Below are 57,671 nucleotides of genomic sequence, written 5' to 3'. Positions count from 1 at the left end.
TATGATGAATGCAATGAGTGCAGACCCTAAAAATGTAGGTGGACATAATTTAGTTCAAAAATTGTATGAGTCAGATAAAGTGAATTCTGTTACAGGTTATGCATTTGCTTTACTTGCATTTGATACGAAGAAGTATGAGATTCCAGTTGAATCAAAATGGAACAGAGTTGCTCTAGTGGAAGCACTGTTAAATAATCAGCATACAGACGGTGGATGGACTTATAATAGTTCAGGTAGTAAAGATAGTGCTAGTAGCGTTGATGTAACAGGTATGGTTTTATCAGCATTAGCTCCTTATCAAGAGCGATCAGATGTGAAACCAGCTATACAAAAAGCTGTTGCGTATTTATATAACGAACAGCTGCAAAATGGCGGTTTTTCAGCTGATGGACAAGAAAATTCAAATAGTACTGCGCAAGCAATTATTGGATTATCACTTGTTAAAGATGTAGATCAAAATCGTCTTCATAAGGCAATGCAAAACCTATTATCATATCAACTTTCAAATGGTGAATTTAAATGGTTACCAAGTGATCAAAATGGTAACGGAATGGCTACAGAACAGGCTCTTTTAGCATTACTTCAATTTAAGGAAATGGGAAAATCTATTTATGATTGGTCTAATGTAGACGCTGGTGATGTAATTAAGCCAAAACCGATTGAAGAGCCAGAAAAGGTCGTTGAACCAGAAAATAATGTAGTAGAAAAAGAAGTTATTGAAGAACCGAAAGAACAAAAACAAGTACAACAAGAAACAAAAGCTGAAAATCTAAAAGTAGTTGTAGATAACGAACCGGTTAAGGATAAAAAAATCGGAAACGGTAACAGTCTACCAAAAACAGGAGCATCTTCTCATAGTGCAGCAACAGAAGTAGGTATGGGTGTATTATGTATTGCTTCTGCATATGTATTATGGAGACGTAAAGCAGCTTAACAAAAAATTAGGAGCAATTATTTGCTCCTAATTTTCGTATGAAAGGTGAGAGATAGGATGAGTAAGGTGAAATGGTTCATTTCTTTACTGCTTTCGCTCGGGCTACTTGCCGGATGTGAAGAGGCAGCTGTAAAGCCTGAGAAGAAGGTAGAACCGAAGCAAGAAGAGGTAGCGAAACAAGAAGAACAAAAAGATGAAGCGAAGCCGGAAGAAAAAACAGAAGAAAAGCAAGCTGAATCAGAGCAAAAGCAGCAAGAAGAGCAGAAAGAGAAACAAGAACAAAAAGTAGAAGAGAAGCCGAAAGAGGAAAAGCCGCAGGTACAACCAGAGGTAAAGAAAGAAGAGAAACAACAGGAACAACCGAAAGAACAGCCGGCTGTAAATAAGCAACCAGAGCAGCAACAAGCACAAGAAGAGAAACAACAACCGAAAGCACCAGAAGTAAAAGAAGAAGCAAAGGTTGTGAATCAGCCGAAAGAAACACCGAAGCAGGAGCAAAAAGTTGATCCGAATAAAGCGGAGAAAACGATACCGACTCCGGCAGTACCAAAACCTGAACCACCAAAACCAGATCCAGTACCAGTACCGAAACCGCAAGCAAAACAAGTAACAATCTCGGTAAAAGGAAATAACGGATATATAATGGGTGCGAAAAAGATGGATGTACAAGAAGGCGATACAGTGTATAAAGTATTGCAACGTACAGGATTAGATGTTGATGCAAGCGGATCTAGAGATAGTATTTATGTAAAAGGTATTAATGATTTATATGAAAAAGATATTTCGGATACTAGTGGTTGGAAATATCGTGTGAACGGTGCTTTTCCAAACCATAGTGCTGGTGTAGCTGCGGTAAAACCAGGCGATACAATTGAGTGGGTATACGTATTACAATAAGAAAGGCATTCGGTAAAGGGCTATGAAAATAAGTTTTTCTTCTTTACATCCTTTTGTGAATTTTTTCTATTATATCGGGGTGATGATACTATGTATGATGTGTCTTCATCCTCTTTTTTTAATTGGAGCAATAGTATTAATTATTATGTTAAATGTGATGCAAGGAAATAGCGAAAAGATAAGAAAGATGCTACCGGGCACAATTGTTTTCTTTTTGATGGTAATTTTATTTAATTCGTTATTAACGCATAGAGGTCGAACTACGTTATTTTGGTTAGGTGATAGCCGTATTAAGCTTGAGGCGATTATGTTTGGAATAGTAATGGGGTTATTACTAGTTGCAGTTATGTTTACGTTTGCGTCATACAATAATATTATTTCCAGTCATAAATTTTTATATTTGTTTTCAAGAATTTCACCGAAAGTTGCATTGTTAACGATGATTACAGTGAGATTTGTTCCTTTGTTTATAAGGCGATTAAAGAAAATCACACTCGTCCAAAAAACGAAAGGTGTGCAGGTAGATTCAGGTTCGATAATAGAACGCGTCAAAAATGGTATGCAATTACTGCAAGTATTATTAATTTGTTCATTAGAAGATGCACTGCAAACGGCAGATTCTATGCAAGCTCGTGGATTTGGTGTAACGAAGCGTACGACGTATATTCGCTATAGAATGGAAAGGCGCGATTGGTATACGCTCAATTATTTAATCATTTTATTTATAGCTGCTATTATATGTAGTAATTATGGCGGGGGGAAATTGATTATTTATCCGAAAGTTGAATCGATTCTATTTCAGCAATACGATGGGATGATGTTTGTCGTATTTACGATGTTTATTAGTTTACCAATCATAATGGAAGGGAGAGAATGGATATGGTGGCGCATGCAGAAATAAACAATTTATCATTTGTATATGCTGATGAAAATGAAAAAGCGTTACAGCATATTTCTCTTTCTGTTCAAAAAGGTGAGTTTATTGCACTTGCTGGAGGATCGGGATCTGGGAAGACGACGTTATTAAAACATTTTAAAAAGGAGTTACTTCCAATTGGTACGCGTTCTGGAGAGATATTTTATGAGGGTGTTTTAATAGAGGAAGTAGCTAATTTGTTATCTGCCCAAGAAATTGGGATGGTATTTCAAAACCCAGAAAACCAGATTGTTATGGATACAGTGATTCAAGAATTAGCATTTTCTTTAGAAAATATCGGATTACCATCACATATTATTCAAAAAAGAATAGCAGAGCTTATTAGCTTTTTAGGATTTCAAGATTTATTGCATCAATCTGTTCATACGTTATCTGGTGGGCAGAAGCAGCTTGTCAATTTAGCTGCGGTATTAGTTATGCAGCCGAAATTGCTATTATTAGATGAACCGACAGCGCAGTTAGATCCAATCGCTGCAAAAGAGTTTTTAGGATTATTAAAACGGATTAATGAAGAACTTGGAATTACGATTATTTTAAGTGAACATCGTTTAGATGAAGTTATCCCGCTTGCAACACGCGTTGTTTGTATGGATAATGGCCGTATTATGTATGATGGTAGTCCTAAAATGGTTATTACGGATATGTGGGGAGTAGAAACATTCCGTCCATTTATTCCGCAAATTCCAAGGCTATTTTTAGAGTGGAATGTGAGAGATATTCCGTTTACAGTGCGAGAGGCGCAAATGAAAATGAATGATTTTACAGCGATATCATATGTAAATGAGCCAATAGCACAAAGTGAAAAGCAAGAGGTAATTTTAAGCGCAGAGCATATTTCGTTCCAATATGAAAAAAATAGTCCGCTTATTTTACGTGATTTATCAGTTTCGATTGAAAAAGGAAAATGGGTAGCGCTCGTTGGGAAGAACGGTACAGGTAAGTCTACACTGTTAACGATTTTAGCAGGATTACAAAAAGCGAGAAGAGGGAAAGTAAAGTGGAACGGAAAAGTAATACATAAAATTGATTCGAAAGAACGATTTAAAAGTATTGGGTATGTATCGCAGCATCCATATTATCATTTTACATTTGATACAGTGTGGGAAGAAGTGTATGAACGTGCACGTGAATTATACGGAGAACAAGGAAAAGAAATAGCAGAAGATACGCTAAAACAGTTTTGGTTGTATTCGCTTAAAGAACGCCATCCGCACGATTGTAGCGGAGGAGAGCAACAATTACTTGCGTTATGTACGACGTTATTATCAAAGCCAACGCTATTATTACTTGATGAACCGACAAAGGGGTTGGATCCATGGAAGAAAGAAAGAGTAGGAGAGCTATTTAGGAAGCTACAAAAAGAAGGTACAACAATTGTAATGGCAACGCATGATATTGAGTTTGCAGCGAAATACGTTGATCAATGTATGATGTTATTTGATGGAACAGTCATTATGAATGATGCACCGAAAGAATTTTTTAGCGGCAACTTCTTTTATACAACATCTATTAACCGATTCATTCGAAAAGAATTGCCATATGCATTAACGTGGGAGGATGTGTACGAAGCTTGTCCAAAAGATATGTTGCATTCATAATATGTATCTTTGCAGTAATAATCGGCACATTACTTCTTACGACACTTGTCATGGACGGTTATTACATGTTAAGTAGTTTGTTTATATTAGCGGTTATTATGTTACCTTTCTATATCCGTTTTGAAAGAAAGGCGTTTGTTTCACGTGAAATTGTTCTCGTTGCTGTATTAGCGGCAATTGCAGCAGTAAGCCGGGTGCCATTTTCTATTTTACCAAGTGTACAACCAACTTCTTTTGTCATTATCGTTTCTGCAATTGTATTTGGAAGTGAAACTGGTTTTATGATTGGTGCTACAGCAGCAATTGTATCTAATATTTTTTTAGGACAAGGTCCGTGGACACCGTGGCAAATGTTTTCGTGGGGCATGATTGGTTTTATAGCAGGTCTACTTCGTAATACATTTTTTATGAAAAAGCTATGGGGAAGACTTCTTTATGGAGTAATTGTTGGCTTTTTATTTGGCTGGATTATGAATTTCTGGGGCCTTCTCGGTTTTATACGAGAAGCAACGTGGGAAACTGTCATTTCGTATTATATCGCAAGTTTTTACTTTGATTTGAGCCATGCGATTTCGAATGTTATTTTCTTATTACTATTTAGTACTTCATGGATTACGATTCTTACAAGATTTAAAAAGAAATACGGTATATTAGATGAGCATAACGTGACATAGAAAAGCATACTCATATAAGGTAGGGTCGCGACTTACATATTCGTTTGCCTCTTTCATGCTTCTTACATATTGTAAGGAGCATTTTTTTGTCAAAAAATCGATTTAATATACATCCGTTATTATATAAAATTATTTGTATAATGGTAGGTGAGAACTTTTTTCAAAAGTGAGGTGTATAGTTAATGAAGTTAGTTATTCCAAAGCAACATGGTGCATGGGCCATGCTTGTTATTCCTTTTTTATTAAGTGTCATACTTGGGAAACCTACTATTTATCATATTCCATTGTTTTTAGCGTGGTTTTTTATCTATTTAGCCACGTATCCATTTCTTACGTATATAAAGCAAAGACGAAAAAAAGAGTTTTTACAAGCTGCCATTGTTTATTTCAGCATTGCGTTCCTATTTGGGATGATTTCTTTATTATATGAGTGGCGAATTCTTTTATTCTTAATAGTAATGATTCCATTATTTATAGTGAATATGTATTACGCCCGTCAAAAAAATGAAAGAGCACTATTAAATGATATTTGTGCAATCATTGTGTTTTGTATCGGTGGGTTAATTAGTTATTACTTTTCAATGAAGCAAATCGATCATACAGCTTTATTCATTGCACTTATTTCATTTTTATACTTTTTAGGTAGTACGTTCTATGTGAAAACGATGATTCGTGAAAAAAATAACCCGAAGTATCGTCTTATATCTTGGGGATATCATATCTTATTAACGATAATTGTATTTGCGATTAATCCGTGGTGTTCTCTTATTTTTATACCAAGTGTCATTCGAGCAATTGTGTTGTATGGCAAAAAAATTTCTATTATAAAAGTAGGAATTTTAGAAATTGCTAATTCTGTATATTTTTTAATCATAACGGCAATAATTATGAAGTATGCCATTTGAAAAAACTTCCCATCAATAGATGGGAAGTTTTTAATCTTTTTCTAAAATATGAACGGTGTACTCGCAACGTTGAATAGCTTGTTCAACAGCATAAAGTGATTGTTCAATACGAGCGCGATTAAAATCTTTTTCAACTGTTTCGAGCGCTTCTTCTAAACAATTTTTAGCTTCTTGTAATGATTGAAAAGAATCTTGTACATATCCGCGAGCATTTTGATGCATTTCATAATCCTCCTTGCATGTTCGTATATGGGTAGTATGAACAGTAAGGAAGAAAATATAATTTGTTATATTTATTATATTTGTTTGACAATTAAAGTGGAATTACGTATAGTAAGAATTAAGTGAATATTTTCTTATCCAGAGAGGTGGAGGGACTGGCCCGATGAAACCCAGCAACCGCGATGCAGGTGCTAATTCCAGCAGAACATATTTGTTCTGGGAGATAAGACGAAGATATATACGTAACTTCTTCTTATCGGAGAGGTTTTTTTATTGCAAAAAAACCGATTACGAAAATTTATATTAAGAAGAAAGGGGTTGCGCATTACTGTGACACTCGAAAAATACGTAAAACTGCGTAGTACAGTTTATGAATATATGATAGAGCAAGATAAGCCGATATCATTATTAGATATTCAAGAACATATCGTTTCGCATCATGAAGGAAAATTCACGAAAAAGATGTTGCATCAATTTTATTTATCAAGATTATTAGACGAACTAAAACTGGATGGGAAAATTACATTAGCTGATGAATATCTCTATGCTGAAAAAGGGGTATTGTATAAGGCGAGAAAAGGGAGCTAAGCTCTCTTTTTTTCTTAAAATAACGGAGTATGTAGAGTAAAAGACTGCTAAAGCAGCCTGATACAGGGAATGGTGTTGAGTGTGTAGTGTCAAAAATTGAATGTGCCTGAAAGAGGCAATTCATATCGGCTGCAAATGAAAAGAGACACCTTCGCCGAATAGGTGTCAGTCATTTTGTCATATAGACTTGCTATTTGACAGTTATTAGAATAACATGCAGGGGCTCTAGAAGTCAAAAGGGAATTAAAGGAAGAGGTGTTGTTATGTATGCTTATTTAATAAAAGAACTATATAGGCATATTCCGAAATATATTATTGATAGAGGATATGAATATTATGAAGATGGACATGTAGAAGATGTTGAAGTACATGATAATAAAGTATTTGCTTTTGTGAATGGTAATGCAGGAAATTATAAAGTCGTTATCGACCTCAAAGATTTTTCAGAAAGTAACTGTGAGTGTCCCTATGAAAATTATTGTAAACATATGGCGGCAGTTGTTTATGATATTCAAGGCACTGGTGAGAGTGCAGTTAAAGAGAAACTGAAAGATTTAGAAAAGGAAGAGTTACTTACTGTATTAAACCGTTTATTACAAAGTTCGAAAAACGTGCAAATTGTAGAGAAGTTGTTAAAGAAGGGGAAACTTTAACTTATAGAGGGAGTTGTTATGTAGTGAATGTACTAATTGTATACGCTCATCCTAATCCTTCAAGTTTTAACGCGGCGATTTTAAATCATGTGCAAAAAGGACTACAGGAAACAAATCATTCAGTTACCGTACTTGATTTATACAAAGAACAATTTGATCCAGTCCTCGTGTTTCATGAAGAGAAGAAAAGACGTGATTTAGTAAATGAAGAGGAAACAGCTTGGTACAGAACGTTAGTAGAAGAAGCAGATACACTTCTATTCATCTATCCAATATGGTGGTGGGGGATGCCAGCAATTTTAAAAGGATTTATCGATCGTATTTTCGTAGCTGGATTTGCTTATAAATATGAAGGTGCTCTGCCGAAAGGATTATTGCAAGGGAAAAAAGCATGGGTTATTAATACGTTAGACTCGCCTCTATGGTACGTCGCATTGTTATATCGATCAGCAGATTGGATTATGATGAAGCGAGGTGTTTTACGTTTTTGTGGCATTCGCGATATAAAACGTTCAGTGTTTCAATCTGTGAAAACGAGTAAAGTATCAAAGCGTGAAAAATGGTTATTACAAATAGAAGAAAAGGCTCGTACATTATGAATGAAGTCGACCGTATTATAAACTTTGTTCAGTATGATGGCGAACTTTTTCGGAAGTATGTTACGCGTTTACTTCAATTGAAAAAATGCAGCGATACATTTCAACAAATTCAAATTGAGTTAAGAAATGACTACTTGATAAGAGGAATTTGTGAAAGAGAAGTTGATGAGGTAGTACGGGGAAGTAAAGAATATGAAATACATTTTCTTCCTAAAGCGTTACAGTGGAATTTTTTGAGGGAACATCCACACCTGATCGGAAAAATTTGCGAAGATTTTTTTGCATTTGAGTCATTACATCTTACGGAGTTAGAGTGGGAGAAGATTATAAATTGCGTGGGAAATAAGTGATTTATTATATAAAAAAGCTAGTATAAAACTAGCTTTTCGTTTAAATAAATAAGAAGTATAGACTAAATGATAAAACCCGCATATAGTAAGTTCACAACACAAAATCCCATAATGTCACGAGCACCTAAACCAGCTATCGCTAATGCTGGTAATGCCCAGAAAGGTTGAAAGGAACGGTATTTGAATATTGATCTAGTTGATTAATATGCAGCAAGTGCAAAAGGATTTTATTTTCTTTTGTGGAATGTTATTTATATTTACCTTATTAAAATTTAGAAAGGAGAATATTTATGAAACATTCCTTAATGGAGACAAATTCAGAACCAGAAAAGAAAGAATCGTTGCTTACACGATGTGCAAATATATTTTCGAGATGGTCTCAGAAATATGTCCCGGATGCCTTTGTTATTGCAGTGCTGCTCACTTTATTTACTTTCATTATAGCTTTGTTGATGAATCCCTCAAATCCGTACAAAATCGTAAAATCTTGGGGGGATGGGTTTTGGACTTATTTAACGTTTACAATGCAAATGGTATTGCTAATGGTTACAGGGATGACGTTAGCTTCTGTCCCGTTTATTAATAGAGCCTTGCAGTCTGTTGCAAAGTTAGCCGATACACCTCAAAAGGCCTATACGATGACATTTTTGATCAGTGCAATTGCATACTATATCAATTGGGGGCTAGCCGTAGTTGTGGGAGCTATCATTGCAAAGGAAGTAGCAAAAAAGAATGCGAATGCACATTTTCCATTACTTGTAGCAGCTGCTTATGCTCCGACAGCCTTATATAGCGCAGGTCTCTCCAGTTCTATTGGCCTGACAATTGCCACAAAGGATCATTTTCTTGTAGATATGATTGGAATTATTCCTACCTCACAAACAATCTTTAGTTACTCTACTTTAATTATTTTTTTCACTCTATTCATCACGATGCCAATTATTATTGTACTTATGGCTCCAAAAAGTGGGATTATCAGCTATAAAGCAATCGAAACTGATACAAATTCTTTTGTAAAACCTCCTCAAAAAAGTTTAACTCCTGCGGAAAAACTGGAATGGACACCAGTTTTAGGAATAATATTAGGCGCAATCGGCACGTTGTATTGTGTTTATGAATTCATGAACGGTCATAGTTTAGATTTAAATATCATTAATTTGTTTTTCTTGTCACTTGGTTTGCTCCTACATGGTTCTCTTGGTAACTTTGCACAAGGATTTAAAGAATCTGCGCAATCCATTTCTCCAATTATCTTACAGTTTCCATTTTATGCAGGGATTATTGCTGTTTTAGGTAGTTCAGGTTTGGGAAGCTCAATCATTGAATGGATGGCATCCATTGCGTCAAAGGATACATTTGATATATTTACATATTGGTCAGCGGGGCTGGTAAACTTATTGGCGCCATCTGGCGGGGGGCAATGGGCTTTACAAGGACCACTGCAGGTCCCGGCAGGATTGAAGTTAGGTGTAGATCCGGCTACTATCGCTATGGCGGTAGGTTGGGGGGACGCATGGACAAATTTGATTCAGCCGTTCTGGGCATTACCTCTTTTAGGTGTGCTGGGATTGAAAATTAAAGACATTATGGGTTATTGTTTCATTCTTTGCATTTGGGTTGGCATAGTTACAAGTTTATTGATGTTATTTGTATATTAGCTTTAATAGGAATGCCAATACTATCAAGTAATACTATTAAAATGAAAAAACCTATTCTTTCTATAAATATATAGGAAAGGATAGCGTTTTTTTATGTCTATTCTTGTATCTGATGAATTACAATTATTTGCTTAAGAATTTTAAAGATTGTTATCTTCAAATATCTTACGAGAGATTACTAGGGATGTTGGTTTTGTGCAACAAACAGATAGGTACCAAGCAAGTATTTAGTTACTTTATATGCTTGGATGAGTCAAAATACCACTAAAACTTCTTTCACATGTATGGAATGTACGGTTTTTTTATCCACAAGCTGTTCTTTATCAAGCTCAGCATGATGATCACCATTAACACTATGGTTGAAAGTATACAATATGGTATGGCAGAACCGAGAGTGTTGGAAGTACTACGAGAACTGTTGGACATTATTAATAAGCGACAATAAAAATTTTTTCCTGAACGCAAGAGGAGTTTTTTATTGGGAATAGTAAGGATGAGGGGAGGTGCATTACATATGGGAAAAGGTAGAAGTAATAATGCAGGTAAAAAGCAACCAAATTTCGATGATTCATCTAATTTCGCTAAACAAAGCCAACCGACAGAAAAGAAGAAGAAATAAAAAAAAGGATCTCTCTATATCAAGAGAGATCCTTTTTTACTATATTGACGTTTTAGCACAACAGATCGAGTGTTCAATTGAATAGTCATAACTGTGCAAGGTTTAAACTCCTGCTTCCACTACTGTGGAAGCTTTTCTAAATGATGTGCAATATCAATATACATATTTGAATAAACCGAATGTATTTCATTACTTGGCGTTGCGTTAGAAGAGAAATGAACGATTACCATATTTGCTTTCGGATCGATGTAAAGTGTTTGTCCGTAACTACCTAACACTTCGAAAGCACCTTGTTCATTGTGGGGAATCCACCATTGATTATGATAAGAAATAGAAGCGCCAATACTAATTTCAAGTTCACCTTCTTTTACATTTTTTACACTTTCTGTAATAGAAGAAGGGAGAATTTGTTTTCCGTTATATTCCCCGTTGTTTAATAGTAATTGCCCGAATCTCGCCATATCTCTAGCATTTGCATTTAAGCCAGCGCTTGCTTGTTCTATTTTCATTTCATCTGTAACATAATACGCGTTTTCTTCCATACCAATTTGAGACCAAATTCGTTCGCTTACATTTTCAGCTAGTGATTTACCAGTAATAGTTCTAATAATCCAAGCAAGCGTTTCTGTTGATCCGTTATTGTAAGAAAAGGAAGAACCAGGCGGTGCAGTTTCTTCGGCTTCCCGTAACATATCATAAATTTTCATCGGACCGTCGTAATTTTTGCCGCGGGGTAAAATATTGCTAGCTAAATATAATTGTGCATCTTGATTTTCTAGCCCAGGTTGCTCATATCCATGAGTAGGATATTCAGCTGAAACTTGCATGTCCATTAATTGCTGAAGTGTGGCATTACCGAACGGTGTGTTTTTTAATTCTTTTATGTAAGTGTCAGCTGTTTTTTCTAAGTCAATACGTTTTTCTTCAGCGAGAGATTGTATAATTGCCCCGGTAAAGACTTTTGCTAATGATGCCATACCATGAGGTTCATTCTGTTTATACCCATTGAAATATCGTTCGTAAACAAGTTGTCCATTATGTACAACGACAAAAGCATCTGTTTTGTTATCGTCTAAAAGTTTTTTTAGAGGAGTTGTATTTCCGAATCTACGCTCCACAGCAAAATCATCTAAGTTTTGCAATGCGGAAGGGAAGTGAGCAATTTGGTCAGGATTGTTTTTTACGTTATTAACTAAAGTGAATTCTTTCATATGGGTATATGACCAACGTAAGTAAGGGTCATTTAACCAGTTTTCTTTTGTCACATTATGTTTTGATGGGGTCGTTTTATTTTGTTTGAAGTAAGTAAACCCAAGCCCTGTAATTACAAATATGAATGTTAGTATAAGTAAGAGTAGGGGAGATCTTTTTAGTTTCATATATGGCCCTCCTTTTTATTTCTACTATAAGTATACGCTCGTCTTGAAAGAAATACAAAATAAGGAAAGTAAACGGGGAAGTTTACTTTCCTTATTAACGTTAAGCGGAAATTTTTCCGTCTGTAGGTTGTTTCTTGAATTTTTGTTTTCGTCCGTGTAATCCATAATATAAAAGTAAAGTGAACGCAACGATAATAGCTGCGATAAAATACATATTATGATAACTGGATTTCGCTGCGACAATACCTAAAATGAAAGAACCAAAACCAATACCACTATCAAAGAATGAGAAATACGTAGCTGTCGCAGAACCACGTCTATGGTTTGGAGCGGCAGAAATCGCAATCGTTTGGAAACTCGGAATTAATGTCCCGTAACCTAAACCGATTAGCATACCTGCGCCAAGGAACCAAAATGAAGTTTGTGCTTGGCTTAATATGAACATTCCGATTGTGAAAATAATGATAGCAGGGTAAACGAGTACATTTTCACCGAAGCGATCAAAAATCTTTCCTGTAAATGGACGAGAAATGACAACAACAAGTGCGTATAAAATAAAGAAGTAACTTGCAATTTCACTTAAACCGAGTTCTTTCGCATAAATAGGAATAAAGGATAAAATACCACTATAAGAAAAGGCTAAAACAAATCCTGTAAGTGCAATCGGAATAGAAGATGGTTCGATTAAGTCTTTCCATTTCATTTTTTCACGTTTTTGTTTGCTAACAGGTGCTTCGTGAGGAATATCGACAAGTAGCCCTAATAAAAATGCAAGTAATGAAAATACGGAACAAACGATAAATAACACAGTAAACGAAAAATGAGAAATAATTGTTAAACCTAAAAAAGGACCAATTACCATTGGCAGACTCATAAATACGCCGAAATATGCAAGTGCTTCGCCTCGTCGATGAGCTGGCGCAACATCAGTTACGATCGTACCAGTAGCTGTCGTTGCCATCCCGAACCCAATACCGTGTAAGAAGCGAAGGGCAAGTAATAAGAATAAACTTTGCGCACCGAAATACATAACAGTAGCGGCTAAAAATAATGAAAGTGAAATAAATAATATTTTCTTTCTTCCTAAATCATCGAGCCATTTTCCTGTGAATGGTCTACATAAAACAGAAGAAATAAGAAACACAGTTGCAACTAAACCAATTTCCTCAGGTTTTCCTTTTAGGCCGTCTATTACATAGACAGGCAGAGTAGTCATAAGCATGTAAAATGTTAAGAAGAGAAATAGACTACTAAAACAAGTTCCGAGGAAATCCTTCGTCCAAAGTTTCTCACTTTGCATCGTCATCCCTCCAATTTAATCTAAATTTTTAATAATTTGTTGTAACACTTGAAATGCTTGATGTAAATCATCTTCGTTAATACCTTCTAGCGTTTTTTCTTCGAAAGTGTCAACTTCTTCTTGCCATACTGGAATCATCTTTATCGCTGTTTCGGATAAAGAAATGAGCTTCTCACGGCGATCTTTACCTTCTGTACGAATAATCCATCCCATCGTTTCCATACGTGTTAACGTACGAGTCATCGTTGGTGATTCAACATTTAAATACTGGCATAATTCTGTTTGCGTACAAGAACCAGTTTGATTAATGCGGAAAATAACAGCCCATTGCGCACTAAATAACCCTGTTGGAGATACACGTTCATTAAATTTCTTCGTAAACTTTCGAGAAGTCTGGCTGACGATGTGAAAAAAATGTTGTTTTTCGTCCATGTATTTTGATCCTTTCAAATTAGTTACCTAGCTAACTATATACTTTTTTATAATAATTGTCTAGTAATAGACATGTTGATTTATGTAAAAAATTCTTATAGGTTTTATGTTGCGAACGTACATTCTACGTGCTATTCTTTAATTAAGTAAAGAATTTTCTTTCTATTAAATAGAATGGGGGAACTTGTGATGATTAAGCCTGCAACAATGGAGTTTGTTTCACTATCGAACGGAGAAACGATTGCATATCAGGAAGTTGGAAGGCGAAATACAGATATTCTTTTACTCATTCACGGGAACATGACATCGTCACAACATTGGGATTTAGTTATTGAAAAGTTGCAAGATCAATACCATATTTACGCTCTTGATTTAAGAGGGTTTGGACAATCAACGTATAATCAGTCCATAGATTCATTACAAGACTTTGTAGAAGATATAAATTTATTTATCGACGAGTTAAAGCTAGAGAAATTCTCATTAATGGGCTGGTCAATGGGCGGTGGCGTTGCGATGCAATTTACAGCGAACCACCCAACTTTTGTAGAAAAGTTAATTTTAGTAGAATCAGTAGGAATGAAAGGATACCCAATCTTTAAAAAAGATACGAATGGGCAGCCGATTGTATCAAGTTTAGTAAAGACGAAAGAAGAAATTGCGCAAGATCCAGTACAAATCGCTCCAGTATTAGACGCGATAAAAAATATGAACAAACTATATTACCGTACAGTATGGAATCTATTAATATATACACATAATCAACCTGAACCGGACCGTTATGAAAAGTATTTAGATGATATGTTAACGCAACGTAATTTCGTAGATGTGAATTATGCGCTCATTACATTTAATATTTCAGATGAACATAACGGGGTTGTAGGGGGAAGTAAGCAAATTCATCGTATTAAAGCGCCAACACTCGTCATACAAGGTGATAGAGATTATGTCGTACCGCAAGTAGTCGGTGAGGAATTAGCGAAACATTTGCCAAATGCAGAGTTGAAGGTATTAGAAGATTGCGGACACTCGCCGTTTATTGATTGTTTAGATGTATTTATAAAACATGTAGAGGATTGGTTAGAACAGAAATAATCCCCGAAATGAGAAGTGTTGCATATACTATAACATTTGTATGTATAAGGGGAGATTATCAATGCATAAACCATCCTTAATCGCTTATTCGCCATATAATCATCATATCTATACAAAAATAATGATAGATCCGATGTATATGCAAGTTTCACCAGCTGTAGTTCCTTTACAGATGCAGCAGCCACTAACAGCTCATATGCAACATTACTTATATGGACCTTCATTTTATGAAAATCCATATTTTAAACACTTTCATTACAATGTGAAAGCGCAAGTTTGGGAAGGATAGGAAGCTAAAAGGTTCATTCTTTTAGCTTCTTTTTTATTATGAATATTCGTACACGCATTTGCAGAAACAGTTTATAATGAAAAGTGGAAGCGTGAGAAGGAGAGGGAAAGGGATGTCAATGCGTTTTACTTTTTGGATTATGGTTGGGATTGTAGCAATCTCGGGTTTGTCACAAGGAATGCTCTTACCTGCCATTGCAATGATTTTTGAACAAGAAGGGGTTAGTTCAAGTATTAATGGTATTCATGCGACGGCATTGTACATTGGGATATTAGTCATTTCGCCGTTTCTTGAAAAACCGATGCAAAGGTTTGGAATGAAGCCGATTATTGTTATAGGTGGGTTTCTCGTTATTATTTCATTATTCTTTTTTACACAAACATTTTCGTTTTGGGTATGGTTTATCCTTAGATTTCTAGTTGGAGTCGGAGATCATATGCTTCATGTCGGAACACAAACATGGATCACGACAACATCAGACCCAAGTAAAATAGGGAGACAAGTATCGATATACGGTGTATTCTTCGGAATTGGTTTTGCCGTTGGTCCGTATTTAGCAAGCACTGTGCAGTACGGTCTTGCAACACCATTTATTATATCTACTATACTTTGTCTAATAGGTTGGCTTTTACTACTTCCAACAAAAAATGCATTCCCAGCGCAAGATGAAAGAGAAGTGAAGAGTGAATCATCATTTTCTCGTTATAAACAAGTTGTTGGATTAGGATGGATTGCATTGCTAGGTCCACTTGCATATGGCGTACTTGAAGCGATGTTAAACAGTAACTTACCAGTATACGCACTTCGTAAAGGGTGGTCTGTTTCAGATGTATCCTTCTTATTACCAGCATTTGCAGTTGGGGGTATTATTACACAAATTCCGCTCGGTATATTAAGTGACAAATACGGAAGGGACCGTATATTAACGTGGACGTTTAGCATAAGTACGGGCATTTTTCTACTTGCCGCCGTATTTGATCAATATTACTGGATCGTCTTTGCCTGCATGCTTTTAGCGGGTATGGTTATTGGATCGTGCTTCTCTTTAGGGCTTGGATTTATGACTGATTTATTACCGAGACACTTACTACCAGCAGGTAATATATTATCCGGAATCGCTTTTAGTTTAGGAAGTATTATGGGACCTGTATTAGGCGGCGTATTTATAGAAAAAATACAGTATACAAGCTTTTTTATTGCGGTTATGATTATAATGGGAATTCTCGCAATGTTATATATGGTCTACATGAAAAATCAATTCGCATCAAGAAAAATAGAAAGTAGGTTAGGGCATGACAAAACAACCTAATAAAAAGAAATTTGAAGTACTTGAAAATGAAACAATTACAGACTGCTTAGCACGTATGGAACAAGAAGGCTACGCTCCGTCTCGTCGTATGGAAGAGCCAATCTTTCATGAAGTAAAGAAAGACGGCAAAACAGTAGTTGAGCCGTGCGGTAGGAAGATTGTTTTTGAAGGGAAATTGAAGTAATCCAATAACAAATTCTCTTTATAGTATAGAGCCATCCAATAGTTGGGTGGCTTGTTTTTTTATTAATCAATGAAGGAATTGAATAGAATGAATCTCTCGTTCATTTCTCCTAATTGGCTTCTTTATATGGGGCAAAAGATTGCTACTTTTTTCGTATATTGGTAAAATAAGTTCTTGGGTCTTACTTATTGTTATCGGTATAATGTTTGTCGCTTGAATGAAAGAAATTAGTTACAAAAATTTCGCACTATGCAAAGGGGTACAGCAACGATCCCTTTTTTGGAGGCACCTTAAACATAAAGCGAGAGAAGAGGCTATATGAACGATTCTCCTATCTTGTTTAAATATTAAACGAGTTATTGCAATTGGAATAGGTATATCAAACTAGTCGACATCCTGATGGATTATGTTTTTCTAGTAATCTATTACTTCTGATGGAATCGATAGATTGCTAGAAAGCGGAAAACAATTATTAGTATATTCCGAAGCAGGTGTAACAGAGTGTCCTTCCATAATTAAGGGTAAAACCAAAATACGTTTTTTTAAAGAATGATTTGTTAGAACAGGTTATAAGGAATAAAACAGAAAAGAGGATCACATGTTAGATACTTTACAGAGAAGTAAAAAGTTTTTTTTAGTATGTCTTATTTTTTTAGTGCTTTTAACCGCTTGTGGTAATACTGATGTTAAGACATCTAAAGCTTCATTACCACCGGCTGAATCCAATATAGATACATCATTAAAAGCACCAAATTGGGTAGAGAAAAGTCCTATCCAACAGTCTCCTAATTTTACGGAAGATAAAAAAGTACAATCGGTTGTGAATTTAATAGCTACGGGTGATAATTTATATCATGACGCAGTAATTAAAGATGGCAAACAAAAAGACGGTTCATATGATTATAATTATATTTATGAAAATATCAAAAAAGCTGTTAAATCAAGTGATCTTGCTATAGTGAACCAGGAGACTCCGATTGCCGGGAATAATTTAAAAGTACAAGGATATCCGACTTTCAATACACCTGAAGAAGTAGGCCAATCTTTAGTGGGCACTGGATTCAATATAGTGACGCAAGCGACAAATCACGCTATGGATATGGGTATTAAAGGTGTTGCGAATACAAGAGAATACTGGAAAAAATATCCGGATGTTATCCCGGTAGGTATTAATGAGAGTAAAAACGAGCGTAATGAAATAAAAACGATTACAAAAAATGGTATTCGTTTTGCGTTACTAAATTATACATATGGTACGAATGGAATTAAAATTCCAGCTGATAAGTCTTGGGCTTTAAATTTAATTGATAAAAAAGCGATACAAAATGATGTGGAAAAGGCAAAGAGTAGCTCTGATATGGTGATTGTTATGGTGCATTGGGGAGTAGAATATACCTCCACACCTTCAAAGCAACAAAAAGAAGTTGCTCAATATTTAACAGATTTAGGTGTAGATGTAGTAATTGGAAATCATCCACATGTAATTCAACCAATTGAGTGGAAACAAAATAAAGATGGACATGAAACGCTAATCTATTATTCTCTTGGAAATCTTATTTCTGCGCAAGAAAAATTAGAAACATTAGTTGGAGGATTATCTTATGTACAATTTGTTAAGTATGAAGATAAAACTTTTGGTATACGACAAGCGGCAATCGTACCGACAGTAACCGACTATGCTGATGGTAAGAAACAATTTAAAATTCAATTTTTAAAAGATTATTCGGATGAAAATTCTAAAAAACATGGAATTAAAAAATTTGTCGGCCCCGTTTCTTTGAAGGATTTCAAGGAGATTCCTAGAGACGTGTTGGGAAATTGGTATAAAGACTAATAAACAAAAGGGAATGAGATACAATTAAAAAATTTATAATTTTAGCATTGGTATTAGCAATGGGATGGAGTCTTGCTGCTTGTAGTGGAAAGCAAACATCTCAGGCAACTACTAATAATAACGATAAAAATAAAAATGAAATACATGCGAAGAAAAAAGATGTTTTACCTATCTCTGATGTTAATGATTGGAGAATTATCCTTGTAAATAGAGAGCATATGTTATCAAAGGAACTAGGAATTGAATTAACAAGTATCACCCAAAATGCGAAGCCAAATATGAAAATAGATAGTAGAATTGCAACTTCCTATCAGGATATGGTAGCAGCTGCAAAAAAAGAGGGAATCAATCTTTATTTAAGATCAGGTTATCGAGCTATAAAATTACAACAAACTTATTATGATGCTTCAGTTAAAAGCTATAAATCTCAAGGTTTGTCGGATAAAGAGGCTAGTGCTAAGGCATTGGAATATCTTCAGTATCCTGGTGCAAGTGAACATCATACTGGATTAGCGTTAGACATTATTTCAGTTGAATGGCAGAATACTGTAGAAGATTTAAATGCAAAATTTGAAACTACCGATGCATTCAAATGGTTAGATAAGAATGCTGCAGAATATGGATTTACTCTCCGCTATCCAAAAGAGAAAGAGAATATTACTGGCATTAAGTATGAGCCATGGCACTATCGTTATGTAGGGAAAGAAGTTGCCGTTTATCTAAAAGAAAAAGGGTTAACTTTAGAAGAATATAACGAAAAAATTAAGTCTGGTAAGTAAAAATATGCTTTAATTTTATTAAACATTATGCACTGCTACAAGAAAAGGTGAATCTGAGGATTTGTTAACCTTCCGCCTAGTATTGTAAAAACTGAGTATGATAATTTGAGCACGTACGAACCAGTTATCGTGTAAAAAGATGTATGTATTAAGAAATTAAAGTTAAGGATCTGATATTCATATCAGATCCTTTTTCTATCGTTCTTTTAAGAGCGACTGAGCCAAAATATTGGAATGAATATAGAAATAAAACAGCCAAAGGAATAGTAAAACGAATCAGGGAGTCTACTCATACGCTTCATTGGGATTATCCAGAAATAGTTGTTGATGAAAATAAGAAAGAACTGGTCTTACTCTCAAGCAAGGATTTAATATGAATGAATTGGATAAAAGGAAATAATAAATACATAGTCATATTGATTAAAGTTTCACTTTATTGAAGAAAAATGCGAAAGCCATTCATAAAATATGGAAATGTTAAAATCCCTTTGATAAAATAGCAATATGTAAAAAAAATATTTGTTAATTCTTAATGTAATGAATATTCATGTTTAAATATAAGGATTTAACTACATAGTTATTGTGCTAAAGGGGGAGAAAGATGTTAGATGAATTGTATAATGCTTTTTTAAATGCGTCTGGTTTTACAGAAAGTGCGAGGAAACGAGATCGGTATGATGATTTACATGATTATTTAAAAGATAAAGAAAGAGAGTTAAAGCAATTCATTCAAGAGGCTGAATCAGCGAAGAGAGAGTATGAGAGTAAAAGTAATGGCTTAGAAGCTAATAAAATTCCGGCAGTTGAATTTGAACAAAAACGTCATGAAAAGGATGAAGACTTAAATACAGTATTATCCTATTTTAAAAGTGCATTAAGCGATATTGGATCTGCAAAAAGTACAGCTTATGCAAAGTATTTGGAATATAAAGCGAAAGCAGAATCGGAGAAAGCGTCAGCATACGCCGCAGCGACCAAGGCTTTTGAAGAAAAGAAAAAGGAAATTGAAAAACTTATCCATTAAGTATACAAAGAATGGAGGGAACGAACATGAGTGGTAAAGAGGTTGAAATTATAGGAAGTAACACTGCAAGTGCCATTTCTTACGCACAAAACATTGAAAATGGTATGAAGGATTCTTTAAACCAAGCGAAAGACTTAAAAGCATATGTCACAGGTGCGAAATGGAATGGAAAAACGAGAGATGCATTTTTAAGTTATCTTGATTTGATCATTCAATATAATTCAGAAATGGTAGAGGCATTTGAAGGACATACGAAAGCTTTGAAAGAGTTAGATAAAAGCATTCAAACGTACGGAGATAAATCGGAAGTAAGGGCGATAAAACAATTGTGATGGAGAAACGAGGGATAAAAGAATGGGGAAAGAAATGAGTTTTGCACCTGCTGAATTATATGTTCTCGCAGGTGCAGCTGGGGTTACCGATATATTTGGATTGCCAAACCGTGACGCAATTATTTTACTTGATGCAGAATGTGTCACGAAAGCAACTACGAGTTTAAAAGAAAAAGGCCTACTTACAAGTGAAAATGGAATTACCCCTGCAGCTTTTCAAATAATTGAACTATTAAAGGAATATGAAAATTGTCATGAATACACGAGAATGAATAATGTATTAATTGGCTTTTTAAAAGAGGATAAAGACCGAGTGGCTGTATTAACAGAAATAGAACCAAATAAAAAATACGAGATCGACTACATACCAAAACCGGACGTATATTTTTCATTATTAACACGCATTCCCTTCTTATTGAGAGAACCGAGGGAAATAGAAGATACATTTTTCTCAAAGAGAATGACAGAGGCAGAACAACAAACATTTGAGGGAAAAGATTTATCAAATAAAGACGTTATAGCGATAGAAACGTATACGAGGCCTCGTAGTAATAGAGGAGGAAAATGGGAATGTTTCTTATATTTCACTGAAGGAGAAGATTTCGTTCAAATTGATGTAGAACGTAATCGATATGACTGGGTAAGTCTCTATGCGGTAAATAAGAAATTGTATGACGTGTTAAAAATGCCGTATAAAAAATTAGTTGATCCGAGACAATTTTCGTTAGGAGGTATTGAATAATGCAAGTATCAATGGGAGACGGTGGTTCTGGTGGTGGAGAAGAAGTATTAGTTAATTTTCAAGAACTACTTGATATAGTAATGAAATTAGAAGATATATATAAAATCCATGTAGACGTTATTGGAACGAATATTGAGAGTTTATTAAGCAGTGATTTTTATCAAAAAGGTGAAGCGATGAGAGTAATTGAAAAATATCCTGATATATTACACAAAACACTTGAATTGTCTGAACACTATTTGAGGTCGGCGAAAGTTGTAGGAAATGTATGCGTGGAAATGCTTGAAAAGGACGAACAATTACGTGAAAGATTAAGTAAGTTGTAGAAATCACCATACGGCTGGGGGATGAAAACGAAATGGATGTGAAATATAGACCTGAACCATGGCAAAACATGGGGGATGGTATGAATCGAATTACAAAAGATGCACTCATAAAATTACAGCGCGCAAATGAATTATTGAAAAAAATTGATGGAAGAATACGAGATTTAGACTCAGATGGCAGTATACACTTTAACCCAAAAGATCAATCGCAAAAAATAGGAGAATTACTTGATAGCTATTCGACATTACAAAAATATTGCGGAGAAGCCGGGCGATTGGTCTCTGAACATATAGATAAACCTTTTTTAGTAGAAATGGATAAATTTGCTCAAAAAATGAGAGATACATCTATTCTCAGTTTCGAAACAGATAACCGAATTGGCTCCACAACAACGACAGTATTACCAGATGCGCACGCAGGGTACGGAAGTGTACCACAAACAATAAAAACAAAAAAAGATAAAATAACAGTAGAAGATATTTTTAGAGATTCACCTGCATTTGATAACGTACTGAGAGCGGAGTACAAAGAACTAAAAAAACAAAACCCAGATGCAAAACTAAATTATGAAGAATATAAGAAAGTAGTCCCATCCACACGAGGATTTGAATACAAATCGATAGAAGATGAACAGAAAAAACTAGAAATGGTGCGAGACATAGGAATAGGCCTAGGAATCATCATCACAACAATCCTTTGCCCGCCACTCGGGGCCGCTGCCGCAGTAGTATACGGAGGTGTACAAATAAAAAGCGGTATCGACGGAGAAGACTGGGGAACACATAGGAAATTGAGCCAAGAAGAGCGGGTAGGAAACATCATTTTTGGCGGATTAGATGCAATCCCAGTTGTTGGAGCAGTAGGAAAAGGAGTAAAAGCATTCAAAGGCACGAGTGAATTAGCTGATTTAGCCAAATTATTAAAATTCAAAGACGGAATGCCTGGTTTTAATCCAAATTTGGGTAAAAATGTGGTACAATCGCTTAAGGAAAATAAGACTTTAAAGAATGCACTAGATGCTATGAAAAATACTCCTATTCCAGTAGCAGTTAGGACGGTGGATACTGGAATAGGAATGAAGCTTCCTTATATAGAATCTTCAACTGTTGGAGAAGTAGCCGGAAAGTTTTCAAAGGCAAGTACGGCAGCTAAGGATGATGCTTATCAACTTGCTAAGGGTAGTGGTGGTTCAGGAGTTAGTAAGGAAGGTAGTGTGGCTAAGGGTACGGGTGAAACTCCTAAGATAACTGAAATAAAAGAGAAAGATCTTGGGAAGCACATTATTAAAGGGAAAAATGGAAGGAAAGAACTTGCGCCAAACGTGCGTTATGTTACCGAGGATGGTTATAAATATACAACAGATGAGCTTGGTAGAATAGTAGATGTTGAGGCAGGAGAATTAATACTTCAAAAAGGAAAACGAAACACAGGAATGCAAGTGGCTGCAGGAAGAGAAGATAGATTGCCGGATGATGATGGTGGGCATTTGATAGGGACGCAATTCCATGGATCCGGTGACATTGATAATTTAGTCGCTCAAAATAAACAGATTAATCGGTCAGGTGGAGAATGGTATAACATGGAGAAAGAATGGGCTAATGCATTAGGTGGAAAGCCTCCTAAAAAAGTGACAGTAAAGATTGAACCAGTATATAGTGGGCAATCAATGAGACCAAATTCGTTCATGGTAGAATATCAAATTCAAGGGAAGAAACCGGTTATACGTGAAATTTTAAATAAAGCAGGAGGTAAATAATATGTCATTTGAAAATGAATTAAATAAACTTTATCGTAAAATTGCTGAAAAGATAAACGATATGATACCTGTTGAATGGGAAGAGTTTTACTTCAATGGTGAGGTGAAAGATGGGGAAGGAGGAGTTTATTTTTTCTATACAACCTTAGATGAAAAACAAGAATATAAATATTCACACTATATACCTAGAATGTATAATGTTGATAGAAAAATTTATAATCAATTTCTGCACGAATTATTTGATTTGACAGTTCAATTACAACAAGTATTTATTGATAATCAACAAGAGGCATGGTTTTCAGTTACAATGATTGTGAATGGTGAAGGGAAATTAACAGTTCGGTTTAGTTATGTTAACTGGAATGATTCAGAATTTGGACCTTCAGATAGAATTGAATATTTTGAGTATAAATATTTAAATAGAGAACTAACAGATGAAATAGACAAAGAACTGATGGCAAGAATGAAAAAGTATGAAGAAGAGCGGTCTTAATATAAAAAACATAGTGATTTTGTAAGTATTATAACCACATACATGAATAAAAAACAAAGTATATGTGAAGTAGACAGGAAAAATAATAGTGTGTTTGAAAATACGTACTCCATGATGATTGTATCACCATGGTGTACAATGTGCATGAAACTAGCGAACTCGTACAAACTCGTAAGTTTTAACGTAGTAGTTGTTACCACATATAAAAGGTGTCATACTGTTACTACAAAACTTACAAATTTATGCTGCTTAAAAACAGATGAAACTTAAAGCACTTGATTGTCTATTTGAGGCAACAAGTGCTTTTTGCGTTTTAGCGTAGAAATAATGTGGTACAATCGCTTAAGGAAAATAATCTATTAAAAAATTTAAAAATACAAGGCTGGAAAACCGTAGATAAGATTAATGATGCGGACTACTTCATTAAAGGTCTAGTAGCCAAAGGTGTGGACTGACCACGAATAATAAAGTTGTTTAAAAAATCGTACAGAATTGAAATTTAATACCATCTTTTGAGTTTCTCGTATAATAAAAGGAATAATGTTTCGATATCTGTGGTTAGTTAATAAAAGGGAATGAGGTTTTGGGAGTGAAAATACCGCCACATATTACAGGTTTGAAAGCAATACATTTAAATTCCCATAATGAAAATGAAACAAAGAGAATATTTTATGATGTATTGAGGACATGTAAATTCAAAATAGTAGAATGGATACAACCACACTATCCCAAAAATTTTTTTGAAGTGATAGTGATAATAGACGATAAGGAATTTATTATTTTATTGCATGAGTTTTATCCTTTCTTAGCTTTTGCGGATAAAAATGTAGAAGGAAAAATTATTTTTAGTTTTATTGATATGCCCATATTAGAAAGTGAATTTGAAGCGTACTATCAAGTTTTGTCGAAAGCTTATTTAGAAAAGCCTTTTATACCTAGGGAACACAACTTAACAGAAGAATTAAAAGATGCTAAATATTGGCGACCAGAAAATATCGGTGAAGTAATTTTTAATGTTTGGGATTGAATATTAAAGGGGTGATTATTAATTATTAGCTATCCAGAAATTAAACACTTTTATTATTCACTTAAATGAAAAAGTGCAACAAATAAAACTTATTTTTAAACAACTTTAATAACCTCGTACCAAATTAACAGGCAGAAGGTTATTGCATTTCTAGACACAAAATTAAACAACTTGATTATCACTGCACATGAACTCCGTATCCCTATTCGTTAAAGGTGTAGAAATACTGCCAGATGGAAGTGTCGCTAGAACTGGAACGAACTATAGCGGGAAATTCCAAGAAGCCCATGATGCCTCAAAGGCGAGTATTCAGAGTAGGATCTCGAATTTGGAGAGTGGTGGGGTTAAGGGTACGGGTGATATTGATAATCCTATTAGAACATATCGTGGTGTAGAACTTCAAAATATAGATCCAGTTTATATTGCATCTCAACGTACAGTCGTTGAGATGCCTTTTGTTGGGAAAGGCGAAAAGTACACTAATGCAGAAGGATGGAGACGTGATTTAAAGTATTTTTGGAGTGAACTCCTTGATCGACATCCAGAAGCATTCAGCCCGAATAATAGAGCAATAATAGAAGGTAGGAATCCGTTTACTGATAGTCCTGTTAATGATAAGGTGTTTAGGGAATATTTCTCTCAATATGATGTTAAAGGTGTTAGGGGGGGACAAATTAGTTCATCATCATATTGGTGGAGGTGGACAAGCATTTCCAGTGCCCCAAAAACTACACCCAGGCTCCGGTGGAATTCATAATATAGAAAAAGAGGCAGGAATATGGGGGAAAGATAAAATTTATTCAGAGTTACTACAGAAACTTATTAAGGAGTGATTTCTAATATGAAAGAGGTTATGAAAGACTATTTTGAAAAATTTATAGATAAATGGATGGAGTACAACAAGTCCTTACCGCAAATAGCATGGAATGAAGATGTAGATGAATTTATATATTCGGGTGAAGCAGATGAATATGGATATATTTCTTGGAAACCAATAGAGAAGGGAGTGGAATTTTCCTTTGATGAAATTGAAAGTCAATATAACGTTCAGTTACATGATTCGGTGAAGCAGTATTTCAATTCATATTGGTTTTTAGAATTAACGGGATGGGTTTCTTCTTATAATATTAATTTGCACCCCGTTATTCCAGGGATTGAACCAGATTATTTTATTTCACTTGTCAAAGACTATGCAGAATCTAAAGAGGATATTTTTAAATTTATCCCAATTGGTTTTGAATCAAATGGCATGTTAATAGTGCTAGACAACAATACAGGTGAAATTTTAGTTGAAGATTTTGAATTAAATGAGTATAAACGAATAACTAATAGTTTAGAAAGTCTCATTTCACAATTGAAATTTAAGGATGAACAATAGAAATCTATGGTTGAACTTTAATTACGACAAAGTGTTTAACCTATTTTTGTTTCTTGTGGGAACTGGATTGATTTAGATACAAGTACTGAAATTGTTATGAACTGTATTAATAATGAGAGTCATTTACCTATTCCTGTTAGATTAGCAGATTTAGAAACACATAAAATGAGGAAGAAGTTAATAGGAGAATAAAACAATGTATTCTATATTTATTAAGCAATAACTACAAGTAGAATGCATTTATATAAACTTGTAAGTTTTACCTAGGATTTGTCACAACATGTAAGGCTGTCGAACTGTTACTAAAAAACTTACAAATTTAATACTACTTAAAAACATATAAATTTAAAGCACTTGATTGTCTACTAAAGGCAACAAGTGCTTTTTTAATAGATAAGCATGCTATAAATTTATAAAAATTATTTTTGTGAATTAAGGCTAACCCAAATTACTGGTATTATATAATTGGAAATACATTAGCAAAAGGTGTGGACTCCGTAACCCCATTCGTAAAAGGTGTAGAAATACTGCCAGATGGAAGTGTCGCTAGAACTGGAACGAACTATAGCGGGAAATTCCAAGAAGCCCATGATGCCTCAAAGGCGAGTATTCAGAGTAGGATCTCGAATTTGGAGAGTGGTGGGGTTAAGGGTACGGGTAAAGGTAGTAAGGGAGTAAGTGAATCTAATTTAAAAAATATAGACGAATTTATTAATGGAAGTAAGAATTTTGATGACGTTATAAATGACTATGCAAAAGTATATAAAGAACATGTGGAATCTAATAGACCATGGTCTTGGGACGATAATATTCCAGGTGGAGATAGTTTATCTTCATCTCAAAGAAGAAAGATAAAAGAAATGGCTATATCAAAAGGTCATATTCCAAAAATAACTGTAAATAAAGTAGAAGGTATGAGATATGGATTTGCTGATTTTGCTAGTGCGAATCTAGTTAAGGAAACAGTTCATCTGCCTGAAGAGTTTTGGAAGTTGTCAGATAAACACCAATTTAAATGGTTAGATGAACAAATTGGTGGAACTCAAAAAGGAATGACTTGGCATCATACCGAAGTGCCTGGTAAGATGGAATTAGTTCCATTTGGCATTCATAATATCACACCTCATAATGGTGGAAGAACAAAAGGTATGTGGGCAGATGCTCCAAGATAACATAAAATTGAGGAGGTATAAGTATTATGGAAATTAAAGATGGTTCTGTAATTTATCCAGTACCAGACGATACTTTGTTATCTGAGAAAGAAAGGAAATGGAGAATTAAATTACCTAGTGCATATAAAGAATTTATTAAAAAGAATAATGGAGCTGTTCCGATAAAAGATAGTTTCGTCTGTAATAATCATAGTTATGTTATTGATAGGTTTTTGTGTATACTAAAAGTTACTGGCCAAAGTGATGATGAATTTTATGATATTGGGGTTGTTAGAACTCAGTTAGAAGAGAGAATTGTTTCTGATGAAGATTTAGTAGGGGTAGAATTATTGCCAATAGCAGTTTTATTTGCAGGTGATTTTGTATGTTTAGACTACCGAGGGAATAACGAAGAACCTTCTGTATGTGTTTGGAATCATGAAGAGTCTGCAGATTTAGAACCCGTGACGTATTTTGCGAGTAATAATTTTGAAGAGTTTCTAAAAGTTCTAGCTGAATAAACTGAGAAGCATTAGATGCGGGATTTGATTCTTGCATCTAATGCTTTTTATTTTAGTTTATTAATAAATTTTTAAAGTGTTTATAAAAAATGTTGTGTTAGTAGTTAAATAGTGGGTATGGTAAAATCGGTAAATTAATAGTAATTGTAGAGGCTAATAGAGCAATAAAGTAAATGGTTTATGAAATAGAAGGAAAAGGGATATTTGAGAAAATGATTAGAAATCGCGCAGGAGGTTGATTAAAGTGGAAAAAGAAATGAACAAGTTGTATAGAGAAATAGCTGAAACGGTTAATGAAATGATTCCAGAAGAATGGGAGAAATTTTATTTTTATGCTCAGATATCGGAAACTGGAGGGGGGACGTACTTTTTTTATAATACACCTGAAAATAAAGAAAATTATAAGTATAGTGTAGAAATTCCTTTTAAATACGAAGTTAATGAAGAGGAGTTTGAAAGGAAAGAAGATTCTTTATATAAAGTGAGTAAGGAATTAAGAAATGTTTTCAAAGATAATCAGCAAGAGCTTTGGTACTCTTTTACAATGTCTCTGGAACATAGTGGGGAATTTAACATGCATTTCGATTATACCAATTAGCTCGACACAGAATATAGTTTTAGTGATCAAATGATTATTTGGAAACATAAATACTTAGGTGAAGTACCAATTAATGAAAATGATAAAGCGCTAATTAATAAGTATGATAGTGAATTTCCGAATAACCCCATTTAACTAAATGGAAAGAAGAAATGTTTTTCATAAAAATTATGAGTTTTAAAGTAGTCGGTAAGTTATAGAATTGGTTCTGCAAGATAAAAAATAAAGGAGAACTACAATGGAAGTACATGGAATAGTTTCAATATGGTTAGGTAATATGAAAACACAAAATCAGTTGGATACATATATAGATGTTACGTATGATGAAGAAGGAGACGCTATACCAGCGAGTTTTTTTGTTGATTTTAATATAGATATGATTGATGTAGATGAGGATTTTATTGAAAAGGAAGTGTTAGAAGAAGCAAGTGATGACATTTCTATGTTATTAACGGGATGTTCATATGATGACAAAATACTTTCTCGAATTAACGAAGAAGTTAAATTAAAGAAATCCTACAATTCTATCATATTAATTTATAATTTTCAGTATGACAATTCGGTTAGTAATTTTGAAGGTTTTGATTTTGTGACTGCTACAAGCTATCTATAATGGTAAGAAGGTCATTGTAAGGTAAGGAAGAATGAAAAGTATGTATAGTTTTTCCAATGAATATTTGGTATGATGGTGAATGGGAAAAATATACAAGCAGTTAGTGGTTCATAAAAGGGGGATTGAATTGAAAAGAACGCCTGAATTTGTATTAGGTTTAATTGGTGGCATTTTGGGAATTATTATTTCCATAATATTAATAGTTGTAGCGTTTAATATTATGGAAGGGGTTGATTACGAACTTTTAGCTTATTACTCTATTATTTTAACGGTTCAAATAGGGTTGTTCATTTTATCGTGTTTAGTAAACAAGGTTAATAATAAAGTTTATGGAGTTTGTATGATTGTGATTCCTATAGTTATGTTATTTATGTCATTATTCTTTTTACTTATTCCGACAATTTTACAAATTATATCTGGTTCATTTGCATTTAGAACATTAAAGTTAGAATCGAATGTAAGCTAAATATAATTATTAATGTCTGAATATTTGGTTTTTTAAACATTTTCGTTTGCAGTTCAAATTAACATAAAGTACAAAGTTGTACGCTTTAGGAGGAGAAATAGATGATTATTTGGTCTGGTTGGGGTTTTTTAGTCGCAATTATTGTAATTATTAATACTCTTTTGGGTAAGGCTATCTTTGGATCTATAACGGGGGACGCTACATATTTTCAAGACCATAGTTGGCCAATGGCGGTAATGTTTATTATATCAGGGGTTATGTCTTGGTATTTAGGTAAATATATTAATAAGCCAGATGGGAAAGTTTATATAGATGCCGAAACTGGTGAAAAAGTTATGTTTAACAAAAAGCACTCATTATTTTTTATAAAAATGGAATATTGGGGACCGATTCTAGGAGTTATTGCGATTGTAACTTTAATTACAAGATAAAAAAAGAGGATGGATATAGCAAGAGTAATCTATTCAAGTAGAAGGAGAAATCAGTCATGAATGCAAAGAAACTACTAGGGGTAGCAGTTCCGGTCATGTTGTTATTTGGTTGTGGAGTGTCTGAGAAAACGAACACTTCTAAACAGGAGAAAACAGAAGAGTCTAAAGTAAAAGAATCGAAGTCTAATAGTAAGAAAGAAAAAGTTTCAAAGGAAGACTATCCTAATAAAGTGTATAAATTAGGGATAGAGTTTGATAAGTTGTTTGCGGAGCATAACAATATTACAAGAGAGGTTTTTGACGGTAAGAAAAAGAAATCAGATATAGTAGATAGTGTGAAAGAATTAAATAAAACGTTAGATAAATTCGAGTCGATAGATCCCCCTGCAGAGTATGTAAATCAACAAAAGGATTTTGAAAAAGCAATTAGTTATTTTAGAGAGTCTTTTTCTTTAATCAATGAAATATTCACCCGAAAAGAAAAAAGAGAAAAAGGCGATAAGACTGATAAAGAGTTAATGGAGAAATCCGAAAAGTTAGTGAAAGAAGGAGATATTTACTGGCTTAAGGCATTCAAAGACCTTGAAGGGGATATTAAAATCGGTGACGGTACAGTATCTGTGAAAGATTTGAAAGAGTTAGATAAGAAAGCTGGAATTAATACGGATAACGTTATGAAGAATGTGAAGGATGGTACGGAATTAATTGGTAATTGGGGATTCAAAGGAACAGACGGTTTCATTATGTCACTTATTTTAAAAGGTGATAAGACATTTGAAACGTATGGTAAAGATGAGTATCCAAATAAAAAGAATTATATTGAAGGCACTTGGGAATATGATAAGGAAGCTTTTACAATCTATTTACATCTCAATAAACGTTTAGTAGACGGTGTAGAAGATACAATTCAAAAAAAGAAAATAGCATATAAAGTTCAAGATTATGATGGGGAAAACTTGCGATTATTTAATGAGACGTCATTTCATACAATTAAGTATGTGAAGCAAAGCTAAAGTTATGGAGGACTAGGTTTAAATGGTCTGGTCCTTCATTAAAGTGTGGGTATGTAAATAATATGTTATCTTTCGTTCTGTTTACTTAGTATCATGTTATTCTTTAATAGAGTAATAAATGGAGTTTTACATTAAATATATGAGGTTGGTTACAAATGATAAAGAAATTCACTAGATTAGTATTAATAGTGGTTATTCCAATCAGTCTTATTACAGGTTGTGGGGCTACTGAAAAAACTGAAGCACAAAAGCCGAAAGCGGTACAAACGGAGAAAAAGGACTATATGGATTATTCATATGGTAGCAAAGGTATATTAGTAAGTGGCAAAGCGAAAGAACGGCAACAATACGAGATTGGATATATGGATGATAATAGGTTAATTGGAATTGATGAAAATATTGAGGACTGTATTATTTTAGATAATAAAGATGAAGCAAGTCTCGTTTGGAAACAAATAGAGCGTGGGTCTATTATTGAAGTGCAATATGGTAAAAATCGCAACGATATCGTCGGCGTACAATTAGTAGAAGATCGTGAGCCATACGAAATTAGTGATAAGTTTGATCGAAATACGATAAACGAAATTGTTGAAAACGTTAAAGGGAATTTGTAATAGATGTATTTTGATAGTATAGGATCTCTTATTATGAAATTGTGAATCAACGGCATTTTTTATATGAAAATGCCGTTGATTTGTGTTAAAAAATAAATGCTATTCTATAGTCTTGTAGAAAAACACGTATTAATCATAAATGAATTATTCTTCGTTCAGCTGTGATGATCGCCGCAAGGTTATTATCCAAAATAAAAGAGCACAAGCACTAATAGATACACCTAATATGCATACGCCATCCCAACCATATTTTGCATACGTATTTGTTGAAAGAATTGCACCTGTTGCACTACCGATAGAATAAAAAATCATGTAACTGGCAGTAAGTCGACTTCTTGCTTCGGGACGCACTGTGAACAGCATACTTTGATTGGTGACATGTACAGCTTGCACCGCTAAATCTAAGAGGATAATGCCGAAAATTAGTAATAATAGAGAGTGATTAATAGATTTAATTAGGAGCCATGAAAGTACTAATAAAGATAAAGCTATGCCAGTTGTTCTTTGTCCTAATCCTTTATCAGCTAATTGTCCAGCTTTAGTAGCAGCTAATGCACCTGCAACTCCAGCAAGGCCGAACGCACCAATAGCTGTATGTGAAAGATTATGTGGTGTAGCACTTAGAGGTAATACTAAAGAAGTCCATAAAATACTGAATGAAGTGAAAATGAGCAATGCTAATATTCCGCGAATGCGTAAGAGTTGTTCTTCTACAAATAATAAGAGTACAGAACGTATTAACTTCCGGTAAGGCATAGTTGTCATTCTGCTCTGTTCAAGAGTAGGTAAATTACGATATAACAAAACAGTTACGAATAGTATAAGTGTAGCGGAGGTGAGATAAACGGATCGCCATCCAGCTAAATCTGTTAATGCGCCTGCAAATGTACGCGCAAGGAGAATGCCTATTACAACGCCGCTTGTAACGAAACCTACTATGCGTCCACGTTCTGCTGGATTTGCTAAAATTGATGCGTATGCGACGAGTGTTTGCGTAACTGTTGCAAGAATTCCTACTAAGGCCATACCTATAAAAAGTACGATGGCCGAGGGAGCGGTCCCAATTACAATTAAAGCGATAACGGATAAAACCATTTGAACAATAATGAGTCTTTTTTGGTTTAATAAGTCACCAAGTGGAACTAATAAAAGTAATCCGATTGCATAACAAACTTGAGTAATAGTAATCACAATACCGATAGTTGAATGACTAATCTTAAATTCATTTGATAAAGAATCAAGTAGCGGATGAGCGAAATATATATTTGCCACCGCCATCCCGCAAGCTATTGCGAATAATAGAGTCATGTAGCGGGACATGTTTGTGCTAATAGGTGAATGTAACTGGGGATCATTATGTTTAAGAGTGGTCATCATCTTTTCCTTGCTATTCATAAAATCAGCTCCATTTTGTATTGTTGTAAATAACGTACCGAACGGTATGTTATTTTGTAAGTAAAATATAATCTTGAGTAAATATATATGTCAAGTTTCTTTTGATTTAATTCCATTTTCTTTGACACATCGTTTATAATTTAATACGATATATAATATACTGATTGGTACATAAAGTGTTAGTTTATAATTTGAAAATGTAGAGGAAGGGGATATTTTTAAATGGCTCGACTACGCGAATTTGATGAAGAAAAAGCTTTGGATGCTGCTATGCAACTTTTTTGGGAGAAAGGATACGCTGCTACTTCATTAAGTGATCTAACTGCAAGAATGGAAATACAAAAACCGAGTTTATATTCAGCTTTTGGTGATAAAGAGGGCTTATTTGAAGCGGCATTAAGGAGATACACAAATTTACATGCGGCTCGTATACGAACAAAACTTCAAAACGAACAATCTGTAAAAGAAGCAATTCAGATGTTTTTTGAAAATATGGTGGAAGAGGAATATAAAAAAGAGTTCAGTAAAGGCTGTTTTTGTATTAACACAATGGTTGAGCTTGCTCCTCATAATGAAAAGTTTGAAGTACTGACTAGAGAACACCAAATGTATCTTGCAGTTATTTTTCAAGAATTAATCATGAAAGGAATTCGATCAGGAGAACTACAAAGTGATTTGAACGCTAAAGCATTAGCGCAAACATTAGTCACGTCCTTAATTGGATTAACAGTGTTAATGAAATCACGCCCAGAACGTTCCGTTATAGATAATTCGGTATCTATAATAGTATCGTTAGTAAAATAATTTTTGAGTGAGATGTTAATCAGCAAATTAAATATTAAGAAAGTCGATTCCTTATTAAAATAAGAAATCGACTTGTTATAATTATATATTTTGTAAGTTGTCTTTCCAAAAATTATAGCTATTATCAATAACTTCTTTTAATTTGAAATAATTTTCTCAAGTAACTTGCACGTGGTAGAGAGTTTCTCCATCGTCTGTAAAAATACCTGAGTAATCATCTATATACTTCCACTCATCCTTATTGTTAAAGTAGTACATTGCGAATTGGTTGCCCTCATCATTTAACATGTCGTCTACTAACACGCCATCCCAATTTATATAAATTTGTGTGCCAGTCATTTGTTTAAGTTTAAATTGATTATTTTGACGGCATTTGTAATTAGTTGTAAAATAATGTTTGTTGACGAATTTTATAAAAAGTATGTTAGATGAAATTCATCTGTAGGGATGACATATAAATATTTTCTTAATGGGTATAAAATATAGTAATTTAAATATATAAATAAAAAGAAAATGTATTAGAAGTACATAGTAGATTCATATTTTAAAAAATTAATGTGACAATAAAGGGAGGTTGAGATACATACACGGCGGGAATGTGTATGTATCTATTATAATAATGAATAAGACAATCAAACAACAAGTAATCGCACTATCAACAAGTCTAGTGATTTTAGGGAGCGTACCTTTATCAGTATCAGCAGAAGAGATAAACAACTCTCAAACTGATCAACTTAATATTGCCCAAGGAGAACACGGATCGAGCGGATTAAATTATTCTAATTTCAAGTTGGAAGTTCCTAATCATGTACAAATTAACGAAGCAGAAGTATCTGAAAATGAAAAAATGCTTTTAGAAGAATATAAGCATAAACATGATGAAACAGAAGAATTAAACAAAATGCAAGATGCTAAGAAGGGGCAAGTAGCAGAAAAGGAAGCTATTTCAAACATTGAAAAGGCATTTGAATCTGTAGATGGTCGAAATGATGGGTCTGATCGTCAAATGAAACCTGTTGCAAAGCCAAGAGGTATTCAATATAGCGCACAGAGTACGAAGAAATATGGAACACTTGCAGGAGTTCCATTTGTGGAGTGGATTGTTCCAGCAGGAAATCCTGATATTCGTCCTGCAAATCCGATGAAAGCACGTTACATTACAATTCATGAGACCGCAAATACAGCCGCTGGTGCTAATGCTGAAAATCATGCGAAATATTTATACAAGCAAGCAACTGAAGGCACTTTCCGAACAGCTTCATGGCATTTTACTGTAGACGATAAACAAATTTATCAACACTTACCAACAAACGAAAATGGTTGGCATGCAGGAGATGGAAATGGATCAGGAAACAGGGAATCTATCGGTATCGAGATCGCGGTTAACCAAGATGGTGATTACAATAAAGCATTAGAAAATGCAAAACGACTTGCAGGTTATTTAATGAACAAAGAAGGAATTGGTGCAGATCATATTTACAAGCATCAACAATGGAGCGGGAAAAAATGTCCTGACATTTTAATTTCACGTGGTAATTGGGCTGGTTTCGTACAAGGAATTCAGTGGTATGCAAATATAAATGCGCAGATTGATACGCCTTTACAAGATAAAAATGACTCATTTAATCCAAATGAAAATAATCCAGCTGAACCTAGCATGGAACTAGTGGTAAATGGTAGTGGCATCAATGTACGTAGTGATGCGGGTATTGAACATCGTGTTGTACGTAAAGCTTCAAACGGAGATCGTTACAAAGTATTAGCGGTTAAAAATGGTTGGTATAAAGTAGGTAATGGAGAATGGATTTTCTATGACCCAAGTTGGATTAAAATTAACTACAATGTACCAAAGGAAGAAGTACAAAAACCAAAAGATGATATTACAGGTGGCTGGTTTGAAGGGCATATTCGTAAATTAAACAGTCTAGGTATTATGCAAGGCGAAGGTAATGGTGTATTTGCGCCATATCGAAATGTAACGAGAGCGGAGTTTGCGAAATTAATCTCGAATGCTCTTAAACTACCAGAGGGAAATAAGTCATTTGTAGATATTAATGAGGCACATCCATCACTTCATGACGGTATTAAACGTTGTGCAAGTGCAGGAATTATTAATGGTCGTGGTGAAGGGATTTTTGATCCTAACTCACCAATTACTCGTGAAGAAGTATCTATTATGATTGACAAAGCATTACGATATAAAGGAATTACAGGTGAGTTAGTAGCATTACCATTTACAGATAAGCATTTAATAACATACAAAGAATCGGTTCAACGATTATACAGTCTAAAGGTAGTTAATGGTATTGGAAATAATGAGTTTGATCCTCGAGGCACAACAACTCGTGGTCAGGCAGCTGCCTTTATTGTGAAGATGTTAGATTCAATGCAAAAATAAAATGAAACTTTAATCAGTGAGGGTCACTCGCATTGCAATCGAGCAGTTTATTCACCGAATTTTGAAATGAGAGTGTTACTGCCCGCAAATAGCAGAAGAAATTGTATGTAGAAGCTGACATTGGTAGAAGTAAAAAATAAGAAGAATTTGAAAGGAGCTATCCAAAATAATAATTTGGAATAGCTCCTATTTAGTAGGAAGAAAAAATTGTATTTGATAGATTGTAATGTAGAATGCCCTTCCAAGCCCCTCATAAGCCCCTACCAAGTAATAAATCACTAAGAAAAAACAAAAACAAAAACAACTACAAGAACAAAACAAGCGCGAAAAAATGAAACCGGCGTTGTAGTAGTAAAAAAATTGTAATTCGAATGCCAAAACCATTCCCGCATGCCTATCTTTATAATGAAGGATTAAAATTTTCCTATTTACTAGCAAAGAGTGGAGGGAAACATATGGCGGTATACCGTAATGTGCAGGTGAACTTTTGGCAAGATGAATTCATATTAGATTTAACGCCAGAGGAGCGTTATTTTTACATATATTTGTTAACTGGTACGAAAACAAAGCAATGTGGTATTTACATATTACCGAAGCGTGTGGCAGAGCTTGAAACAGGTTATAGTATGGAGACTGTTGAGAAGCTGCTAAACAGGTTTGTTGAGTATGGAAAGATTCTATATGATACGAAAACGAAAGAGGTATTCATAATAAACTGGTTACACTATAACCCTATTTCAAATGCGAATGTGGAGAAGTGCGTATTACGTGAGTTAAAGACTGTAAAAAGTAATGAGTTCATACATATATTTTTACGTAAATGCCTTGAAGAAGAATACACGATTCCATTATTATTGCAGTATTTTGGTATGCCAGAAGAAGAGGATAATAGTAGTTCACAAGTAGTTATTGAAGAGAAAAAAGAAGAGGAAGAGATAGAAACCATAGAAGAGGGCGTTCCAAATAGTGAAGTTTATAAGTTTTATGAACAAAATATTAGTAGTTTATCCCCATATATTGTGAAGGAATTGAAGAATTGGATACAAAGACTTTCTGGAGAGAAAGTGTTAGAGGCACTTAAAATTGCGTTTGAAAATAATAAGAAAACGTTAGTTTATGTGAAGGGGATTTTGAGGAATTGGTGTAAGAAAGAACGAATAGATTTTAGTGAAGGAATCCATAGGAGAGAAGTATTCGGTTTGTATGATCCATAGTTTGGATAAGGATTTTTTCTAGTCTAAAAGGTTCTTTTACTATAGAAGCGAATAGTGTGAGAAAGGGGTGGTTATATGGAAGTCGTTATAAAGAAGAAACGAAAAAGAGGAAAAAGAATTTTTATTTGGGCTAGTAGTATCGTTCTTTTTTTAGTTATTTCCGCTGCGATTTTTTTGAATATATATACGCTGAAATCTATGCCAAAGATAGATGGAACGATAAAGCTAGAGGATTTACAACACGCTGTTACGGTGAAGCGGGATAGTAAAGGTGTCCCGCATATTAAATCGGAAAATGCACATGATTTATATTTTTCGCAAGGATATGTACAAGCGCAAGATCGGTTGTTCCAAATGGATTTAAGTAGAAGACAAGCTTCTGGTATGTTAAGTGAAGTTGTTGGGGAAGCAGCTGTTGACCGAGATAAATTGTTTCGAACACTCGGTTTACGGCGAGCGGCAGAAGCTTCAGTTAGTCAATATGATGGAGAAGCAAAATATGCCCTGCAGTCATTTGCTGATGGGGTGAACGCTTTTATACGTGAGGCAAAAGTGGAAAAGAAATTGCCGGTTGAGTTTACTATATTAGGTTATGAGCCTTCTGAATGGTCAATCGTGGATTCTTTAACAATTGGAAAGTATATGGCGTTTGACTTAGGAGGACATTGGCATGGACAGGCGTTTCGATATTGGGCGCTGAAAAACCTTTCGAAAGAGCAAGCAAAAGAGCTATTTCCTAAATATCCGAAAGATGCTCCTAGATTGCTAGCTGAACTGAAAAATACAAATGTGGACGTAGCGCAAAGTTTTTCAAAAACGATAATTCCCCCGGAGTTTAACGGTAGTAATAACTGGGTTGTGAGTGGTGAGAAGAGTGCGTCAGGTAAGCCGATTTTAGCAGATGACCCTCATTTATCTCTTGCGACACCTTCTATATGGTATCAAACGAGACTTGAAATGAAAGATTTAAATGTGAGTGGCGTTATTTTCGCTGGAGTACCAGGTGTTATATTAGGACACAATGACAAAATAGCGTGGGGCGTTACGAATACGGGGCCTGATGTGCAAGATTTATATATTGAGAAGAGAAATCCTAATAATGAAATTGAATTTCTGTATAACGATAAATGGGAGAAAGCTACCGTTGTTGACGAGTCTATTAAAGTAAAAGGCAGGAAGACAATTCCTTATAACGTTACGATTACGAGGCATGGGCCAGTAATTTCAGAGTTTGCGGATAAGGGGAAGGAGAAAACGAAAACAGTATTTGCTTTAAAGTGGACTGCTTTAGAACCGTCAGCTGAGTTAAAAGCTGTATTAAATATGAACAAAGCAAAAGACTGGACGGAGTTTGAAACCGCTCTTCAAGATTTCCATACACCAACCCAAAACTTTGTGTTTGCATCAAACGATGGCACGATTGCTTATAAAGCGAATGGAAATATACCAGTGCGTAAAAAAGGCGATGGTAGCTTGCCTGTTCCAGGATGGACAGATGAATATGAATGGGAAGGGTATATCCCGTTTAATCAACTTCCAAAAGTAATCAATCCAAAACAAGGATTTATTTCAACTGCGAATAATAAAATTGTTGATGATGATTATCCGTATCATATTAGCAATACGTGGGCGCAGCCATATAGGCAAATGCGTATTCAAGAATTTTTACAAGAGAAGGAAAAGTATACGGTGAAAGATTTAGAAGAGTTACAGATGGATCAAAAGAATTTATACGGGAAAGAGTTTACTCCTATATTTTTAAAAGAGTTAAATAAAGCATCTTTAAATGAGGTAGAGAAAGAAGGCGTAAACCAATTAACAAAGTGGAATTTTTACGATAGTAAAGATGAACCGGCACCATTAATATTCTATTTATTAATGAAAGAGATTTCAAATACGTTATTTTCAAAAGAAATACCGAAAGATGTAATGAAGTTATTTGAAGGGAAGTCACAAGTTGTTGATGAATTGATTCGAAAAGAAGTAGCGGGAGAAAATAGCGCGTGGTTTACGAAGTACGGAGGTTTCACAAAAGTTGTGCATACATCGTACGAGAATGTAATGAAGAAATTGCAGAAGGAATATGGACCGGATGTTGGAGAGTGGAAGTGGGGCGATTACCATCAACTCGCTTTTACACATCCAATTTCAAAATCATCTAGTATGTTAGCACTACTCGCTTTTAATCGTGAGAAACCAGTCCCGATTGGCGGAAGTCAAGTTACCGTGCAAGCAGCGAGTTACGGCGATAACGGCATTGTAAATCACGGAGCGTCTTGGAGATTCATTATTGATACGAAAGATATGTCAAACGGTTATCATATAGTGGGACCAGGACAATCGGGACATTTTAGAAGTGATTGGTATCATGATCAAATAGATGATTGGGTAAGTGGAACGTATCATACGACTACATTGAATACGGAGGGAATAGAGGGGAAGGTGCTAAATTTAGAACCGAAGTGATAGGGTGTTTTTGTTTGTGGAGGGACTAGTAATAATCTTTTTGATAATGAAAGCTTATCATTTAGAACATAACCCAGTTCTTAAATAATTTTAACAGCCAGCCTACTATCATTTAATTTGATAGTAGGCTGTTTCCATCTTCGAAATACGCTGTAGCAACTTCTTCAGGATTACGATTATTTCCACATGCTGCAAGTGCTGTAACAAATAAAGCCATTACAACTATTAACATGATTATTCCAGTTTTGAGGGGAATTAGTTAACAAAGACCAGGTATTATTTGCAACAGAACGGTCCCTCTGTACCCCTTGTTTCGTCATTTTTCTACGCCATCCAACTTGACAAATGTTTTTTTATCAAACTACAATGAAAATCATTATCAATAATATAGGGAGGATACTTTTGTCAATAAATGAAAAACAATATATTTATAGGTTAATAACCAGATCTTGTTAAGTCGTATGTACTATTTTTAGTTTAGCGTTGCCCAGAATGTACACCAATTAATCTCGCGAATTACAAGAAAATTATTATTGAAATGAGGCGTGCATTGTGAAGTTGGACGTGAATGAGTTAGCAGAGTATCTTGCCAATAATCCTTTCCGAGTAGAAGGAGTATATCGTTATGCTAAAAATCCAGGTGTGCCTTGTGCTGAGTCTACAGATTCTTTCCCAGGATTTGTATTTCCACTTACAGGGAAGACGCAATTTCAATTTAATGGTACGCCGTATATCCTTTCCCCAGGAAAAGTTATACATGGGGGTGCAAAAATGACATTAGCCCATAAAATGCTTGGTGAAATAAACTGGGAATATATTCTTGTTTTATATCAGATAAGCAATCCAGAACGAGAAGACTCTGGCTTTACTCATCAGCATTTTGAATTATTAACAGGACAATCTCCTCGTCTTGTCGAATTACTTATGCGTCTTTGGGATGTGTATAATCAGCGTGGAGGCATTTCGATGCTTCAGACCGAAATGCTGTTTCGCGAAGCGTTGAATGAAGCTTTATTAAGTGTTGTCAATAGAGAAAACAACTATGAGTCGCATACTTTATTCGAACGAATATCTAGTTACGTTCGCCAATACTATTATAAAGATATTACAATACATACGCTTACAGAACAAAATAATGTTAATCGAAATCGTCTTTCTTACGTGTTTAGAAAGCATGCAGGTATGGGGCCAGCAGAATATTTATTGAACTATCGTATAAAGATGGCTCAAAAAATGTTATGTACAAGTGGTGTGTCTGTACAACAAATTTCGCAGGCTGTTGGAATTGCAGACCCTTTTTATTTTAGTAGAGTTTTCAAGAAGCGAGTTGGCATTTCGCCTACTAAATATCGCGAGAAGTTCATCAATAATCCATACTAATGTCAACAGGGGTCCATTCTTATTTGAAAATCACTGTTCTATACTTATGGAGAGTTAAAGGAAACATTGGATTGAAAGAACTTTCATTGAAATCACTCCTTTGTACTATCTGAATGAAAAGTTCTGGCCGGAGCATTTTCTTTTTAAGCGTAATGACGACTTTTTTACTTAGATTATTGTAATATAGTGGAAGTTAAAAATGAGGAGGGATTATTATCCATTACCAACCTATTAAACTAAATGACGAGTTATCTAAAATTAACGATTATTGGTATCCACGAGTGATTGGTGAAATGAATGATGATCAAATTCAGCTTTTTAAAGCTAATGGAGATTTTATATGGCATGAGCATCCTGATACGGATAAGCTATTTATTGTGCTTGAAGGGGAGATGTTCATCGATTTCCGTGATGGACAGGTGAAAATTTCTAAGGGCGAGATGTTTATTGTCCCGAGAGGCGTTGAGCATAAACCTTTCACTGAAAAGGAATCCCACATCATGTTGGTAGAGCCTAAAAGGGAAATGGATTGATAATCGTAAAAAGATAAAAAAGGAGCGGAAATCCGTTCCTTTTTTATTTATCTTACTATTTTTAGGGGCTTAGTATGAGTAAGATGTGAATAAAGGATGAATAGCATTTTTATCAATAAAAATTTATTGGATTTTTTGTGGAATATATATGAAACGTTGTATAAAATAATCAAGAAAGCCAAAAATTATAGGGGGAAAGTTGTGAAGAAAAATAAGAGTTTAATAAGTTTTTTAGGAGTGTTTATTATGTTGTTTTCTTTTTGTTTTCAAGGAAATGTACAGGCAGATGTAAATACTGTTCAATCTGGAAAAATCAAATCAGGAAACGTAACAGTATGGGAAGTTGGAAATGTAGCGAAAGTATTAGCGGATGTGGAGCGCTTAAATTTAAATACAGTAAATGTACCGATTCAAGTGGATATCCCGAATGTGACTTCTACGAATATGGTAATTAATCAAGCGCAAAAGCAACAAGCTATTATTTTAATTCAAAAATTATTAAAGCGTAATATTCAAGTTATAGTGGAACCGTTCCCGTATATTCAGCAGGGGAATGTTGGAGAGACAGAATGGAACCCAAGTAACATTAATGATTTCTTCTGGAATTGGAAGACGGTTATTCTGCAAGATATTTTTAATTCCATTACAAGTAAATACAATGTGTATGGACTAAAGATTGCTTCTAATTTCGTGAATATGGAGTATGCAGAAGGATACTGGAGCGATACAATTGATTTTGTTCGTAATCAGTATAAAGGAAATGTTTTGTATCAAATGAACTGGTGGTTAACAGCAAGCTGGGACCCTTCTTATGAAGCGAAGTTTAAAGAGAAAATCAATCGTCCGTATTTAAAAAAGGTGGATATTGTAAGTATTGATAGTTGGTTTGAAGTTTCAGGAAAAAGAAATCCAACATATGAAGAAGTAAAGAAAAGTTTATTTGCGACGACAGTGTATAATCGTGGACAAAATGTTGTTCAGCAATTGGAACAATTACATAATGCAACAGGAAAACCAGTTTACTTCGGTGGATTTAACGTTCCGGCGCGTGAACTTGGATTACAAAATCCGTGGAATCCAGATGTTTCAAATGTGTTTTCAAAAGATGTACAATTAAATGGATGGCGTGCTTACCGCGATGTATTAGAACCGAAACCATATTTTAAAGGTTTTTCAATTTGGTTTATTGGCTCTAATGATAGTACACATGCGTATCAAATACATAGTAAAGAAGCAGAGGCAGTTATTAACGGGTGGTACCGAAAATAATTTTTATAAAATAGGTAAGTTTTAAAGATTACTACATATATTTCTAGTGAAAGGCCTTTCACCATCTTATCACCTAGGGGGCAATCATAATGAAATTTTTGTCTTACCTTACAGTAATTTTGGTGATTCTCGGCGGTTTGAATTGGTTATTTGTAGCGTTAGATTACAATGTAGTTGAGAAATGGTTTGGTTCTATGCCGGCGCTTGTGGACACTATTTATTGGCTCATTGGTCTTTCTGCTATTTATCAAATTTTTGATCGGTTCTTTACGAACGACTAGCTATTATTATTCTATTATTAGAGTGTTAAGTGCGATTATGTACTTAACACTTTTTTATGTATATATAAAAAGTCTGCACTTGCAAGCGATTCCATCGCGTCTTGCGTCGTAATAATAGAAAACAAATTGACCACATATTATATTTTAGGTTATAATTCAGAAAGTTTAAAAAAATCAAATGAGAAATAGGGAGGTTATGAGGGGAATGGAGAGAGTCTATAATTTTTCAGCAGGACCATCAATACTCCCTTTGCCAGTTTTAGAGAAAGTGCAAAAGGAGCTTGTAAATTATAACGGGACAGGCATGTCTATTATAGAAATGAGTCATCGATCTTCTTATTTTCAAAGTATTATAGAGGAAGCGAGTAACTTACTTCGTGAATTAATGAGCATCCCTGATGAGTATGATATTTTATTTTTACAAGGCGGTGCGTCATTACAATTCTCTATGATACCGTTCAACTTAATGAATACGTATAAAAAAGCTGGATACGTACTAACTGGCTCATGGTCTAAAAAGGCACTACAAGAAGCCGAAAAAGTTGGGGAAGTACAAGTGATTGCTTCTTCCGAGCAAGAGAAGTTTACTACGATTCCTAAACTGGACGGTTTATTAAGTGATGAAAAACTAGATTATGTACATATTACAACGAATAATACAATTGAGGGGACAAAATATGTGGATATTCCACATATAGAAAGAGTGCCGCTCGTTGCGGATATGTCCTCAAATATTTTATCAGAACGATATGATGTTTCGAAGTTTGGTCTTATATATGCGGGAGCGCAAAAGAATTTAGGGCCAGCGGGCTTAACGATTGCTATTATAAAAAGAGATTTAATTGGGGGAGCAGATCGCTCTTGTCCGACAATGTTAAATTATGAAACTTACAGTAAAAATAACTCCTTATATAATACACCGCCATCCTTTAGTATTTACGTAACAAAACTTGTACTAGAGTGGTTGAAAGAGCAAGGCGGAGTATCTGCGATTGAAGAACAAAATAAAATGAAATCTTCACTTATTTATCATTTTTTAGATGAATCTAAATTGTTTACTTCACCAGTTGACCCTGCGTATCGATCACTTATGAATATTCCGTTTACAACACCGTCAGAAGAGCTGAACAATGAGTTTTTACAAAAAACGAAAGAACGCGGCCTTGTTACGTTAAAAGGACATCGCTCAGTCGGTGGTATGCGTGCAAGTATTTACAATGCGATGCCAGTACACGGTGTACAGCAATTAGTAAATTATATGAAGGAATTTGAGCTTGAGAATAGATAGGGAGATGGGGATATGTTTCGTGTTCAAACGTTAAATCAAATTGCAGAAAAAGGCTTGCAAGTTTTTACTGAAGAACGTTATGAAGTAGGAGATAGAATCAATCATCCAGATGGAATTTTGCTTCGTAGCTACTCTTTACATCAAGAAGAGTTTTCAAAAGACTTAAAGGCGATTGCAAGAGCTGGCGCTGGTGTAAATAATATTCCTGTCGAGCGATGTACAGAAAAAGGGATTGTAGTATTTAATACACCAGGAGCGAATGCCAATGCAGTAAAGGAACTTATTATCGCCAGCCTTATTATGTCTTCACGTAACATTATTAACGGTGTAAGCTGGACGAAAAATTTAGAGGGTGAAGAAGTACCGCAGCTTGTTGAATCAGGAAAAAAACAATTCGTTGGATCAGAAATTGCAGGAAAACGTCTAGGTGTAATTGGTCTTGGCGCAATCGGTGCTTTAGTTGCGAACGATGCGTTAGCGTTAGGGATGGACGTTATTGGATATGACCCTTATATTTCAGTTGAAACAGCTTGGCGTCTTTCTACACATGTGCAAAGAGCATTTAGCCTTGATGAAATTTTTGCAACGTGTGATTATATTACCCTTCATATTCCTCTTACAAATCAAACGAAGGGAATTATTGGGGAACACGCTATAGAGAAGATGAAAAAAGGTATGCGTTTATTCAATTTCTCAAGAGGAGAACTTGTAGATGAAAATGTTCTTCAAAAAGCGTTAGAAGAAGATGTTATTACGCATTACGTAACAGACTTCCCGAATGAAAATGTGATAAAGATGAAAAATGTAACAGCGACGCCTCACCTTGGTGCATCTACGTCCGAATCAGAAGAAAACTGTGCATTCATGGCAGCGCGCCAATTACGTGAATATTTAGAGACAGGAAATATTCGTAATTCAGTAAATTATCCAAACGTAGAATTGCCGTATATCGGAAAGAAACGAATTACAATTATGCATCAAAACGTCCCGAATATGGTAGGGCAAATTACAGGATGCTTAGCGGAACATCATATTAATATTGCCGATATGATTAATCGTAGTAAACATTCTTGGGCATACACAATGATTGATATCGATAACGGAATTGATGATATAATAAAAGAGAATATTGTAGAAAATATAAGCAAAATTACAGGTGTTGTAGCCGTTCGAATGATTGTGTAAAGGAGAGAGGAATGTGGCAAAAATACGACCGTTTCGGGCCATTCGTCCAGTAGAGGAAAAAGCGGCACAAGTGGCAGCTTTACCGTATGACGTATTAAATAGTGAAGAGGCAAGGGAAGTTGTAAAAGGGAATCCATATTCTTTCTTGCATGTTGATAAAGCAGAAATTGATTTAGACCCGGCACTTTCACCGTACGATGATCGTGTATATGAAAAAGCGGGTGAAAATTTAAATCGATTTATACGAGAAGAAGTGTTCATTCAAGACGAAGAGCCAGCGTTATACATTTATGAACTGACGATGCAGGGAAGAACGCAGTCAGGCCTTGTCGTTTGTACATCTATTGATGAGTATGAAGATGATACAATTAAAAAACATGAGAGAACGCGTCATGAAAAAGAGCTAGATCGTATTCGTCACGTAGATGTGTGTGATGCAAATACGGGTCCTATCTTTTTAACGTATCGTACAAAAGAAGAGATAAAGCATTTCATTGCCAGCTGGAAAGAAGAACATGCGCCAATCTATACATTTACAGCAGAAGACGGCGTTAGGCACGTTGCTTGGAAAATAGCTGATGAAGAAGTAATTGCAAGTTTAGTAAACTTATTTGAAGATATTCCTAACCTGTACATTGCAGATGGACATCACCGCTCTGCATCAGCTGCAAAAGTAGGGATCATGCGAAGAGAACAATATCCGAATTACACAGGAGAAGAAGAGTTTAATTTCTTCTTATCTGTTTTATTCCCACACGATGAGTTATCCATTTGGGACTATAACCGAGTTGTAAAAGATTTAAATGGTTTATCAGAAGAACAGTTTTTAAAACAAATAGCGCAATACTTTTATGTAGAAGAAGCGGCTGTTTCTCCGTATAAACCAAATGAGCCAAAAACATTTGGAATGTATGTAAATGAGAAGTGGTATAAGCTTACAGTGAAAGAGGAAACGTTTGATGCGAATGATCTCGTGAAAGGTTTGGATGTATCTATTCTGCAAGATCATTTATTAAGCCAAGTACTTGAAATACACGATCCGCGATCTGATTCACGCGTTTATTTTGTCGGAGGAATCCGCGGGTTAGAAGAACTAGAACGCCTTGTAAATAGCGGTGAATATAAAGCAGCGTTCTCACTATATCCGACATCAATGGAATCGTTATTAGCAATCGCAGACGCTGGAGAAGTTATGCCGCCAAAATCAACGTGGTTTGAACCGAAACTGCGCAGCGGGTTGTTTGTACATTCTTTAAAGTAAATATAGACTTCTACAGTTTTGAAAAACCGAAATGATTATAGTTTCGGTTTTTCTTATTTTAAAAGAGTTTTTGAGGAGGGGCATGGGATGAAATTACAAGTAGGCGAAAAAATCACCTTTGAACGAACGTTTACAAAAGAAGATGTTGCGTTATTTACGGAAGTATCGAAAGATGAAGGTGTTCATCATGTTACACCAGATGAGCAGGGGAGATTCGTTGTACAAGGACTATTAACATCAACGCTGCCTATAAAAATTGGTGGTGACTATAACGTACTAGCTCGTCAACAAAAAGGACATTCCTAGTATTACAAGAAATGTCTTTTCCACTAAATTATAGGATATTTTGCTAAAATTCCAACTCTAAAATTAGTTTACTGGTTTGACCTGTAAACTGATAATTATAGGACCCTCTCAGATTTTCTAAGTTACCAGTAGCTTTAATAATTGTTCCTGGGGAATCTAAATTTCCTTTATCAAATATTCCTTGCTCTATAGCTGTAAATGTCCCTTGTTGCCCCTTATAAATTCCTTCAAAGTGTAAAAATCCAGAAATTTTAGCAGTAGCTAAGTGACCATCATTTATATTTGAGTCTAAATAATATAAGAAGTATTCAACAAAAGCTTTTCCTTTTAATTCACCATCAATATCATATTCGACATGTGCAATATTAATAGGGAAATCTTTTCTAGTATCATCGATTGGTTTTTCATCCCATTTACTTACTGTAAATGTTACTTCCATACACGTAATCTCCCTCCAATTATATACTTTTAAAAAGTACCAATTCACAGACATATCTCATAGGAGTGTTTTTATTCATTCCACGCCACTCTCTAAAATAGAAAAAGATACATTTTCACAATCAATTTCTGCCAACGCGCCGTAAGGTAAAATAAACTTTGGCTCGGTATGGCCAAAATTTAAATTATAAAGAATCGGTAAATCTTCTAAATGATGTTCCTTCATAACCAGCAGTATTTCATGTTTATATTCTTCATAATATTGTTCATCTTTCGGTTTACCGAAGATGATACCTTTTGCTTTTTGCAGAATACCTTGCGCTGCATAATTTCGTAACCAATATTTTATATAACTTGGTTCCGGATGATCTTCAGAGGTTTCAAAGAAAAGAATACTATTCTCCCAATGTTTTTTCTCAGGCCAAAGTTCCGTTCCTTTTGCAAATTCCAGTACTTCTATACAACCACCAATTAAACGCCCTTGTACAGTAGTAGAGCCTTGAAGTAGCTCATATCCTTTGTTTTGCTGCATCGTACGTCTTGTATCCTTATTACTCTCTATCCATTCTAAACGCTCACTCGTCCATTCATGAGCTGGTTGAATTTCGTCAATCGTTTCATTTGAAAAGAGAGTTCGATTTACCATTTCAACTGTATATGGATCCATCTCTACATTTTCAGCAAAATCAGTCAAAATTGCTGGACCGTATAAAGAGGAAAGGCCTGCTTTATGACAAAATAAATGTGAAATAGTAACGTCAGAGTACCCCATAAAAATTTTCGGGTTTTCGCGTATCACATTAAAATCTATATAGGGGAGTAACCGGATGCTATCTTCACCGCCAATATTCGCGATAATTGCTTTCACGCGTGTATCTTTAAATGCAGTCATTATATCTTCCGCACGAGCCTCTGGATTGTTATAAAGGTATTCGCTACCTTTTAAACTATTTGGCATTGGGATAACGGTAAGACGAAAAACCTCTTCTAATCTTTTTACTCCTTGCTCATATCGCCATCTTATTTCAGAATCACCTGCTCCTCCCCATGAAGGACTTACTGTCGCCACGATATCTCCTGGCTGTAATCTCTTTGGTTTTATTAACATATGAATCCCGCTCCTACATAATGTAATGAACTACGGCTATACAAATCGTAGCGCTGAAAAATATGATGCATAACATTAGCTTCTTCATCATCAACAATTTCACCTGCTGTAACTCGAGAATCTAGACTCATTGTTGTATATTTAAAAATTACAGTATGCAACATTGCATGAGGAAAACGGTTGTTATTTTCACAACCTGTAACTATAATGATTACAGGTTGGTCGATACCAATCAAACAAATACAATCATCATGAATGGAGATGTTTCATAATGGGTATGAAAAAAATAATTTTAGCAGGTGCTTTAGGGATCGCAGCATTATCAGGAACAAATTTACCAGGACTAGAAGTAACAAAAGCGAGTGCAGCTTCTATTGAATCGAACTTCTCGACGTTAGAAGGACGAGTAGTAGAAGTAGATAACGGTGTAATTGTCGTAAAATCTAAGCAATACGAAGAACCTGTTAGTGTGTATATTGATTCATTTTCAAATGTGAAAGTAGGAGATGAAGTAAAAGCTACTGGATCTATGATGCGTAATTTTACAGAATATATGGTTGCAACTGCAGTTGAAAATACAACAAACAAGTTAGGTATGCACATGAAAGAATTAAATAGACTAAACTAGGAAGAGGATATTATGTTCAATATATGAGCATATATCCTCTTTTCTTATACATATTAGATAAGTTATACAGATATTAAAAATACAGTTCAATATGTATATAATATTTAGAAAAGTATGTATACTCAAGGCAAAGGACGTATCCTATAGTAGGATACGTCATGAGGTCTTTAGACCGAGCGTTAATATCTTTTAGGGGTGAAGTACTATGAGGGTGCAAGAGGTTGTCTTAGAGAATAACAGCAAAAGATACATATTACTGGATCAAGAAGGATTCCCAGTAATGCCAGTTATGAAATATATAAAGTATTTAGATAAGACAGGGAAAAGACCTAATACTCAAAAAGCATATTGTTATTCCTTAAAACATTTTTATACCTACTTAGAAGAAACAAACAAAGATTACAAGTTTATTAGATTAGAAGATTTAGTTGATTTTGTAGGGTGGTTAAGAAGTCCCTATCAGAATTCAAACGTTACTCCTCTCCAACAAAAGAAAGCAAAGCGAACGGAAAAAACAATTAACCATACAATTACCGTTATAGCAAACTTCTATGAATACCTCTATCGAAATGAAGAAGTACAAAATGACATGATGGAAAAGTTAATGAAGCAAGTATTTACAGGAGGATACTCACGTTACAAAAGTTTTTTACACCATGTTAATAAGGACAAACCATCAAAAAGAAACATATTGAAGTTAAAAGAACCACGCAAAAGAGTAGAAACCCTCACAAAAGAACAAGTACAACAAGTATTACAAGCAACTACTAATATACGAGATAAATTCTTAATTCAGCTGTTATTTGAAACGGGATTGCGTATTGGAGAAGCTCTCTCTCTTTTCATGGAGGATTTTGTTTATGACCATAAAAAAGGGCATAGGATTCGTTTGGTGGAACGAGGGGAATTAGAAAACGGTGCGATGTTAAAAACAGGAGAACGTGAAATTTATGTATCACCATCCTTAATGGATTTATATGATGATTACTTGTATGAAGTGCTTGATGAATTAGAATTGGATTCAAATTTTGTTTTTGTAAAACTGAGAGGAAAAGATGTGGGAAAACCAATGGAATATTGGAACGTTGAGTCTCTATTTAAGCGTTTAAAAAAGAAAACAGATATAAGCCTACATCCTCACCTATTTCGTCATACACACGCTACAATTTTCTACCAGAAAACAAAGGATATTAAGCAAGTACAAGAACGATTAGGACATTCTCAAATTCAAACAACAATGAACCTATACCTACATCCTTCGGATGAAGATATTAGAGAAGATTGGAATAAAGCACAGTCCGAATTTAACATAAATAAAAATAATTGAGAGGAATTATTGCATGAAACAAATCAAAAATGTTCAGGTAGAAAACATAGACTTTCACGAAGGTTTACAACGAGAACTTTCAGCTTATAACGAAAAAATAATACATGTAGATGGTTCTGTTTCCATTGAACAAGTAAATAATCCTTATTTCTTAGTTAATGACGAATGGAATATTAACTTTATCGGTGGAATCAAGCAATTCGAAGAATTGATAGCAAACCGTAACTTCCCAACCAAAAGTGTTTGTTTTCAATTTTGTAATCCTTCAATCAATTTAGAAGTGAAATATGTCTATTATCAGCAATTGTTTAAGGATTTATGGACAATTCAGACTATATTTGGTGGTAAGAATACACCATTAAAACGAATGTCCGAGTTCTTAAACGAGAAATATCCCCAGCAATCATCCCTATTGGGATTAGATATCGATAAAACTGAAAAAGAGTATTTGTTTTGGTTGCATAGTAAAGAAATTAAAACTCATTATAATCGAAAAAAATTTAATTATGAAAGTTATATTAAAACCCCAGTAGCTAGTTTTCTAAGAACTATTTATACGATACTCTCCCAGTACACTGATAAACAAGATGAATGGGAAAAGGATAGATGGGATGTTCGTATTTTACATGAGAAATACAATATTAATTATAACAAAAGTAGGCCCAACTATTACCTTGATTTCTCACAGATTGATGGAAAGGTTAAAGAACAAGTAAAAAAATATGTTAAACAACGATTGCTTAGCAAAAATAATTTTTCATTCGGTAGAGCAACAAGTTATCAGAATTACTTACAAAAGTTTTTTACTTTTATATTTTCAGTGGAACCAACATGGAAGAATTTAAAACCTTTAAAAAGAACTCATATTGAAAATTATATTAAACACTTACATAAATACGCTAAAAATAATTTGAAACAACGGAACTCGCATCCTGAGCTATATATAAATACGGCATTATCAATCTTACAAAAATTTCTTGAAGAGATTCAGCGATATGAGTACGACATTGCGCCTGAAACGCCTGTACAATTATTGATTTTTCCAGAAGATAAACCGAAGTTAAGAAAAAAGTCAATTGATCAAATTGACTATATACCTGACTACGTATTAGAGCAACTCTTTACTCACCTCAATGATTTACATAGCGATGTTATACCGGTGATATGGATTGCTTTTAAAACGGGGCTTAGAATTTCTGATGTATTAGGTTTAACTTCTGATTGTTTAGTAAAACTCAATGGTAAATATTCTATTGAAACAGATATTGAAAAAACATATGTAAAAGGGCATAGAATTCCAATTGATGATGAATTAGCAAATATTCTTGCGGTTCTTATTGAGAACTCAAAAAAACTTAGCAATCAAGACAACAATCCCGAAGGGTATATTTTTGTTCGTTATCGTGGTACACGAAAAGGTAAACCATTTACCCAAGGCTTTATTAGAAACTATTTAAATCAATTAGCGCAGCAAAAAAATATTAAGGAGGAAAATGGTAACTTATTTCACTTCAAAACTCACCAGTTCCGACATACTTATGGAGTGAAAATGTTGAATGGTGGCGCGGATATCTTAACAGTACAAGAGTTATTAGCTCACTCATCACCTGAAATGACCCTACGGTATGCAAAGCTATTAGATGATACAAAAAGAAAAGCATTTGAGTCAGTCATAAAGCAAGGTGTTTTTAGTTTTGACTTAAATGGTGAAGTACAAGAAATTAAAGCAGGAGAAGATATTCCAACAGATATATTGGATGCCTTATGGCAGGATCATAAGTTAAATGCGATGGACAATCCTTATGGAACGTGTCACGCTCGATTAAATGGAAGTTGCCCTCATATGGAAGCACCACCTTGTCTTACTTGTGGTGTTAACCAAACGCCATGTAAGGATTTAGCTGTTGGCTTTTCAGAATTAGATAAACAAAAGTATGAACTTCACATTAAAACAACCAGGAAGGCAATTGAAATAGCAAACCAACGAGGGCGAAAAGATATTGCGGAGAAGAACGAAAATAATTTACTACGTTATCAAAACATTTTAAATACCCTCCAAGAAGGAAATGTTATCTTTGGTAGACAAGACCGCATGACACGAAAGTTAGGTGTTAAAAATGGCTAAATATGACCGTTCTGAACATTTGAAAGCGATTCATGCCAAACGAAAAGCAAATACCTATCAGAGAGTAGATGAAGCAATAAAAAGGCTCATAAAAGCCAATGAGACTATAAACTTCAATAGTGTTTCTAAAGAAGCTGGTGTATCAAAAGCAACACTCTACAATAACAAGGATTTCCGTTCAAGAATTGAAACTCTAAGAAATCAACAATCACAAGTACCTACCCCGAAACAAGTAAAGCGAGAAATGAATGAAAGTAACAAGGATGCCCTGATTGCTTCCCTAAAAAGGAAAAATAAGAAATTAGAAGATGAAAACAAGAAATTAAGAGAACAACTGAAAGTAGCTTACGCAGATGTATATAAGAAGTTATAGTCAATAGGAGAACGTTGTTCTCCTTCTTCAACAATCGGACCATTTAACAGCATAACTTTTTCAGGTAGTATGAACCTTGTGAAAAAGGGTACTTGAAAACTGGTATAATAATAAAAAATCATTAATGGAGGAAGTCTATGAAATTTGTACTTATATTTGGTCCGCAAGCAGTTGGCAAAATGACAGTAGGGCATGAGTTAGCTAAAGTAACTGGATTGAAGCTATTTCATAACCATATGACCATTGAATTACTTGAGCCCTTATTCAGCTTTAGCCCGGAAATGTGGAGGTTGTCAACTTTATTTAGAAAAGAAATATTCAAGGCAGTAGCTGAGAGTGAACTGGAAGGTTTGATTTTTACATATGTGTGGGCTTTTGATCAACAAGAGGATTGGGACTTCGTAGACCAGACATGTGAAATCTTTGAATCTCAGGGTGCCACTATTTATTTTGTGGAATTAGAAGCCGATATGGATGAGAGGCTGGAAAGAAATAAAAGTCCGCATCGACTTGAGCATAAACCTACCAAAAGAAACGTTACTTGGTCGGAGAATGAACTAAAGGAATCAATGAAAAAATACAGATTGAACTCCCATAAAGGTGAAATTAAAAATGAGAACTACATAAAAATTAATAATACAAATTTGAGTGCGGCAGAAGTAGCTGAAATAGTGTCAAAAAGGTTTGAATTATAAAATCACGTGAATGATCTTCAATTATCGGGCGCGATTGTGGAATAAGAAAGGAGATTACATATTAGTCATATGAAATATGTAATCTCTTTTAATTTATTTATCTATTTCTAATTTAAGTCTTGATAACGAAAGGATGGCTCACCTAATTATGTAATTGGAGAAGTATCAAAAGTAGGAACGATGGAAGATGAGGGAGACGGTGCTACTAAATATGTTGTAGTTGAGTATCCATCGCTAAATGGGAAGAAAGATATTATTGATGTTTTCTTAACAAAGGGACAAGTATTTAATGTGGGTGAGAAAGTGAAAATTGATATGGAGTATGTGGGCTGGGGTGGTATTTCTATTAACTGGAACACAGTTGATCATATTGAAAAAGTTCATGAAGCAAAGACGAACGCTGAAAATAATGATGATGTATGGATTTGGTCTTAATAAGGCGAGTATAGGTCGTTATTTGCAATTTTCTCCAAACAATACATGTAAAAACTAAATGTATCATGCAGTACCCATCTAATTCTCATTGCGTATGATAATTAGATGGGTACTTTTTTATTTGAAATTTGTGCAAGTCAATGTTTAGCATTTCTTTTTAAGAGTAAATTACGGTTGAAATCAAAACTTTATTTGCAGTACATAATAAATAATGTTGATTTTTTATCTTATATTAAAATAAAAACAAACCACTGTTCGATTTGAATATTCCACGATATAATAGTGAGAGTTTATGGCAGAATAAATATTTACATAAGAAGTGAGGTACTGTATGAAAAAAAGAACGACAGACATTATTTTTATTATTATCGGTGCATTTCTTTTTGCGTTAGGTGTTAATTTGTTTGTTATCCCGAACGAGTTTGGTGAGGGTGGGGTAACAGGTATCACGATTATTACGTACTATTTATTTGAATGGTCACCGGGCTTAGTTAACTTAATTTTAAATGCGATTTTGTTAATAGCCGGTTATAAGTTTTTAAATAAGATTACAACAATTTATACGATTATCGCTGTAGTTACGAACTCGCTATTTCTTCATTTGACAGAAGGCTGGACGATTGCTTCGGATGAAATGCTTGTAAATGCCATTTTCGGAGGAATATTTATTGGGTGCGGGATTGGTCTTATTATTCGCGTTGGTGGAACAACTGCAGGTACTACCATCTTAGCAAGGATGACGCATAAATATTTAGGCTGGAGCATTAGCTACGGTCTACTGTTCTTCGATTTAATTGTTGCGTTTTCATCTTATTTCATCATTGGTGCAGAAAAACTGATGATAACAATTATTATGCTATATGTAGCAACGAAAGTGATGGAGTTTGTAATTGAAGGTTTAAATCCGAAGAAAGCCATTACGATTATTTCTGATAACCCGAATGAAATAGCTGGGAAGGTAACTACCTTAATGGGCAGAGGGGTTACTGTGTACTCAGGTCATGGCTATTACACGAAAACTCCAAAGGAAATTCTTTATGTTGTTATTAATAAGCAAGAAGTAGTGAAGCTAAAGCGGATTGTTCAAACTACGGATCCGGCGGCGTTCATCGCTATACACGATGTTCGTGATGTGTTCGGAGAAGGATTTGTTGATATTTCGAAGGCTTAGAAATTATTTTTGATTAAAATAATCTTAATACTAAAACGTAAGAATCTATTTTGAATAATCTTTTTTCAAAATAGATTCTTTTCTAATGGATCTATATTTATAATTAACCCCCATGCACTTTAAGCTCAATCTTTTACGTTCTAAAGAAAACTGCCGATAAAGCCCTCCAGTCTTTTCTTTAATTTTGAAATGTGAGAGTTGAATTACAATGAACTATATGTGATTGTTTAATCTATTCCCCATGAGTTTTGCCATTTGTTTCGCATCTGGATTTCCTTCATCGTACAATTTATCAATAATATTACTATAATCCCTCTCATTCCGATTTTGACTTAATTTATATGCAGCCTGGATGTCTCCTACTTTAATTTTAAACCCAACTATCCCTTTCAGTTCATTTTCTAAGAGAGTGGGGGAAAGTTTATCCCATAATATTGGATTTTCACGATGTTCTTCATATTTTTTCAACATTGTTGTTAATTCATCTATTAATTCCTGTTTATCTAAAATACTTGCTTTACCATATATATGAACGGCTTGATAATTCCATGTTGGAACTTCTTCATTTTCATACCAAGAAGAAGAGATGTAAGAGTGCGGTCCCTGAAACATTACAAGAACATCTTCGCAGGTTTCAAATGTTCTCCACTGGGGGTTCCCATAAGCCATATGTCCAGTAATAAAATAGTCATCGCCTTGTTTAGTTAATCCAAAGGGCAAATGAGTTGCGATTGGTTTCTCTTTTTTAGTTGTGACGATTGTTCCAAAAGAGTTTTTTTGAACAAAATCCCAAATTTCATCAACATTTGTGACTTTAAAATACTTTGGAATATACATAATAGCCCACCTTTCAAAAAAAGTTATATGAGTGTTTTGATCATTATAAGGTCAACTTGTTCGTTATCGCCCATATAAAAGGAATGAGAGCCAGCTTGTACAAAACCTAATTTCTTATAAAAAGCAATAGCATTTTCATTTTTCTCCCATACGCCTAGCCAAATATTCTTTTTATTATGTTCTATTGCAATTTCAATAGCATTATTTAGTAGATATTTACCAAGACCATGTTTTTGAAAGGAGCTCTTTATATAAATTCTCTCTACTTCAAGTGATTCATTTCCCATTTCTTCAGACTGAGCATCATCAATATTGACCTTTAAATATCCAGCAATTTCATCGTTAAAGTAGACAAAAAAGAATTGAGAAGAGATATTGGATAATTCTTTTTCTAATTGTTTTAAGTTAAATGCCTTTTCCAAATAGTGATTCATACTTTCGGGTGAATTCTGATGTTTAAAAGTCTCATTAAATGTTTCATAACTAATATCTTGAAGTCTGTGTATATCTTCAAGGGTGCACTTTTCTATATGTGTAGTCATTTGAATAGTTCGCTCCTTTATATAATCAATAATTTCTCTTATTTCCCTTTTTTACAAAATCCCAATCTTTTTCTATATTTTTTCTTACTCTTTGAAGAAGATTAGAAATAGTTTCCGCTTCTGTTTCCGAAAATCCCTCTAATGCAACAGTATTTGAATAATCGTTTTCTCTTTTAATAAAAGGATAGACATTTTTCCCTTTTTCTGTTGGGAAAAGTTTTTTGATTTTCTTGTTAGATTCATCTTCTTTCTTTTCGATAAATCCATTGATTTCAAGCTTTTTGATAGCACGGGCTGCAGTTGTACGATCTACTTTTATCATCTCAGATAGCTTTTCTTGAATGATTCCTGGGTTTTCACATATTCGCACAAGGTACAAATACTGACCTTTTGTAAGCTCATATTCTTTAAATTCTATATTACTAATAGAATCTAATGCTCTTGCAATCATGCCAATTTCACGAAGAATTTCTTTCATAATGAACTCCTTATCT

At 34.5% G+C, this 57,671-nt stretch carries 59 protein-coding genes, 8 pseudogenes and 1 riboswitch (1 of these 68 running past the window's edge); of the genes and pseudogenes, 54 read left to right on the top strand and 13 right to left on the bottom strand.

Annotated elements, in window-relative coordinates; genetic code table 11:
- The 6 genes from DN403_RS10325 to DN403_RS10300 all read left to right on the top strand — a co-directional run.
- A protein-coding gene (locus DN403_RS10325; protein WP_149185451.1) for a DUF4430 domain-containing protein crosses the window boundary here: on the top strand, positions 1 to 934 show its end. The gene continues 953 nt to the left of window position 1, outside the view; the window shows 934 of its 1,887 coding nt (coding positions 954-1,887); the start codon falls outside the window, past its left edge; its stop codon occupies positions 932 to 934.
- Positions 935 to 991: 57 nt separating this feature from the next.
- Positions 992 to 1,831, top strand: a complete 840-nt coding sequence (locus tag DN403_RS10320; RefSeq protein WP_149185450.1) for a DUF4430 domain-containing protein — start codon at positions 992 to 994, stop codon at positions 1,829 to 1,831.
- Between the two features lie 22 nt (positions 1,832 to 1,853).
- Entirely contained in the window at positions 1,854 to 2,732 is an 879-nt protein-coding gene (locus DN403_RS10315; protein WP_002082467.1) for an energy-coupling factor transporter transmembrane component T, read from the top strand.
- Positions 2,705 to 4,366: an ABC transporter ATP-binding protein gene (locus DN403_RS10310; protein ID WP_042886742.1), complete on the top strand. Its 1,662-nt coding sequence runs from the start codon at positions 2,705 to 2,707 to the stop codon at positions 4,364 to 4,366. The genes DN403_RS10315 and DN403_RS10310 overlap by 28 nt, the downstream gene beginning before the upstream one ends.
- The gene (locus tag DN403_RS10305; RefSeq protein WP_000044907.1) at positions 4,339 to 5,040 is read left to right on the top strand and encodes an ECF transporter S component; all 702 of its coding nucleotides are present in this window, start codon (positions 4,339 to 4,341) and stop codon (positions 5,038 to 5,040) included. Before DN403_RS10310 ends, DN403_RS10305 begins: the two co-directional genes overlap by 28 nt.
- Positions 5,041 to 5,222: 182 nt before the next feature.
- Positions 5,223 to 5,945, top strand: coding sequence for a YwiC-like family protein (locus DN403_RS10300; protein ID WP_000779977.1), 723 nt, complete (start codon positions 5,223 to 5,225; stop codon positions 5,943 to 5,945).
- A gap of 30 nt (positions 5,946 to 5,975) precedes the next feature.
- Here DN403_RS10300 and DN403_RS10295 read toward each other — a convergent pair whose 3' ends face one another.
- The gene (locus DN403_RS10295; protein WP_000554032.1) at positions 5,976 to 6,167 is read right to left on the bottom strand and encodes a hypothetical protein; all 192 of its coding nucleotides are present in this window, start codon (positions 6,165 to 6,167) and stop codon (positions 5,976 to 5,978) included.
- A 131-nt stretch (positions 6,168 to 6,298) separates the two neighbouring features.
- Positions 6,299 to 6,397, top strand: a riboswitch (SAM riboswitch).
- 100 nt (positions 6,398 to 6,497) lie between these two features.
- On the opposite strand from DN403_RS10295, the gene DN403_RS10290 reads away from it, so the two are divergent.
- The 4 genes from DN403_RS10290 (at position 6,498) to DN403_RS10275 (ending at position 8,357) form a co-directional block, all read left to right on the top strand.
- The gene (locus DN403_RS10290) at positions 6,498 to 6,755 is read left to right on the top strand and encodes a hypothetical protein (protein WP_000171476.1); all 258 of its coding nucleotides are present in this window, start codon (positions 6,498 to 6,500) and stop codon (positions 6,753 to 6,755) included.
- Between the two features lie 263 nt (positions 6,756 to 7,018).
- Positions 7,019 to 7,408 (top strand): SWIM zinc finger family protein, encoded by a 390-nt coding sequence (locus DN403_RS10285; protein ID WP_000271478.1) that lies wholly within the window; start codon positions 7,019 to 7,021, stop codon positions 7,406 to 7,408.
- 23 nt (positions 7,409 to 7,431) lie between these two features.
- Positions 7,432 to 8,007, top strand: a complete 576-nt coding sequence (locus tag DN403_RS10280; protein WP_001101656.1) for an NAD(P)H-dependent oxidoreductase — start codon at positions 7,432 to 7,434, stop codon at positions 8,005 to 8,007.
- Complete coding sequence (locus DN403_RS10275) at positions 8,004 to 8,357, top strand: hypothetical protein (protein ID WP_016098722.1); 354 nt, start codon at positions 8,004 to 8,006, stop codon at positions 8,355 to 8,357. Before DN403_RS10280 ends, DN403_RS10275 begins: the two co-directional genes overlap by 4 nt.
- 40 nt (positions 8,358 to 8,397) lie before the next feature.
- On the opposite strand, the pseudogene DN403_RS10270 reads toward DN403_RS10275, so the two are convergent.
- Positions 8,398 to 8,524, bottom strand: a pseudogene (locus DN403_RS10270) (TIGR00366 family protein); the annotation flags it as partial.
- Between the two features lie 123 nt (positions 8,525 to 8,647).
- Between DN403_RS10270 and DN403_RS10265 the strand changes: the two are divergent.
- The gene (locus DN403_RS10265) at positions 8,648 to 10,015 is read left to right on the top strand and encodes a short-chain fatty acid transporter (RefSeq protein WP_000682890.1); all 1,368 of its coding nucleotides are present in this window, start codon (positions 8,648 to 8,650) and stop codon (positions 10,013 to 10,015) included.
- 738 nt (positions 10,016 to 10,753) lie between these two features.
- On the opposite strand, the gene DN403_RS10260 is transcribed toward DN403_RS10265, so the two are convergent.
- From DN403_RS10260 to DN403_RS10250, 3 genes are all read right to left on the bottom strand, one after another.
- On the bottom strand, positions 10,754 to 12,013 hold the full coding sequence (locus DN403_RS10260) for a serine hydrolase domain-containing protein (protein WP_149185449.1): 1,260 nt from the start codon (positions 12,011 to 12,013) through the stop codon (positions 10,754 to 10,756).
- A 100-nt stretch (positions 12,014 to 12,113) separates the two neighbouring features.
- A complete protein-coding gene (locus DN403_RS10255; RefSeq protein WP_001190318.1) occupies positions 12,114 to 13,313 on the bottom strand; it encodes an MFS transporter in 1,200 nt (399 codons plus the stop codon).
- Positions 13,314 to 13,328: 15 nt separating this feature from the next.
- A complete protein-coding gene (locus tag DN403_RS10250) occupies positions 13,329 to 13,745 on the bottom strand; it encodes a MarR family winged helix-turn-helix transcriptional regulator (RefSeq protein WP_000343680.1) in 417 nt (138 codons plus the stop codon).
- Between the two features lie 189 nt (positions 13,746 to 13,934).
- Here DN403_RS10250 and phaZ point away from each other — a divergent pair, with 189 nt between their 5' ends.
- The 24 genes and pseudogenes from phaZ to DN403_RS10125 all read left to right on the top strand — a co-directional run bounded on the left by phaZ (position 13,935) and on the right by DN403_RS10125 (position 31,718).
- Complete coding sequence (phaZ, locus tag DN403_RS10245; RefSeq protein WP_149185448.1) at positions 13,935 to 14,837, top strand: intracellular short-chain-length polyhydroxyalkanoate depolymerase; 903 nt, start codon at positions 13,935 to 13,937, stop codon at positions 14,835 to 14,837.
- 61 nt (positions 14,838 to 14,898) lie between these two features.
- On the top strand, positions 14,899 to 15,126 hold the full coding sequence (locus DN403_RS10240; protein ID WP_000549500.1) for a hypothetical protein: 228 nt from the start codon (positions 14,899 to 14,901) through the stop codon (positions 15,124 to 15,126).
- Between the two features lie 112 nt (positions 15,127 to 15,238).
- Positions 15,239 to 16,435, top strand: a complete 1,197-nt coding sequence (locus tag DN403_RS10235) for an MFS transporter (RefSeq protein ID WP_000062798.1) — start codon at positions 15,239 to 15,241, stop codon at positions 16,433 to 16,435.
- Positions 16,419 to 16,619 (top strand): NETI motif-containing protein, encoded by a 201-nt coding sequence (locus tag DN403_RS10230; RefSeq protein ID WP_000166303.1) that lies wholly within the window; start codon positions 16,419 to 16,421, stop codon positions 16,617 to 16,619. The genes DN403_RS10235 and DN403_RS10230 overlap by 17 nt, the downstream gene beginning before the upstream one ends.
- Before the next feature lie 598 nt (positions 16,620 to 17,217).
- Entirely contained in the window at positions 17,218 to 18,453 is a 1,236-nt protein-coding gene (locus tag DN403_RS10225; protein ID WP_000887610.1) for a CapA family protein, read from the top strand.
- 47 nt (positions 18,454 to 18,500) lie between these two features.
- The gene (locus DN403_RS10220) at positions 18,501 to 19,232 is read left to right on the top strand and encodes a M15 family metallopeptidase (protein WP_000241987.1); all 732 of its coding nucleotides are present in this window, start codon (positions 18,501 to 18,503) and stop codon (positions 19,230 to 19,232) included.
- Between the two features lie 601 nt (positions 19,233 to 19,833).
- Complete coding sequence (locus DN403_RS10215) at positions 19,834 to 20,256, top strand: hypothetical protein (RefSeq protein WP_000883464.1); 423 nt, start codon at positions 19,834 to 19,836, stop codon at positions 20,254 to 20,256.
- 26 nt (positions 20,257 to 20,282) lie between these two features.
- Positions 20,283 to 20,588: a WXG100 family type VII secretion target gene (locus DN403_RS10210; protein WP_000014535.1), complete on the top strand. Its 306-nt coding sequence runs from the start codon at positions 20,283 to 20,285 to the stop codon at positions 20,586 to 20,588.
- 22 nt (positions 20,589 to 20,610) lie between these two features.
- The gene (locus DN403_RS10205) at positions 20,611 to 21,330 is read left to right on the top strand and encodes a DUF5081 family protein (RefSeq protein ID WP_000514122.1); all 720 of its coding nucleotides are present in this window, start codon (positions 20,611 to 20,613) and stop codon (positions 21,328 to 21,330) included.
- The gene (locus DN403_RS10200) at positions 21,330 to 21,656 is read left to right on the top strand and encodes a hypothetical protein (RefSeq protein WP_001198195.1); all 327 of its coding nucleotides are present in this window, start codon (positions 21,330 to 21,332) and stop codon (positions 21,654 to 21,656) included. The genes DN403_RS10205 and DN403_RS10200 overlap by 1 nt, the downstream gene beginning before the upstream one ends.
- A 32-nt stretch (positions 21,657 to 21,688) precedes the next feature.
- Positions 21,689 to 23,413, top strand: coding sequence for a DNA/RNA non-specific endonuclease (locus DN403_RS10195; RefSeq protein WP_149185447.1), 1,725 nt, complete (start codon positions 21,689 to 21,691; stop codon positions 23,411 to 23,413).
- Between the two features lies 1 nt (position 23,414).
- Positions 23,415 to 23,906 carry an immunity protein YezG family protein gene (locus DN403_RS10190; RefSeq protein WP_000007322.1) on the top strand — a complete coding sequence of 164 codons (492 nt, stop codon included), beginning with the start codon at positions 23,415 to 23,417 and terminating at the stop codon, positions 23,904 to 23,906.
- A 589-nt stretch (positions 23,907 to 24,495) separates the two neighbouring features.
- Positions 24,496 to 24,933, top strand: a complete 438-nt coding sequence (locus tag DN403_RS10180) for a hypothetical protein (protein ID WP_000701307.1) — start codon at positions 24,496 to 24,498, stop codon at positions 24,931 to 24,933.
- A gap of 187 nt (positions 24,934 to 25,120) precedes the next feature.
- Positions 25,121 to 25,766: pseudogene (locus DN403_RS10175) on the top strand (hypothetical protein).
- Between the two features lie 8 nt (positions 25,767 to 25,774).
- Entirely contained in the window at positions 25,775 to 26,311 is a 537-nt protein-coding gene (locus DN403_RS10170) for a SecY-interacting protein Syd (protein WP_149185446.1), read from the top strand.
- 39 nt (positions 26,312 to 26,350) lie between these two features.
- Positions 26,351 to 26,503: pseudogene (locus tag DN403_RS32180) on the top strand (endonuclease V); the annotation flags it as partial.
- A 296-nt stretch (positions 26,504 to 26,799) separates the two neighbouring features.
- Positions 26,800 to 27,483, top strand: a complete 684-nt coding sequence (locus tag DN403_RS10160) for an HNH endonuclease (RefSeq protein ID WP_149185445.1) — start codon at positions 26,800 to 26,802, stop codon at positions 27,481 to 27,483.
- A gap of 26 nt (positions 27,484 to 27,509) precedes the next feature.
- Positions 27,510 to 27,983, top strand: coding sequence for an SMI1/KNR4 family protein (locus DN403_RS10155; RefSeq protein ID WP_086390669.1), 474 nt, complete (start codon positions 27,510 to 27,512; stop codon positions 27,981 to 27,983).
- 256 nt (positions 27,984 to 28,239) lie between these two features.
- Positions 28,240 to 28,716: pseudogene (locus tag DN403_RS10150) on the top strand (antitoxin YezG family protein).
- Positions 28,717 to 28,819: 103 nt separating this feature from the next.
- Positions 28,820 to 29,194: an immunity 22 family protein gene (locus DN403_RS10145; RefSeq protein WP_149185444.1), complete on the top strand. Its 375-nt coding sequence runs from the start codon at positions 28,820 to 28,822 to the stop codon at positions 29,192 to 29,194.
- Between the two features lie 127 nt (positions 29,195 to 29,321).
- Entirely contained in the window at positions 29,322 to 29,660 is a 339-nt protein-coding gene (locus DN403_RS10140; protein ID WP_000831724.1) for a DUF4064 domain-containing protein, read from the top strand.
- A gap of 101 nt (positions 29,661 to 29,761) precedes the next feature.
- Positions 29,762 to 30,091 carry a hypothetical protein gene (locus tag DN403_RS10135; RefSeq protein ID WP_000587853.1) on the top strand — a complete coding sequence of 110 codons (330 nt, stop codon included), beginning with the start codon at positions 29,762 to 29,764 and terminating at the stop codon, positions 30,089 to 30,091.
- 56 nt (positions 30,092 to 30,147) lie between these two features.
- Complete coding sequence (locus DN403_RS10130) at positions 30,148 to 31,104, top strand: DUF3994 domain-containing protein (RefSeq protein WP_149185443.1); 957 nt, start codon at positions 30,148 to 30,150, stop codon at positions 31,102 to 31,104.
- A gap of 155 nt (positions 31,105 to 31,259) precedes the next feature.
- On the top strand, positions 31,260 to 31,718 hold the full coding sequence (locus DN403_RS10125) for a hypothetical protein (protein WP_149185442.1): 459 nt from the start codon (positions 31,260 to 31,262) through the stop codon (positions 31,716 to 31,718).
- A 144-nt stretch (positions 31,719 to 31,862) separates the two neighbouring features.
- Here the strand turns inward: DN403_RS10125 and DN403_RS10120 are convergent, their stop codons facing one another.
- Entirely contained in the window at positions 31,863 to 33,113 is a 1,251-nt protein-coding gene (locus DN403_RS10120; RefSeq protein WP_106082066.1) for an MFS transporter, read from the bottom strand.
- Positions 33,114 to 33,335: 222 nt separating this feature from the next.
- On the opposite strand from DN403_RS10120, the gene DN403_RS10115 reads away from it, so the two are divergent.
- A complete protein-coding gene (locus DN403_RS10115; protein WP_000113331.1) occupies positions 33,336 to 33,917 on the top strand; it encodes a TetR/AcrR family transcriptional regulator in 582 nt (193 codons plus the stop codon).
- Between the two features lie 81 nt (positions 33,918 to 33,998).
- Here the strand turns inward: DN403_RS10115 and DN403_RS32175 are convergent.
- Positions 33,999 to 34,277, bottom strand: a pseudogene (locus tag DN403_RS32175) (DUF7832 domain-containing protein); the annotation flags it as partial.
- A gap of 259 nt (positions 34,278 to 34,536) precedes the next feature.
- Between DN403_RS32175 and DN403_RS10105 the strand changes: the two are divergent.
- From DN403_RS10105 to DN403_RS10045, 11 genes and pseudogenes are all read left to right on the top strand, one after another.
- Positions 34,537 to 36,315 carry an S-layer homology domain-containing protein gene (locus DN403_RS10105; protein ID WP_149185454.1) on the top strand — a complete coding sequence of 593 codons (1,779 nt, stop codon included), beginning with the start codon at positions 34,537 to 34,539 and terminating at the stop codon, positions 36,313 to 36,315.
- A 371-nt stretch (positions 36,316 to 36,686) separates the two neighbouring features.
- Positions 36,687 to 37,529, top strand: a complete 843-nt coding sequence (locus DN403_RS10095; RefSeq protein WP_149185441.1) for a DnaD domain-containing protein — start codon at positions 36,687 to 36,689, stop codon at positions 37,527 to 37,529.
- Between the two features lie 75 nt (positions 37,530 to 37,604).
- A complete protein-coding gene (locus DN403_RS10090) occupies positions 37,605 to 39,995 on the top strand; it encodes a penicillin acylase family protein (RefSeq protein ID WP_149185440.1) in 2,391 nt (796 codons plus the stop codon).
- Positions 39,996 to 40,547: 552 nt separating this feature from the next.
- Positions 40,548 to 41,375 (top strand): helix-turn-helix transcriptional regulator, encoded by an 828-nt coding sequence (locus tag DN403_RS10085; RefSeq protein WP_149185439.1) that lies wholly within the window; start codon positions 40,548 to 40,550, stop codon positions 41,373 to 41,375.
- A gap of 293 nt (positions 41,376 to 41,668) precedes the next feature.
- Positions 41,669 to 41,908, top strand: a complete 240-nt coding sequence (locus tag DN403_RS10075; RefSeq protein ID WP_000997179.1) for a cupin domain-containing protein — start codon at positions 41,669 to 41,671, stop codon at positions 41,906 to 41,908.
- Between the two features lie 201 nt (positions 41,909 to 42,109).
- Complete coding sequence (locus tag DN403_RS10070; RefSeq protein WP_149185438.1) at positions 42,110 to 43,177, top strand: glycoside hydrolase family 113; 1,068 nt, start codon at positions 42,110 to 42,112, stop codon at positions 43,175 to 43,177.
- An 89-nt stretch (positions 43,178 to 43,266) separates the two neighbouring features.
- Positions 43,267 to 43,458: a DUF378 domain-containing protein gene (locus DN403_RS10065; RefSeq protein ID WP_000670804.1), complete on the top strand. Its 192-nt coding sequence runs from the start codon at positions 43,267 to 43,269 to the stop codon at positions 43,456 to 43,458.
- Positions 43,459 to 43,663: 205 nt separating this feature from the next.
- Positions 43,664 to 44,746, top strand: coding sequence for a 3-phosphoserine/phosphohydroxythreonine transaminase (serC, locus tag DN403_RS10060; protein ID WP_149185437.1), 1,083 nt, complete (start codon positions 43,664 to 43,666; stop codon positions 44,744 to 44,746).
- A 12-nt stretch (positions 44,747 to 44,758) separates the two neighbouring features.
- On the top strand, positions 44,759 to 45,931 hold the full coding sequence (locus tag DN403_RS10055; protein ID WP_000490227.1) for a 3-phosphoglycerate dehydrogenase family protein: 1,173 nt from the start codon (positions 44,759 to 44,761) through the stop codon (positions 45,929 to 45,931).
- Positions 45,932 to 45,944: 13 nt separating this feature from the next.
- Positions 45,945 to 47,192 carry a DUF1015 domain-containing protein gene (locus DN403_RS10050; protein ID WP_149185436.1) on the top strand — a complete coding sequence of 416 codons (1,248 nt, stop codon included), beginning with the start codon at positions 45,945 to 45,947 and terminating at the stop codon, positions 47,190 to 47,192.
- 87 nt (positions 47,193 to 47,279) lie between these two features.
- A pseudogene (locus DN403_RS10045) lies at positions 47,280 to 47,480 on the top strand (hotdog family protein); the annotation flags it as partial.
- 61 nt (positions 47,481 to 47,541) lie between these two features.
- Here the strand turns inward: DN403_RS10045 and DN403_RS10040 are convergent.
- The 3 genes from DN403_RS10040 to DN403_RS10030 all read right to left on the bottom strand — a co-directional run bounded on the left by DN403_RS10040 (position 47,542) and on the right by DN403_RS10030 (position 49,280).
- Entirely contained in the window at positions 47,542 to 47,937 is a 396-nt protein-coding gene (locus DN403_RS10040; protein ID WP_000454103.1) for a DUF3224 domain-containing protein, read from the bottom strand.
- 75 nt (positions 47,938 to 48,012) lie between these two features.
- Positions 48,013 to 49,044: a S66 family peptidase gene (locus DN403_RS10035; protein WP_000905878.1), complete on the bottom strand. Its 1,032-nt coding sequence runs from the start codon at positions 49,042 to 49,044 to the stop codon at positions 48,013 to 48,015.
- The gene (locus tag DN403_RS10030) at positions 49,038 to 49,280 is read right to left on the bottom strand and encodes a hypothetical protein (RefSeq protein WP_000579227.1); all 243 of its coding nucleotides are present in this window, start codon (positions 49,278 to 49,280) and stop codon (positions 49,038 to 49,040) included. The genes DN403_RS10035 and DN403_RS10030 overlap by 7 nt, the downstream gene beginning before the upstream one ends.
- 35 nt (positions 49,281 to 49,315) lie before the next feature.
- Here DN403_RS10030 and DN403_RS10025 point away from each other — a divergent pair.
- The 7 genes and pseudogenes from DN403_RS10025 to DN403_RS09995 form a co-directional block, all read left to right on the top strand.
- Positions 49,316 to 49,654 (top strand): annotated as a pseudogene (locus DN403_RS10025) (hypothetical protein); the annotation flags it as partial.
- Between the two features lie 223 nt (positions 49,655 to 49,877).
- Positions 49,878 to 50,999, top strand: coding sequence for a tyrosine-type recombinase/integrase (locus DN403_RS10020; RefSeq protein ID WP_065703675.1), 1,122 nt, complete (start codon positions 49,878 to 49,880; stop codon positions 50,997 to 50,999).
- A 13-nt stretch (positions 51,000 to 51,012) separates the two neighbouring features.
- Positions 51,013 to 53,124: a tyrosine-type recombinase/integrase gene (locus DN403_RS10015; protein WP_149185435.1), complete on the top strand. Its 2,112-nt coding sequence runs from the start codon at positions 51,013 to 51,015 to the stop codon at positions 53,122 to 53,124.
- Positions 53,117 to 53,497: a DUF6262 family protein gene (locus DN403_RS10010; protein WP_065703671.1), complete on the top strand. Its 381-nt coding sequence runs from the start codon at positions 53,117 to 53,119 to the stop codon at positions 53,495 to 53,497. Before DN403_RS10015 ends, DN403_RS10010 begins: the two co-directional genes overlap by 8 nt.
- Before the next feature lie 137 nt (positions 53,498 to 53,634).
- Positions 53,635 to 54,192: an AAA family ATPase gene (locus DN403_RS10005; protein ID WP_149185434.1), complete on the top strand. Its 558-nt coding sequence runs from the start codon at positions 53,635 to 53,637 to the stop codon at positions 54,190 to 54,192.
- Between the two features lie 126 nt (positions 54,193 to 54,318).
- Positions 54,319 to 54,627, top strand: a pseudogene (locus DN403_RS10000) (hypothetical protein); the annotation flags it as partial.
- 331 nt (positions 54,628 to 54,958) lie between these two features.
- The gene (locus DN403_RS09995; RefSeq protein WP_000747488.1) at positions 54,959 to 55,798 is read left to right on the top strand and encodes a YitT family protein; all 840 of its coding nucleotides are present in this window, start codon (positions 54,959 to 54,961) and stop codon (positions 55,796 to 55,798) included.
- A 213-nt stretch (positions 55,799 to 56,011) separates the two neighbouring features.
- Here DN403_RS09995 and paiB read toward each other — a convergent pair whose 3' ends face one another.
- Genes paiB through DN403_RS09980 form a run of 3 tightly spaced genes read right to left on the bottom strand, consistent with a single transcriptional unit; the run spans position 56,012 to position 57,655 of the window.
- A complete protein-coding gene (gene paiB, locus DN403_RS09990) occupies positions 56,012 to 56,635 on the bottom strand; it encodes a protease synthase/sporulation negative transcriptional regulator PaiB (protein ID WP_000275827.1) in 624 nt (207 codons plus the stop codon).
- Between the two features lie 23 nt (positions 56,636 to 56,658).
- Entirely contained in the window at positions 56,659 to 57,177 is a 519-nt protein-coding gene (gene paiA / locus DN403_RS09985; RefSeq protein ID WP_000207057.1) for a spermidine/spermine N(1)-acetyltransferase, read from the bottom strand.
- A 25-nt stretch (positions 57,178 to 57,202) separates the two neighbouring features.
- Positions 57,203 to 57,655, bottom strand: a complete 453-nt coding sequence (locus tag DN403_RS09980) for a MarR family winged helix-turn-helix transcriptional regulator (RefSeq protein WP_000658983.1) — start codon at positions 57,653 to 57,655, stop codon at positions 57,203 to 57,205.
- Positions 57,656 to 57,671 lie beyond the last annotated feature (16 nt).

Source organism: Bacillus sp. AY2-1 (assembly GCF_008368965.1).
Taxonomy (GTDB): domain Bacteria; phylum Bacillota; class Bacilli; order Bacillales; family Bacillaceae_G; genus Bacillus_A; species Bacillus_A thuringiensis_S.
This window is presented reverse-complemented; position numbering and strand designations above follow the sequence as displayed.

Bases quoted from the DNA above. Each gene is read 5' to 3' on its own strand.
- DN403_RS10235 (WP_000062798.1), top strand. From the start codon at position 15,239: ATGTCAATGCGTTTTACTTTTTGGATTATGGTTGGGATTGTAGCAATC.
- DN403_RS10275 (WP_016098722.1), top strand. From the start codon at position 8,004: ATGAATGAAGTCGACCGTATTATAAACTTTGTTCAGTATGATGGCGAA.
- DN403_RS10105 (WP_149185454.1), top strand. From the start codon at position 34,537: ATGAATAAGACAATCAAACAACAAGTAATCGCACTATCAACAAGTCTA.
- DN403_RS10015 (WP_149185435.1), top strand. From the start codon at position 51,013: ATGAAACAAATCAAAAATGTTCAGGTAGAAAACATAGACTTTCACGAA.
- DN403_RS10125 (WP_149185442.1), top strand. From the start codon at position 31,260: ATGATAAAGAAATTCACTAGATTAGTATTAATAGTGGTTATTCCAATC.
- DN403_RS10240 (WP_000549500.1), top strand. From the start codon at position 14,899: ATGCATAAACCATCCTTAATCGCTTATTCGCCATATAATCATCATATC.
- DN403_RS10285 (WP_000271478.1), top strand. From the start codon at position 7,019: ATGTATGCTTATTTAATAAAAGAACTATATAGGCATATTCCGAAATAT.
- DN403_RS10215 (WP_000883464.1), top strand. From the start codon at position 19,834: ATGTTAGATGAATTGTATAATGCTTTTTTAAATGCGTCTGGTTTTACA.
- DN403_RS10095 (WP_149185441.1), top strand. From the start codon at position 36,687: ATGCCAAAACCATTCCCGCATGCCTATCTTTATAATGAAGGATTAAAA.
- DN403_RS10225 (WP_000887610.1), top strand. From the start codon at position 17,218: ATGTTAGATACTTTACAGAGAAGTAAAAAGTTTTTTTTAGTATGTCTT.
- DN403_RS10145 (WP_149185444.1), top strand. From the start codon at position 28,820: ATGGAAGTACATGGAATAGTTTCAATATGGTTAGGTAATATGAAAACA.
- DN403_RS10010 (WP_065703671.1), top strand. From the start codon at position 53,117: ATGGCTAAATATGACCGTTCTGAACATTTGAAAGCGATTCATGCCAAA.
- DN403_RS10260 (WP_149185449.1), bottom strand. From the start codon at position 12,013: ATGAAACTAAAAAGATCTCCCCTACTCTTACTTATACTAACATTCATA.
- DN403_RS10310 (WP_042886742.1), top strand. From the start codon at position 2,705: ATGGATATGGTGGCGCATGCAGAAATAAACAATTTATCATTTGTATAT.
- DN403_RS10170 (WP_149185446.1), top strand. From the start codon at position 25,775: ATGAAAGAGGTTATGAAAGACTATTTTGAAAAATTTATAGATAAATGG.
- DN403_RS09995 (WP_000747488.1), top strand. From the start codon at position 54,959: ATGAAAAAAAGAACGACAGACATTATTTTTATTATTATCGGTGCATTT.
- DN403_RS10200 (WP_001198195.1), top strand. From the start codon at position 21,330: ATGCAAGTATCAATGGGAGACGGTGGTTCTGGTGGTGGAGAAGAAGTA.
- phaZ (WP_149185448.1), top strand. From the start codon at position 13,935: ATGATTAAGCCTGCAACAATGGAGTTTGTTTCACTATCGAACGGAGAA.
- DN403_RS10075 (WP_000997179.1), top strand. From the start codon at position 41,669: ATGAATGATGATCAAATTCAGCTTTTTAAAGCTAATGGAGATTTTATA.
- DN403_RS10035 (WP_000905878.1), bottom strand. From the start codon at position 49,044: ATGTTAATAAAACCAAAGAGATTACAGCCAGGAGATATCGTGGCGACA.
- DN403_RS10130 (WP_149185443.1), top strand. From the start codon at position 30,148: ATGAATGCAAAGAAACTACTAGGGGTAGCAGTTCCGGTCATGTTGTTA.
- DN403_RS10320 (WP_149185450.1), top strand. From the start codon at position 992: ATGAGTAAGGTGAAATGGTTCATTTCTTTACTGCTTTCGCTCGGGCTA.
- DN403_RS10190 (WP_000007322.1), top strand. From the start codon at position 23,415: ATGTCATTTGAAAATGAATTAAATAAACTTTATCGTAAAATTGCTGAA.
- DN403_RS10210 (WP_000014535.1), top strand. From the start codon at position 20,283: ATGAGTGGTAAAGAGGTTGAAATTATAGGAAGTAACACTGCAAGTGCC.
- DN403_RS10055 (WP_000490227.1), top strand. From the start codon at position 44,759: ATGTTTCGTGTTCAAACGTTAAATCAAATTGCAGAAAAAGGCTTGCAA.
- paiB (WP_000275827.1), bottom strand. From the start codon at position 56,635: ATGTATATTCCAAAGTATTTTAAAGTCACAAATGTTGATGAAATTTGG.
- DN403_RS10250 (WP_000343680.1), bottom strand. From the start codon at position 13,745: ATGGACGAAAAACAACATTTTTTTCACATCGTCAGCCAGACTTCTCGA.
- DN403_RS10005 (WP_149185434.1), top strand. From the start codon at position 53,635: ATGAAATTTGTACTTATATTTGGTCCGCAAGCAGTTGGCAAAATGACA.
- DN403_RS10265 (WP_000682890.1), top strand. From the start codon at position 8,648: ATGAAACATTCCTTAATGGAGACAAATTCAGAACCAGAAAAGAAAGAA.
- DN403_RS09980 (WP_000658983.1), bottom strand. From the start codon at position 57,655: ATGAAAGAAATTCTTCGTGAAATTGGCATGATTGCAAGAGCATTAGAT.
- DN403_RS10020 (WP_065703675.1), top strand. From the start codon at position 49,878: ATGAGGGTGCAAGAGGTTGTCTTAGAGAATAACAGCAAAAGATACATA.
- DN403_RS10315 (WP_002082467.1), top strand. From the start codon at position 1,854: ATGAAAATAAGTTTTTCTTCTTTACATCCTTTTGTGAATTTTTTCTAT.
- DN403_RS10040 (WP_000454103.1), bottom strand. From the start codon at position 47,937: ATGGAAGTAACATTTACAGTAAGTAAATGGGATGAAAAACCAATCGAT.
- DN403_RS10135 (WP_000587853.1), top strand. From the start codon at position 29,762: ATGATTATTTGGTCTGGTTGGGGTTTTTTAGTCGCAATTATTGTAATT.
- DN403_RS10115 (WP_000113331.1), top strand. From the start codon at position 33,336: ATGGCTCGACTACGCGAATTTGATGAAGAAAAAGCTTTGGATGCTGCT.
- DN403_RS10155 (WP_086390669.1), top strand. From the start codon at position 27,510: ATGGAAATTAAAGATGGTTCTGTAATTTATCCAGTACCAGACGATACT.
- DN403_RS10195 (WP_149185447.1), top strand. From the start codon at position 21,689: ATGGATGTGAAATATAGACCTGAACCATGGCAAAACATGGGGGATGGT.
- DN403_RS10230 (WP_000166303.1), top strand. From the start codon at position 16,419: ATGACAAAACAACCTAATAAAAAGAAATTTGAAGTACTTGAAAATGAA.
- DN403_RS10205 (WP_000514122.1), top strand. From the start codon at position 20,611: ATGGGGAAAGAAATGAGTTTTGCACCTGCTGAATTATATGTTCTCGCA.
- DN403_RS10255 (WP_001190318.1), bottom strand. From the start codon at position 13,313: ATGCAAAGTGAGAAACTTTGGACGAAGGATTTCCTCGGAACTTGTTTT.
- DN403_RS10090 (WP_149185440.1), top strand. From the start codon at position 37,605: ATGGAAGTCGTTATAAAGAAGAAACGAAAAAGAGGAAAAAGAATTTTT.
- DN403_RS10295 (WP_000554032.1), bottom strand. From the start codon at position 6,167: ATGCATCAAAATGCTCGCGGATATGTACAAGATTCTTTTCAATCATTA.
- paiA (WP_000207057.1), bottom strand. From the start codon at position 57,177: ATGACTACACATATAGAAAAGTGCACCCTTGAAGATATACACAGACTT.
- DN403_RS10120 (WP_106082066.1), bottom strand. From the start codon at position 33,113: ATGAATAGCAAGGAAAAGATGATGACCACTCTTAAACATAATGATCCC.
- DN403_RS10300 (WP_000779977.1), top strand. From the start codon at position 5,223: ATGAAGTTAGTTATTCCAAAGCAACATGGTGCATGGGCCATGCTTGTT.
- DN403_RS10065 (WP_000670804.1), top strand. From the start codon at position 43,267: ATGAAATTTTTGTCTTACCTTACAGTAATTTTGGTGATTCTCGGCGGT.
- serC (WP_149185437.1), top strand. From the start codon at position 43,664: ATGGAGAGAGTCTATAATTTTTCAGCAGGACCATCAATACTCCCTTTG.